Source organism: Nocardia sienata NBRC 100364 (assembly GCF_001613205.1).
GTDB classification, from domain to species: domain Bacteria; phylum Actinomycetota; class Actinomycetes; order Mycobacteriales; family Mycobacteriaceae; genus Nocardia; species Nocardia sienata.
The window spans coordinates 1-56389 of record NZ_BDBX01000014.1 but is presented as its reverse complement, the minus strand read 5'-3'; the positions used below and the strand labels follow the sequence as shown (position 1 = coordinate 56389).

The 56389-nt window shown below is 68.8% G+C and carries 50 protein-coding genes, 5 tRNA genes and 1 other RNA gene (1 of these 56 cut by a window edge); 29 read left to right on the top strand and 27 right to left on the bottom strand.

The window, feature by feature from the left end; translation table 11 throughout:
- Positions 1-363: the 5' portion of a bacterial proteasome activator family protein gene (locus NS4_RS10430; protein WP_084487090.1), read on the bottom strand. It extends 228 nt beyond the left edge of the window; 363 of the gene's 591 nt are visible here — the first part of the coding sequence; the start codon lies at positions 361-363; its stop codon lies beyond the left edge, outside the window.
- Positions 364-476: 113 nt separating this feature from the next.
- Between NS4_RS10430 and NS4_RS10425 the strand changes: the two genes are divergently transcribed.
- On the top strand, positions 477-1679 hold the full coding sequence (locus NS4_RS10425; protein ID WP_063059319.1) for a cysteine desulfurase-like protein: 1203 nt from the start codon (positions 477-479) through the stop codon (positions 1677-1679).
- Positions 1680-1749: 70 nt separating this feature from the next.
- On the opposite strand, the gene NS4_RS10420 is transcribed toward NS4_RS10425, so the two are convergent.
- Positions 1750-2772 carry an NAD(P)H-quinone oxidoreductase gene (locus tag NS4_RS10420; RefSeq protein WP_063059318.1) on the bottom strand — a complete coding sequence of 341 codons (1023 nt, stop codon included), beginning with the start codon at positions 2770-2772 and terminating at the stop codon, positions 1750-1752.
- A gap of 71 nt (positions 2773-2843) precedes the next feature.
- Here NS4_RS10420 and NS4_RS10415 point away from each other — a divergent pair, with 71 nt between their 5' ends.
- Together NS4_RS10415 and NS4_RS10410 are read left to right on the top strand one after the other, a co-directional pair.
- Complete coding sequence (locus tag NS4_RS10415; protein WP_063059329.1) at positions 2844-4019, top strand: alpha-hydroxy-acid oxidizing protein; 1176 nt, start codon at positions 2844-2846, stop codon at positions 4017-4019.
- 76 nt (positions 4020-4095) lie between these two features.
- Positions 4096-4183, top strand: a tRNA-Ser gene (locus NS4_RS10410).
- Between the two features lie 324 nt (positions 4184-4507).
- On the opposite strand, the gene NS4_RS10405 is transcribed toward NS4_RS10410, so the two are convergent.
- Positions 4508-5521 carry a zeta toxin family protein gene (locus tag NS4_RS10405; RefSeq protein ID WP_063059317.1) on the bottom strand — a complete coding sequence of 338 codons (1014 nt, stop codon included), beginning with the start codon at positions 5519-5521 and terminating at the stop codon, positions 4508-4510.
- Positions 5522-5832: 311 nt separating this feature from the next.
- Between NS4_RS10405 and NS4_RS10400 the strand changes: the two genes are divergently transcribed.
- Positions 5833-6447 carry a putative glycolipid-binding domain-containing protein gene (locus NS4_RS10400; RefSeq protein WP_281218864.1) on the top strand — a complete coding sequence of 205 codons (615 nt, stop codon included), beginning with the start codon at positions 5833-5835 and terminating at the stop codon, positions 6445-6447.
- Positions 6448-6492: 45 nt separating this feature from the next.
- Here the strand turns inward: NS4_RS10400 and NS4_RS10395 are convergent, their stop codons facing one another.
- Positions 6493-7458, bottom strand: coding sequence for a prephenate dehydrogenase (locus NS4_RS10395; protein ID WP_245665248.1), 966 nt, complete (start codon positions 7456-7458; stop codon positions 6493-6495).
- A 58-nt stretch (positions 7459-7516) separates the two neighbouring features.
- Here NS4_RS10395 and NS4_RS10390 point away from each other — a divergent pair, with 58 nt between their 5' ends.
- The 3 genes from NS4_RS10390 to NS4_RS10380 all read left to right on the top strand — a co-directional run bounded on the left by NS4_RS10390 (position 7517) and on the right by NS4_RS10380 (position 8702).
- Positions 7517-8056 carry a tRNA adenosine deaminase-associated protein gene (locus NS4_RS10390; protein WP_063059315.1) on the top strand — a complete coding sequence of 180 codons (540 nt, stop codon included), beginning with the start codon at positions 7517-7519 and terminating at the stop codon, positions 8054-8056.
- Between the two features lie 28 nt (positions 8057-8084).
- Positions 8085-8519, top strand: coding sequence for a nucleoside deaminase (locus tag NS4_RS10385; protein ID WP_063059327.1), 435 nt, complete (start codon positions 8085-8087; stop codon positions 8517-8519).
- Positions 8520-8614: 95 nt separating this feature from the next.
- Positions 8615-8702, top strand: a tRNA-Ser gene (locus tag NS4_RS10380).
- A gap of 36 nt (positions 8703-8738) precedes the next feature.
- Here NS4_RS10380 and NS4_RS10375 read toward each other — a convergent pair.
- Positions 8739-9545, bottom strand: a complete 807-nt coding sequence (locus NS4_RS10375; RefSeq protein ID WP_063059314.1) for a ferredoxin reductase — start codon at positions 9543-9545, stop codon at positions 8739-8741.
- Between the two features lie 174 nt (positions 9546-9719).
- Here NS4_RS10375 and NS4_RS10370 point away from each other — a divergent pair, with 174 nt between their 5' ends.
- From NS4_RS10370 to NS4_RS10360, 3 genes are all read left to right on the top strand, one after another.
- Positions 9720-10331, top strand: a complete 612-nt coding sequence (locus NS4_RS10370) for a TetR/AcrR family transcriptional regulator (RefSeq protein ID WP_063059313.1) — start codon at positions 9720-9722, stop codon at positions 10329-10331.
- A gap of 66 nt (positions 10332-10397) precedes the next feature.
- A complete protein-coding gene (locus NS4_RS10365) occupies positions 10398-10934 on the top strand; it encodes a VOC family protein (protein WP_063059312.1) in 537 nt (178 codons plus the stop codon).
- 115 nt (positions 10935-11049) lie between these two features.
- Positions 11050-11898 carry a hypothetical protein gene (locus NS4_RS10360; RefSeq protein ID WP_063059311.1) on the top strand — a complete coding sequence of 283 codons (849 nt, stop codon included), beginning with the start codon at positions 11050-11052 and terminating at the stop codon, positions 11896-11898.
- A 60-nt stretch (positions 11899-11958) separates the two neighbouring features.
- Here the strand turns inward: NS4_RS10360 and NS4_RS10355 are convergent, their stop codons facing one another.
- From NS4_RS10355 to NS4_RS10325, 7 genes are all read right to left on the bottom strand, one after another.
- The gene (locus NS4_RS10355; RefSeq protein ID WP_245665255.1) at positions 11959-13161 is read right to left on the bottom strand and encodes an APC family permease; all 1203 of its coding nucleotides are present in this window, start codon (positions 13159-13161) and stop codon (positions 11959-11961) included.
- Between the two features lie 214 nt (positions 13162-13375).
- Positions 13376-13681 carry a hypothetical protein gene (locus NS4_RS10350; protein ID WP_063059310.1) on the bottom strand — a complete coding sequence of 102 codons (306 nt, stop codon included), beginning with the start codon at positions 13679-13681 and terminating at the stop codon, positions 13376-13378.
- 147 nt (positions 13682-13828) lie between these two features.
- Positions 13829-14935: an epoxide hydrolase family protein gene (locus NS4_RS10345; protein ID WP_063059309.1), complete on the bottom strand. Its 1107-nt coding sequence runs from the start codon at positions 14933-14935 to the stop codon at positions 13829-13831.
- Positions 14936-15236: 301 nt separating this feature from the next.
- Positions 15237-15968 (bottom strand): dienelactone hydrolase family protein, encoded by a 732-nt coding sequence (locus NS4_RS10340; RefSeq protein ID WP_063059308.1) that lies wholly within the window; start codon positions 15966-15968, stop codon positions 15237-15239.
- Between the two features lie 320 nt (positions 15969-16288).
- A tRNA-Arg gene (locus NS4_RS10335) sits at positions 16289-16361 on the bottom strand.
- Between the two features lie 36 nt (positions 16362-16397).
- Positions 16398-16487 (bottom strand) — tRNA-Ser (locus tag NS4_RS10330).
- A 92-nt stretch (positions 16488-16579) separates the two neighbouring features.
- A complete protein-coding gene (locus tag NS4_RS10325) occupies positions 16580-17317 on the bottom strand; it encodes a dienelactone hydrolase family protein (RefSeq protein ID WP_063059307.1) in 738 nt (245 codons plus the stop codon).
- Between the two features lie 94 nt (positions 17318-17411).
- On the opposite strand from NS4_RS10325, the gene hisC reads away from it, so the two are divergent.
- On the top strand, positions 17412-18494 hold the full coding sequence (gene hisC, locus NS4_RS10320) for a histidinol-phosphate transaminase (RefSeq protein WP_063059306.1): 1083 nt from the start codon (positions 17412-17414) through the stop codon (positions 18492-18494).
- An 8-nt stretch (positions 18495-18502) separates the two neighbouring features.
- On the opposite strand, the gene NS4_RS10315 is transcribed toward hisC, so the two are convergent.
- Positions 18503-19567 carry an alpha/beta hydrolase gene (locus tag NS4_RS10315; RefSeq protein ID WP_063059305.1) on the bottom strand — a complete coding sequence of 355 codons (1065 nt, stop codon included), beginning with the start codon at positions 19565-19567 and terminating at the stop codon, positions 18503-18505.
- Positions 19568-19870: 303 nt separating this feature from the next.
- Between NS4_RS10315 and NS4_RS10310 the strand changes: the two genes are divergently transcribed.
- Genes NS4_RS10310 through NS4_RS10300 form a run of 3 tightly spaced genes read left to right on the top strand, consistent with a single transcriptional unit; the run spans position 19871 to position 22213 of the window.
- Positions 19871-21004, top strand: a complete 1134-nt coding sequence (locus NS4_RS10310) for a DNA cytosine methyltransferase (RefSeq protein ID WP_174552083.1) — start codon at positions 19871-19873, stop codon at positions 21002-21004.
- Positions 21001-21465, top strand: a complete 465-nt coding sequence (locus tag NS4_RS10305; RefSeq protein ID WP_063059303.1) for a very short patch repair endonuclease — start codon at positions 21001-21003, stop codon at positions 21463-21465. Before NS4_RS10310 ends, NS4_RS10305 begins: the two co-directional genes overlap by 4 nt.
- A gap of 28 nt (positions 21466-21493) precedes the next feature.
- The gene (locus tag NS4_RS10300) at positions 21494-22213 is read left to right on the top strand and encodes a maleylpyruvate isomerase family mycothiol-dependent enzyme (protein WP_084487088.1); all 720 of its coding nucleotides are present in this window, start codon (positions 21494-21496) and stop codon (positions 22211-22213) included.
- Between the two features lie 302 nt (positions 22214-22515).
- On the opposite strand, the gene NS4_RS10295 is transcribed toward NS4_RS10300, so the two are convergent.
- Entirely contained in the window at positions 22516-24903 is a 2388-nt protein-coding gene (locus NS4_RS10295; RefSeq protein ID WP_063059302.1) for an MMPL family transporter, read from the bottom strand.
- Between the two features lie 257 nt (positions 24904-25160).
- On the opposite strand from NS4_RS10295, the gene NS4_RS10290 reads away from it, so the two are divergent.
- The 5 genes from NS4_RS10290 to tgt all read left to right on the top strand — a co-directional run bounded on the left by NS4_RS10290 (position 25161) and on the right by tgt (position 31445).
- Positions 25161-25751 (top strand): TetR/AcrR family transcriptional regulator, encoded by a 591-nt coding sequence (locus NS4_RS10290; protein ID WP_063059301.1) that lies wholly within the window; start codon positions 25161-25163, stop codon positions 25749-25751.
- A 47-nt stretch (positions 25752-25798) separates the two neighbouring features.
- Positions 25799-26332, top strand: a complete 534-nt coding sequence (locus NS4_RS10285; protein ID WP_063059300.1) for an RrF2 family transcriptional regulator — start codon at positions 25799-25801, stop codon at positions 26330-26332.
- Positions 26326-28059, top strand: a complete 1734-nt coding sequence (locus NS4_RS10280) for an ABC transporter ATP-binding protein (RefSeq protein WP_063059299.1) — start codon at positions 26326-26328, stop codon at positions 28057-28059. The genes NS4_RS10285 and NS4_RS10280 overlap by 7 nt, the downstream gene beginning before the upstream one ends.
- Positions 28056-29963, top strand: coding sequence for an ABC transporter ATP-binding protein (locus NS4_RS10275; RefSeq protein ID WP_063059298.1), 1908 nt, complete (start codon positions 28056-28058; stop codon positions 29961-29963). The genes NS4_RS10280 and NS4_RS10275 overlap by 4 nt, the downstream gene beginning before the upstream one ends.
- A 228-nt stretch (positions 29964-30191) precedes the next feature.
- Complete coding sequence (gene tgt, locus NS4_RS10270; RefSeq protein ID WP_063059297.1) at positions 30192-31445, top strand: tRNA guanosine(34) transglycosylase Tgt; 1254 nt, start codon at positions 30192-30194, stop codon at positions 31443-31445.
- A 393-nt stretch (positions 31446-31838) separates the two neighbouring features.
- Here the strand turns inward: tgt and NS4_RS10265 are convergent, their stop codons facing one another.
- Positions 31839-32612, bottom strand: a complete 774-nt coding sequence (locus NS4_RS10265) for a queuosine precursor transporter (protein ID WP_084487084.1) — start codon at positions 32610-32612, stop codon at positions 31839-31841.
- Positions 32613-32649: 37 nt separating this feature from the next.
- Between NS4_RS10265 and NS4_RS10260 the strand changes: the two genes are divergently transcribed.
- Complete coding sequence (locus tag NS4_RS10260; RefSeq protein ID WP_063059295.1) at positions 32650-33174, top strand: DUF4190 domain-containing protein; 525 nt, start codon at positions 32650-32652, stop codon at positions 33172-33174.
- Between the two features lie 11 nt (positions 33175-33185).
- Here the strand turns inward: NS4_RS10260 and NS4_RS10255 are convergent, their stop codons facing one another.
- From NS4_RS10255 to NS4_RS10245, 3 genes are read right to left on the bottom strand one after another with little or no spacing between them, the layout of a single operon-like run.
- Positions 33186-33926 (bottom strand): RDD family protein, encoded by a 741-nt coding sequence (locus NS4_RS10255; RefSeq protein WP_084487083.1) that lies wholly within the window; start codon positions 33924-33926, stop codon positions 33186-33188.
- A gap of 46 nt (positions 33927-33972) precedes the next feature.
- Positions 33973-34911 (bottom strand): tRNA glutamyl-Q(34) synthetase GluQRS, encoded by a 939-nt coding sequence (gluQRS, locus tag NS4_RS10250; RefSeq protein WP_157105986.1) that lies wholly within the window; start codon positions 34909-34911, stop codon positions 33973-33975.
- A complete protein-coding gene (locus NS4_RS10245) occupies positions 34908-35456 on the bottom strand; it encodes a DUF309 domain-containing protein (RefSeq protein WP_084487082.1) in 549 nt (182 codons plus the stop codon). Before NS4_RS10245 ends, gluQRS begins: the two co-directional genes overlap by 4 nt.
- Before the next feature lie 396 nt (positions 35457-35852).
- Between NS4_RS10245 and NS4_RS10240 the strand changes: the two genes are divergently transcribed.
- Both NS4_RS10240 and NS4_RS10235 read left to right on the top strand, forming a co-directional pair.
- Complete coding sequence (locus NS4_RS10240; protein ID WP_369690208.1) at positions 35853-36110, top strand: DUF397 domain-containing protein; 258 nt, start codon at positions 35853-35855, stop codon at positions 36108-36110.
- Positions 36111-36218: 108 nt separating this feature from the next.
- A complete protein-coding gene (locus tag NS4_RS10235; protein ID WP_063059293.1) occupies positions 36219-37562 on the top strand; it encodes a wax ester/triacylglycerol synthase domain-containing protein in 1344 nt (447 codons plus the stop codon).
- 28 nt (positions 37563-37590) lie between these two features.
- Here the strand turns inward: NS4_RS10235 and NS4_RS10230 are convergent, their stop codons facing one another.
- Positions 37591-38289, bottom strand: a complete 699-nt coding sequence (locus tag NS4_RS10230; protein WP_063059292.1) for a hypothetical protein — start codon at positions 38287-38289, stop codon at positions 37591-37593.
- Positions 38290-38473: 184 nt separating this feature from the next.
- Between NS4_RS10230 and NS4_RS10225 the strand changes: the two genes are divergently transcribed.
- Positions 38474-38562 (top strand) — tRNA-Ser (locus NS4_RS10225).
- 42 nt (positions 38563-38604) lie between these two features.
- Here NS4_RS10225 and NS4_RS33330 read toward each other — a convergent pair.
- Complete coding sequence (locus NS4_RS33330; protein ID WP_157105985.1) at positions 38605-39696, bottom strand: hypothetical protein; 1092 nt, start codon at positions 39694-39696, stop codon at positions 38605-38607.
- A gap of 144 nt (positions 39697-39840) precedes the next feature.
- Here NS4_RS33330 and ffs point away from each other — a divergent pair.
- Both ffs and NS4_RS10210 read left to right on the top strand, forming a co-directional pair.
- Positions 39841-39935: signal recognition particle sRNA small type (ffs, locus tag NS4_RS10215), an RNA gene on the top strand.
- Positions 39936-40316: 381 nt separating this feature from the next.
- Positions 40317-41603 (top strand): aspartate aminotransferase type Ic, encoded by a 1287-nt coding sequence (locus tag NS4_RS10210; RefSeq protein WP_063059290.1) that lies wholly within the window; start codon positions 40317-40319, stop codon positions 41601-41603.
- Between the two features lie 19 nt (positions 41604-41622).
- On the opposite strand, the gene NS4_RS10205 is transcribed toward NS4_RS10210, so the two are convergent.
- Complete coding sequence (locus NS4_RS10205) at positions 41623-42429, bottom strand: methyltransferase domain-containing protein (RefSeq protein WP_063059289.1); 807 nt, start codon at positions 42427-42429, stop codon at positions 41623-41625.
- A gap of 124 nt (positions 42430-42553) precedes the next feature.
- Here NS4_RS10205 and NS4_RS10200 point away from each other — a divergent pair, with 124 nt between their 5' ends.
- The gene (locus NS4_RS10200) at positions 42554-43126 is read left to right on the top strand and encodes an HhH-GPD-type base excision DNA repair protein (RefSeq protein ID WP_063059288.1); all 573 of its coding nucleotides are present in this window, start codon (positions 42554-42556) and stop codon (positions 43124-43126) included.
- Positions 43127-43150: 24 nt separating this feature from the next.
- On the opposite strand, the gene NS4_RS10195 is transcribed toward NS4_RS10200, so the two are convergent.
- The 3 genes from NS4_RS10195 to NS4_RS10185 form a co-directional block, all read right to left on the bottom strand.
- A complete protein-coding gene (locus tag NS4_RS10195) occupies positions 43151-43855 on the bottom strand; it encodes an ESX secretion-associated protein EspG (RefSeq protein ID WP_063059287.1) in 705 nt (234 codons plus the stop codon).
- Entirely contained in the window at positions 43855-45543 is a 1689-nt protein-coding gene (locus NS4_RS32810; protein ID WP_174552082.1) for a hypothetical protein, read from the bottom strand. Before NS4_RS32810 ends, NS4_RS10195 begins: the two co-directional genes overlap by 1 nt.
- 103 nt (positions 45544-45646) lie before the next feature.
- Positions 45647-46021 (bottom strand): hypothetical protein, encoded by a 375-nt coding sequence (locus NS4_RS10185; RefSeq protein ID WP_063059286.1) that lies wholly within the window; start codon positions 46019-46021, stop codon positions 45647-45649.
- A 690-nt stretch (positions 46022-46711) separates the two neighbouring features.
- Here NS4_RS10185 and NS4_RS10180 point away from each other — a divergent pair.
- On the top strand, positions 46712-47989 hold the full coding sequence (locus NS4_RS10180) for an ROK family protein (protein ID WP_063059285.1): 1278 nt from the start codon (positions 46712-46714) through the stop codon (positions 47987-47989).
- Positions 47990-48261: 272 nt separating this feature from the next.
- Here the strand turns inward: NS4_RS10180 and NS4_RS10175 are convergent, their stop codons facing one another.
- A complete protein-coding gene (locus NS4_RS10175; protein ID WP_063059284.1) occupies positions 48262-49869 on the bottom strand; it encodes a DUF2207 family protein in 1608 nt (535 codons plus the stop codon).
- Between the two features lie 329 nt (positions 49870-50198).
- On the opposite strand from NS4_RS10175, the gene NS4_RS10170 reads away from it, so the two are divergent.
- On the top strand, positions 50199-51086 hold the full coding sequence (locus tag NS4_RS10170; RefSeq protein ID WP_245665246.1) for a neutral zinc metallopeptidase: 888 nt from the start codon (positions 50199-50201) through the stop codon (positions 51084-51086).
- Position 51087: 1 nt separating this feature from the next.
- Here NS4_RS10170 and NS4_RS10165 read toward each other — a convergent pair whose 3' ends face one another.
- The gene (locus NS4_RS10165) at positions 51088-51780 is read right to left on the bottom strand and encodes a TetR/AcrR family transcriptional regulator (RefSeq protein WP_063059282.1); all 693 of its coding nucleotides are present in this window, start codon (positions 51778-51780) and stop codon (positions 51088-51090) included.
- Positions 51777-54056: an MMPL family transporter gene (locus tag NS4_RS10160; protein ID WP_063059281.1), complete on the bottom strand. Its 2280-nt coding sequence runs from the start codon at positions 54054-54056 to the stop codon at positions 51777-51779. Before NS4_RS10160 ends, NS4_RS10165 begins: the two co-directional genes overlap by 4 nt.
- Before the next feature lie 186 nt (positions 54057-54242).
- Here NS4_RS10160 and NS4_RS33325 point away from each other — a divergent pair.
- On the top strand, positions 54243-56389 hold a 2147-nt coding region (locus tag NS4_RS33325; protein ID WP_439955772.1), incomplete at its 3' end, for a DNA polymerase III subunit gamma and tau.

Genomic DNA, 56389 nt, shown 5'->3' with positions numbered 1-56389 from the left:
CTCGCTGAACGGCAGCGCCAGCCGTTCCAGCTCCTCGCGCAGCTCCGGCGCCAGGCCCTGTTCCAGCTCTCGAATCGAGGATTTGTGGATCTCGGCCAGCCGGGTGCGGCTGGCGTCGTCGAGCGGAGCCGCCCGTACCTCCTCGAGCAGCTGTTTGATCATGGTGCCGATCCGCATGACCTTGGCCGGCTGCTCGACCATATCGGCCAGCGATTCGGAGGTGTCGCGCTCGGCGCCCTCCTGCTCGGGCGCCTCCCGGCCCGGGTAGGACGCACTCGTCGCGGCGCCCGCGGGCAGCACCAGCGGACGGCCCTCGGGGCCGATCACGACAACGGGATCCGATGCGTCATCCGATTGCGTCATGGTCCCCATCATGTCGTGTTCGCGCCGAACGCGCTAAGCCGGTGGTGGTCACGCGGGTTGTAGACCCCGGACCAGGGTTACCGGAATATGGACCCTGCCTTAAAGTGACCTGCATGACTTACGACGTCGCGCGGGTCCGGGGACTGATCCCCTCCCTGGCCGACGGCTGGATCAACCTGGCTCCGCAGGCGGGCATGCTTGTTCCGGATTCTGTCTCGCGCGCGGTGTCCATCGGTTTCCGCTCGTCGTCGTTCTCCCACCACGGCCGCCACGGCGCAGCCAAACGCAGCGCCGATATGTTGCACGAGGCCCGGGTGGCCGTCGCGGACCTGGTCGGGGCGGACCCGAGCGGGGTGGTGCTGGGACCGGACCGTGCCGTCCTGCTGGCCTGGCTCGCCGAATCGCTGAGTTCCCGGCTGGGGCTGGGCACCGGGATCGTCCTGTCCCGGCTGGACGACGAGGCGAACGTGGCGCCGTGGCTGCGGATCGCCAACCGCTACGGCGCCCATGTGCGCTGGGCCGAGGTGGAGATCGAGACCTGCGAGATGCCGGCCTGGCAGTTCGAGGAGCTCATCGGGCCCACCGCCCGGTTGGTCGCGCTCACGGCCGCCTCACCGATCGTGGGCTCGGCGCCCTCGGTGCGGGTAGCGGCCGAACGGGTGCACGAGGTCGGTGGACTGCTGGTCGCGGACGCGGTCGGCGCCGCACCGTACGCGCTGCTCGATATCGACGACCTGAACGCCGACGTTGTCGCATTGAGCGCGCCGAGCTGGGGCGGCCCGCAGGTCGGGGCGCTCGTCTTCCGGGACCCGGCGTTCCTGGACCGGATCCCGTCCATGGCGTTGAACCCCTACGCCAAGGGCCCTGAACGGCTCGAGGTCGGCGGACACCAGTACGCGCTGCTGGCCGGTCTCACCACCTCGATCGATTATCTGGCCGGGCTCGACGAACGGGCCCGCGGCACCCGCCGGGAGCGGCTGGAACTGTCGATCACCTCGCTGCAGGACTACCACGACCAGCTCTTCGACCATCTGATGAGCACCCTGGACAAAATCGCCGGCCTCACCGTGATCGGCAGGGCCTCCACCCGCATCCCGACGGTCAGTTTCACCATCGACGGTATGCAGGCGGAGAAGATCGCCGCCGAACTGGCCGATAAGCGCATCAATGTGCTGGCGGGCTCGCACGGCGGCAGCCGGTTACTGGACGCACTGGGTGTGAACGACGAGGGCGGCGCGGTGACCATAGGTCTCGCGCCGTACACGACTCGCCGGGAGATCGATCAGTTCGGCCGGGCCCTGGCCGCGCTCGGCTGACCGGCCCCGCCGCGCCCGGTTCCGCCGGGCACGAGCGAGGTCATGTGCGGCCCGCTCCGTCCGCTACCGCCTACCGGCCCGGCTCGCTCGTACCGGCGTTCCCGATCCGCAGGATCACTTTGCCGAATGTGTCGTGTTCGTCGAGCAGTTCGTGCGCCCGGGCCGCTTCGGTCACCGGGATCTCGGCGTGGATCACCGGGACGACCGCGCCCGTCTCCAGCAGCGGCCAGACGTGGGCCCGTACCTCGGCGATGATGTCGGCCTTGCTGCCGCGGCCGGTGGCCGGGCGATCGCGTAGTTTGATCGCGCGCACCGTTCCGCGTTTGGCCATGAGCTCGCCGAGGTTCAGTTCGGCGTTCACCCCGCCCTGCATGCCGATCACCAGCACCTGCCCGTCCAGGGCCAGCGCCGCCACATTGCGCGCGAGATAGGCGGCGCCCATGTTGTCGAGGATGATGTCGGCACCCGGTCCGCCCAGGCCCTGTTCGGCCCGGATGAGATCGACGAAATCGTGTTCCCGGTAGTTGATGAGCACGTCGGCGCCCAGTTCCGCGCAGCGCGCCAATTTCGCCGCCGACCCGGCCGTCACCGCGACCCGGGCGCCCAGCTGCGCCGCCACCTGGATGGCGTGGGTGCCGATACCGCTGCCGCCGCCGTGGATCAGCACCAACTGCCCGGAATGCAGGCCGGCGGTCAGCACCAGATTCGACCAGACCGTCGCCGCGACCTCGGGCAGTCCCGCGGCCGCCGCCAGGTCCAGGCCCGCCGGCACCGGTAGCACCTGTCCGGCCGGGACCACCACCTTTTCGGCGTACCCGCCGCCGGACAACAGCGCGCACACCCGGTCGCCGGCCGACCAGTCCCGGACACCCTCGCCGACCTCCGCGATCACGCCTGAGCATTCGAGTCCGGGCACGGCGGTGGTGCCCGGCGGGGGCGCGTACCGACCGCGCCGCTGCAGCAGATCGGCCCGATTGACGCCGGCCGCCGCCACGTCGATCACTACCTCGCCGTGCCCGGGTACCGGGTCCGGGGCATCGGACCACTGCATCACCTCAGGGCCGCCGAATCCGTTCAAGTTGATCGCGCGCACGGGTCCCATACTGCATCAGAAATCGCCGAGAGGGTGCCCGCGACTGGCCGGACACGGCTACCGTGAGCGCCGTGAGCAGCTTCATCGACTTCCAGAACGAGATCTACCTCCAGGGAATGGGCGGGACGGTTCCCGAGCTGCCGATGACCGCGGACGGTTTCGCGGACCGGGCCCGGGAGTTGCTCGACGCGCGCGCCTACGCCTATGTGGCCGGTAGCGCCTCCACCGAACGCACGGCCGTGGCCAACACCTCCGCGTTCGATCGGTACCGGATCGTGCCGCGCATGCTCTGCGGGACCAGCGGGCCGGGTGCGCGCGACACCACGGTCGAGGTGCTCGGCACCAGGCTGGCAGCCCCGGTGCTGACCTCGCCGGTCGGGGTGCTGGAACTGCTGCACGAGAAGGGGGAGGTGGTGGTGGCCCGGGCCGCGAAGGAGCTGGGCGTCGGCAGCGTCCTGTCCACCGCGTCCTCCTCGACCATCGAGGAGGTGGGCGAGGCCGCCGGCGACTGGTGGTATCAGCTGTACTGGCCCGCCGACGACGAGCTGGCCCGCTCGTTCGTGCAGCGCGCGCAGCGGTCCGGGGCGAAGGCGATCGTGGTCACCGTGGACACCCCCTCGCTGGGGTGGCGGCCGCGGGATCTCGAACTCGCGCATCTGCCCTTCCTGCTGGGCAAAGGTATCGCCAACTATCTGTCCGATCCGGTCTTCCGGGCGAAGCTGTCCGCGCCGCCGGAAGAGAGCGAGGACGCGCTGCGGATGGCGATCCTCACCTGGGTCGGCCTGTTCGGCAACCACACGCTGCGTCCCGCCGACCTGGCCAAGCTGCGGGAATGGACCGATCTGCCGATCGCGGTGAAGGGCGTGCTCCATCCCGACGATGCCCGGCTGGTGGTGGACGCCGGCGCGGACGCGGTGTGGGTGAGCAATCACGGCGGCCGGCAGATCGATAATTCCATTGCCGCGCTGGACGCGCTCGGTGCGGTCGTCGGCGCGGTCGGTGACCGGGCCGATGTGCTGTTCGACTCCGGGGTCCGCTCCGGTTCGGATGTGGTGGTCGCACTCGCTCTCGGCGCCAAAGCGGTGGGTTACGGCCGGCCCTGGGCCTACGCACTCGGTATCGCCGGTGGCGCGGGGGTGCGCCACGCACTGCGCCTGCTGCTCGCCGATTTCGATTCCGCCATGGGGCTTTCCGGTTGCGCCGACCTCTCCGGCATAACCCGTGACCTGCTCGCCGTGCCCCGATGACCGCGCGGCCGCCCGGCCGGTGACCGGTGGCCGGCTTTGGGTCGCGCCCGGTCGTATCGGTTACCATCGAGGCCCTGGAGACGTGGCAGAGCGGCCGAATGCACTCGCCTTGAAAGCGAGAGTCGTGAGAGCGACCGGGGGTTCAAATCCCTCCGTCTCCGCCAGGCTCGGCTGTGTCATCCCTCGTCGGCCCGGCCCCGGTCGGCCGCGGTCAGTGGCTCGCTCAGCGGGAGAAGTCCGGGGATCGTGCGCCGCGAGGCCTCGAGCGAACGGTTGTCCCGCCCGCCCGGCCGTGTGATGGTTTGCCGATGCAGAGTGCGGTGTGGGAGCGCCGCGGGGGGAGGGGATCGTATGGCGGAAGAACTCGATCAGACGTGGCAGACCGGGCCTGCGCTTGCCTGGAGAGCGAGAGTCCCGGTAGCGACCGGGTATTCGAGTCCGTGGTCTCCGCCGGAGGCCGGCCGGTACTCGACGGGTGCGTCCGGGGCTCAGGCTCGGACCGGCCCCTCCACCAGGTTCATCTCGTTCCACAGGCGGTGCCAGTCCGCGGCCTGTCCGGGGTGGCCGGCGTAGGCCTGCGTGAGCGCCTCCCGGAAGTTCTGGTTGCGCACCAGGTGGGCGTATTCCTCTCCAGGCGTGCGTGAGCGGGCCCGCTCCTGCGCCAAAACCATGCCGCCCTCGGGCGGTGCCGACCACTCACCCGTCGCCGACCGGTGGTTCTCGTACAGCAGGCCGGAGCGGGAACGCACCCTGATCTCGTCCACGGCCACCGGTGGATGCTTCGATTCGAGCAGGCGCAACAGCTCGGCCGAGCCGTCGAAACAGATGTCCTGCGCACGGAAGGGTACATACCGCCCGGTGCCGTCGCGCAGGCGCTCGCCGAGGAAGCGGGCGAGCACCGACGCCCCGCTCTCCCTCCGTGATACCGCCACGGCTTCGACGGCCGAGTGATAGTGGTACATCTGGAAGCGGTCGATGACCCCCGCCGCCCGCATCGGGTTGCCCGCACCCTCCTCGAGAACGGCGTTCCGCCGACCCGCGATCACATGGTCTATGGCCATATCGAGCCATCGCTCCGCAATGGGATACAGGTGATCGCCGGCCGTGAAATCGTCGAGCGCACGCAGTTCGGCGAACATCGGGTGGTACCGCATGTAGTTGTCGGCGATCAGCGGGACCGCACCACCGCGGTCACGGAAGGACGCGACGATGGACCTTATCGCCGTGGACTTTCCCGCACCCGGCTGCGCCAGGGCGACCACGAGCCGGGGCCGGCCCACGGCGGCCGTGGCGCGACCCGGGACATCCAGCTGTTCAGGAACGATCCTCTGCTCGAAGATCCGGCACATATCGTGATCGGACAACGCGAAGCGCAGGGCGCTCTTGCGCAGCCGATCCGCGAAATAGCGTCCGGATCGGCTGATTTCCCCGCTCGCGGTGTAGATCGCGTTGCCGATCCGACCGAATCCCCGCGTGGCGACCACCGAAACCGGTGATCGCATGCACTCCACTTCAACCCACAGGATGCGATTCTCTCGGATTCTCGCCCGTGGGCAGCCCCCGGGGAAACGGGTCACGGCGCCGGTGACGTGCCGGAGCGGCCCGGCGCGAGAGGGTTGCCCCTGCTTCCTGGTCATCGGGCGGTACGCGACCGTGCGGCGCGGCCCCTCGGCCTTCCGCGAACCCCACCCGTTTCCGGGACTACACGGCGGCCGTACCGGTTCATATGCGGTAAGCCGGATCCAGTATCGCCGCGACGCGGAACAACGACCGTATGAGCGCTGCAGGCGCGGGTCTTGCGTACGGTGGACACGTGACGCGATCGAGCGACGTAACCCCCGGACCGGCGGCGACGCCGGCCGCCGGGCGGTGGCCCGCGGTTCTCACCTGGCGTGCGCACGACGGCTCGCGGATGGAATCGGTCCGCGTAACGCTCAACGGCAACCGGATCCGCGCCAGCGGCCGGATCATCGGCGGCGGTTGCGGTGAGCACACCGCGTTCAGTGCCTCCTACGATCTGGTCACCGATGAGAACGGGGCGACCAGAAGGCTGTCGATGAGCAGCACCACCGCCGCCGGGGAGCGGCACGCGTCGCTGGCCCGCGACGAGGAGAACTACTGGCTCGTCGACGCCCCCGGCACCCATATCCGATCCATGTTCGGCGGCGCCCTGGACGCGGACGTGGTGCTCAGCCCGTTCTTCAACACGCTGCCCATCCGCCGGTTCGGCCTGCAGCACGCCATGGAGGATGTGCAGGTGCCGGTGGTCTATGTCCGGTTACCGGAGCTGACGGTGCAGGAGGCCGATCTCACCTACAGCAGCGCCGGGGACGGGATCAGCGTTCTTTCGCCGGTGTCCAGCGCGACCCTCACCGTCGATCCCGACGGCTTCGTACTCGACTACCCGGGCCTGGCCGAGCGGGTGTGAACCGCGGCCGTACCCGCCGTCACGCCCGGCCCGCTTCCGCCTGGCTCAGGCGTCCGGGGCTGCCCCAAGCCGGGTGATGACCCCGCCGGCCCGGCCCGCTTCCTGCAGCTTCTCCAGCCAGCCCGGCGCGCCCGGGGCGATATCGGTGATCTCCCAGCGTTGGGCCGTTTCGTAGCGTTTCCGGGCGGCGTGGCCGGCCGCGGTGAGCTCGGCGAGCGAGGTCTGTGCGCTCAGGGACTGTCTGGCCTCACCAAGCGCGGCCAGTGTCTCGTCCAGCACCGCCAGCAGCGCCTCGGAGTTGGGTTCGCAGATCGCCCGCACCAGATCGGCTGCGGTGCCCGCGACCCGCGTACCGTCCCGGAACGACCCCGCCGCCAAGCCGAGCGCGAGGTCCCCGCCACGGGCTCCGGCGACCGCCAGCGCCTCGGCCAGCACATGCGGTAGATGTGAGATCCGGGCCACGGCGCGGTCGTGTTCGGCGGCGGTCACCGGGACCACCACCGCGCCGCAGTCCAGGGCCAGCCGCGTGACGCGCGTCCAGACGTCCGCGTCGGTGCCCGGGTCCACGCCGACGGCCCACGCCGCACCACCGAACAGTTCCGGATCGGTTGCCTGCCAGCCCGATTCGGCGGTGCCGGCCATCGGATGCCCGCCGACGTAGCGAGCCTGCAGTCCGTACCGGCGCACCGCCGCCGCGACAGGGGCCTTCACACTCACCACATCGGTCAGCGCGCACCCCGGCGCGTGTTCGGCGATCGCGTCGAGCATCGTGTTCACCGCCGGCATCGGCACCGCCACCGCGACGAGAGCATCGGCTTCGTCGGCCCGGCGCAATACCGCCGCCAGATCGTCGCCGACATCGAAACCCGAGGTCCGGGCGGCCGCCACGCCCGACGCCGAGCGGTTGTATCCCCAGCAGGTCCGACCGGCCGCGGTCGCCGCACGCAGCAGCGAGCCGCCGATCAAACCCGTTCCGAGAACACAGAGCGCCGTATGGTCGTCAGCAGTCACCGGAACAGATTCGCATACGACTTCATCTAACGGCCTCGGGCCGACTACCGTTGCGCCCATGGCAGCACAGCGCTCGGGGACGAACAGGGCGACGTCGGATGATTACGACGACGTGGAAGGGTTCGCGGTGGCCGTTGTCCGGGAAGACGGTACCTGGCGGTGCACTCCGTTGACCTCGGCCGCGCTCACCACCCTGTCGGCCGCGGAGACCGAGCTGAAAGCCCTGCGTTCCTCCGGCGCGGTCTTCGGACTCCTGGACGTCGACGACGAGTTCTTCATCGTGGTCCGGCCCGCTCCCAGCGGTACCCGGCTGCTGGTGTCGGACGCGACCGCGGCGATCGACTACGACATCGCCGCCGATGTCCTCGAGGAACTCCATATCGAGATCCCCGATATAGATCCCGACGAACTCGACGACGTCGAACCGTGGGAGGAAGGCGACCTCGGCATCCTGGCCGATCTGGGCCTGCCCGAACCGGTGCTCAGTGTGATTCTCGCCGAGACCGATCTCTATCCCGACGAACAGCTCGCGATGATCGCCCAGCGGCTGGGTTTCGCGTCGGAGTTCTCCGCGGTGCTCGACAAACTGCCCCGCTGAGGTGAGCGTTCCGCTCACCGATATCGAGATGGTGCGTACGGCCCTCGCTGTCGCCGCCACCGCCGACCCGCGCGATGTTCCCGTGGGCGCGGTGGTGTTCGACGATCAGGGTAGGGAGCTGGCCCGCGCCACCAATGCGCGTGAGGCCTCCGGTGATCCCACCGCGCATGCGGAGGTGCTGGCCCTGCGCCGCGCGGCCGCGGTTCACGGCGACGGCTGGCGGCTCACCGGCACCACCCTCGCGGTGACCCTGGAGCCGTGCACCATGTGCGCGGGCGCGCTGGTGGCGGCCCGGGTGGATCGGTTGCTGTTCGGGGCGTGGGAGCCGAAGACGGGAGCGGTCGGTTCGCTGTGGGATGTGGTCCGCGACCGGCGGCTCAACCATCGTCCGCAGGTGCGCGGCGGGATCCTGGAGACCGAATGCGCCGCGATTCTCGACGAGTTCTTCGGGAACCGGCGCTGAACGCGTCTTCTCTGCGGTCGTGCGTGTATACCGCGAAGGTCCGCAGGTCCGGCCCCGATTTAGGGATACGGGACTGTTCCGGTATTGTTGCGGGCGGTGGCGTGTCCGAGCGGCCTAAGGAGCACGCCTCGAAAGCGTGTGAGGGGTAACCCCCCTCCGAGGGTTCAAATCCCTCCGCCACCGCTTCAGCCCCTCGCCTTCGCAGGTGAGGGGCTTTTTTCAGTGGGACGGTCGGGACGGCACCGCTTCGGGGCCCGGGGTGGTTCGCGTCGCCGGGCAGCGTTCCAGATGCAGTGTGCAGGTGGGGTTCACCCGCGGCAGGGCGCGTGCGGCCGCCTCCTGCATGGAAGTGGGGCCGCAGACATAAACGGCCGTATGGGGGTTCGCGCGGGCGAGGATCTCCTCCATATCCGGAGCCCCGTACTCGTCGTCCGGACGGATGACCGCGCCGGGGACCCGGTCGAGGAAGGGCATCGACTCCCGGCTGCGTCCGGTATAGACGAGTTTGCCACGCCGGCCGGCTGCCTGGGCCATGGGAAGAATGGGGGTGATCCCCATGCCGCCGGCGACGAAGAGATATTCCTGCGCGTCGATGAACGGGAAGGTGTGCCGGGGGCCGTAAACCCGCAACGCGTCGCCGCTGCGGAGGCTTTCGTGGATTTCGATCGAGCCGCCGTTGCCGTGCGGCATGAGCCGGACGGCGATGCGGTAGGCGGATCGGTCGCGGGGATCACCGCACAGCGAGTACTGGCGGCGGCGCCCGGACGGCAGGGCCAGTTCCAGGTGGGCGCCCGGTAGCCAGGCGGGTAACGGATCGCCGTCGGGATCCACCAGGACCACGGTCACCACATCGACGGCCTTGCGCCGGATCGCGGCGACCACGAGCCTGCGGTTGAAACCGCTGTGGCAGAGCACCTTCGAGTGCGGCAGCAGGGAGGCGGGCCGGTGGGCGACGAATATCGACCGGCAGACGTCCACGGCCGTGCCGATCATCTGGAAACCGCGCGCCGGTACCTGGGTGCCCATCAGTTGACTCCCGATAGTCGGGACGTACGACGCACCAGGATGGAACAAGCGACTGCTCGGCTGGTCTGCACCATTCGGCGAATCTACATCGCAACATTATTAATAGCAATGTTGCAATATTGCGAGTGCCCGATAGGTGTTTGCGCTCACGCGGTACTTGCTAGCGTTAACTGCATGTCCGCCGCGTATACATCGTCACCCGGACTGCAGGACGGTATCGAGGCTCGCATTCTGGACGCGGCGTTGATCAGATTCAGCGAGTTCGGCGTCAAGAAGACGACCATCGAAGACATCGCCAGGCAGGCCGGTGTCGACCGCGTCACCATATATCGCCGGGTCGGTTCCCGCGATGATGTGGTGCAGGCGGTCGTGAGCCGAGAGGTAGCCGCGGTCCTCATCGAGGTCGACGCCATCTCTACCCGACACTCCTCTCTGGCCGACCTGATCGCCGATATCTTTGTGACAGTCGTCACGCGATGGCGGGATCATCCGCTGGTCAAGCGCATGCTGACCGTCGAACCGGAACGCATTCTGGAAAAACTGACCGTGGAGGGCGGCCCGGTCTTCGCCATGTCGGTGGCGGCCGCCCATACCGCCCTGTGCCGCGCCGCGGACGCCGGGCTGTTCACCGAACCCGCCGATCTGCTGAACCGCGCGGAAGTGGCGTGCCGGCTGGTGCACTCGTTCATCCTCTGTCCGTCGGGCCTGGTGCCTCTGGAATCCGACGAGCAGCTCGACGAATTCGCCCGCGCCTACGTGGTTCCCATCGTTGCCTCCGGCCAGTGAGGGCCGGGCCGCCCGGCGGCGGTGCAGCGGACAGCTTCTGACCGCAACCGATGTCATGCTCGCGCCATGACCACTCCACCTCTGATCAGCCCTGTGTCCGAGCTCGGCAACGGTTACGGCAGCCTAAACGCTTTCGCCGCGGTCAAGGGGCCCGGCGGCGCCCGGGCCTTCATCGAGTTCCTCGGCGCGGTGTTCGACGCAGCCCAGACCCCGCAGGCGCACGCGGTCGACACCGACGGCCTGCTGATCCACGCGGAGGTGCGGATCGGCGATTCGTGCCTGATGGTGGTGGACTCCAAACCCGACTGGGTGTTCACTCCCGCCCTGCTCCAGGTCAATGTGGCCGACTGCGACGAGATACTGCGGCGGGCCGCGGCGCGGGGGGCGCGGATCATCACCGAGACCACACCCTTCTACGGCGCTTCCTCCCTCGCCCGCTTCATCGATCCGTGGAGCAATGTGTGGTGGCTGTTCGGGCCCGCGATCGAAAACGCGCCGGAACCGACCTGGGACCCCGAGGCGGTGACCGAAGAGTCCGATATCCATGCCACCATCTGCCGGGCCATGCGGGAATTGTCCGCGCCGGTGGAGTCGACGCCGTAGTTCCCGGTCGCGCGGCGGCGGGTTCTCTGCCGGCTCCGGTAGCGGCAGCGTCACGGTTTCGGCGCGGACGGCGGAATTCGCCGGCGGGCGCGCGGCGCCCTGGAGAATCGAAGCTATGACCGCTCTCGTCCTGACGCCCGAACGCCGAACCGAATTGGCCGCGTTGCTCGACGACGAGGCCCGGTTGCGGACCGAATACCCGAAGGTCGCCGAGTACCTGTCCACCGCGCCGCTGTTCGACGGGACCGGCGATCCGCATGCCGATGCGGCTTTCGACCTGCGGTTCGTGCACTACATGACCGGAGGCGAAACCGAGTCGGGTAATCCGTACTGGGATATCGTCGGCCCGGCCGTCGGATCCGCGAGCGACCGGCGGGTCGTCGACGGCGGCAACCCGCGAGGGAGCGTGCGGCTGGGCTTCGCCCAGACGATCCTGCAGGCCGCGTACGCCTACGCGATCCCGGCACCGGAGACGCTCGACTGGATCGTGGCCTTCGGCGCGGGACGCCCCCTGGTCGAGTTGGGGGCTGGGCGCGGCTACTGGGCGAAACTGCTCGCCGACCGGGGCGTCGCGGTGACGGCGTTCGACTCCGCGCCCCCGGATACCACGGTGAACGTATCTTTTCCCGGCAGCGCCGGAAACCCGGCCGTATGGTTCCCGGTCGGTGCCGCCGAGGGGTTCGCGGCCGGGTTGGCCGAAGAATCGGTCCTGTTCCTGTGCTGGCCGCCGGGCTGGGGCGATCGAATGGCGTCGGCCGCACTGGAACTCTTCGAGTCCCGCGGCGGTCGGCGCCTGATCTACGTGGGCGAACCCCAGGGCGGCAAGACCGGCGACGACGCTTTCTTCGCTCGGCTCGCCGCCGGTTGGTCGCTGGAATCGGTGGACGAGCGGCACGTGCGCTGGTGGAATCTCGGCGATGTCGCCCAGGGGTGGGTACGGAACGGAAAGCGGCTCCCGGCCTGACTCCGGCATCGCCGGAACACGGCGTCCGGCCCGGCGAGCGTGTTTCTGGTGGGACCGCCGTCAGGATGCGGCGCCGTTGCCGGACGCCCGGCGCCGTGCCCTGGCACGAATCACGTAGACGGTCACTCCCATAGCGGTAGCGGCCACACCGGTTGCCACCGCCGTCCAAGGCAGAGTGAAGGCCAGCACCAGGCATCCGAGCAGACCGAGAACAGGAATCACGCGCGGTGGCCGGTTCTCGGCCGCGGTCAGCGTCCAGGCCGAGGCGTTCGCGACGGCGTAGTACAGGAGCACGCCGAAGGAGGAGAAACCGATGGCCGAACCTACATCGGCGGTCGCGGCGACCACCGCGACGAGCACTCCGACACCGATCTCGGCGCGGTGCGGCACCCCGAACCGGGAGTGCACCGCCGAGAGCGCTTGCGGCAGATACCGATCGCGTGCCATGGCCAGCACGGTGCGCGAGACCCCCAGGGTCAAGGCGAGCAGCGAGCCGAGCGCCGCCGCGGCGGCACCGGCGCGGACCACGGGTTCGAGCCAGGCCACGCCGGTGACCTGCACGACCTGCGAAAGGGGTGCGGTCGCGCCGGCCAGCCGCTGGGGACCGAGCACGCCGAGCGCGGCCACCGCGACCACTGTGTAGACGGCCAGGGTGATGGCCAGCGCGAGTGGAATCGCCCGCGGGATCGTGCGCGAGGGATCGCGTACTTCCTCTGCCAGAGTGGCGATCCGCGCGTACCCGGCGAACGCGAAGAACAGCAGTCCGGCGGACCGGAGGATCCCGCCGACGGTCACCTCCGTGTCGAACACGAGCCGCTCGGTATCGGCGTGCCCGGTGGTGAAGGCGGCCACCACCACAGCGGCCAGCACGCCCAGCACGACAGCTACCACAATCCGGGTCAGCAAGGCCGATTTCTCCACCCCGCGGTAGTTGACGGCGGTCATCGTCACCACGGCGGCGACGGCGACGGCATGTGCCCGGTCCGGCCACACATAGGCGCCCACGGTCAGCGCCATGGCCGCGCACGAGGCGGTTTTGCCGACCACGAAACTCCAGCCGGCCGCGAACCCCCAGAACTCCCCGAGCCGCTCCCGCCCGTACACATAGGTGCCGCCGGAAACCGGATACCGCGCCGCCAGCCGAGCCGACGAGGTGGCGTTGCAGTAGGCGATCACCGCCGCGACCACCAGCCCGGCCAGGAGCCCGGCCCCTGCCGCGCGCGCGGCCGGCCCGAGCGCGGCGAAGATCCCCGCACCGAGCATCGAACCCAATCCGATCACCACCGCGTCGGAGAGCCCGAGCCGCCTGCGCAGCCCGCCGGGGAACTTTCCCTGTGGATGATCCGGAGTAGACGATCGCTCGGCCACAACTTCTCCTAGCAGAACGCCGAGTCGACAGCTCGGGCAACCGACAGGCCGATTCGCAACCTATGCCGCGATCGGCGCCTCCGCTACCCGACCGGACCGCACGCCCCGCTCAGTCGATGCCGGTGCGATAGCGGGTGATCGCCTCCTCGAGCTGCCGGCCGTCACCGGAGTTCTCCCGCTCGACGGCTCGAAGCACGTCCGCGATCTTGGCCATGCGCCGCTCGACCTGCGCACGGTAGTTCTCGATATCGAGCTCGTGATAGTCGGCGATCGCGGACAGGACTTGGTCGAGTTCCGTCGCCACATCGGCCGCGCCCAGTTCGACCAAGCGGTCGCGCACAGCGGTCAGGTCGTCGCGGTGGCCGAGCAGTTCCTCGGGTCCCAGATCGGACAGATAGTTGTCGCTGCCGCTCATGTCTGTGTCCTCCCGGCTCCGGGTTGTCGTGGCTTCGGTCCTCGCCGCCGGTATAACCACTTTCTCGCTTCGTTATCTCGGATGCGGGAGTTGTCGCAATCCGGTGCGTACTCGATGCGGTGCGCGGGGGGTGATCAACTCTTCAGCTCACCGGTCGCCGAAGAAGACGCGGATATCGTCGGCCAGAAGAGCGGGTTGTTCGAGGGCGAGGTATGCGCCGGCCGCGTCGATCTCGGTCCAGCGGGCGACCGTGGTGTCGCGGTCGGCGAAACGGCGGACGGTGACATCGCCCGCCGCGACGGCGAACGCGGTCGGCACGGTCACCTGCGGCTTGGGCGCCCAGGCCGCTGGGTCGTGGGCCAGGTCATTGTAGGTCTGCGCGATCGAACCCGATGTGGCGGTGAACCACTGGACGCTGACATCGGTGAGCATCCGGTCCCTGGAGATCGCCTGTTCGGGCAGGTCGGCCTTCGGATCGCTCCATTCCTTGAACTTCTCCACCATCCAGGCCAGCAACCCGATCGGCGAGTCGTTGAGACCGTGCGCGATGGTCTGCGGCCTGGTCGACATGATGATGTTGAACCCGATTCCGTCCCGCATGAACGTGTCGATCGCCGCCATCCGCCGTTGTTCGTCAGCGCTGAGTCCGTCGACGTTCTCGTCCGGCATCGCGACGTAGGCGTTGACGTGCAGGCCGATCAGCCGGTCCGGCACTTGGCGGCCCATCTCGAGCGACAGGTTCGCGCCGCCGCCGCCACCGTGGGCGCCGAACCGCTCGTAGCCCAACCGTGTCATCAACTCCGCGAATGCCGACGCGGTCCGCGGCACGGTCCAGCCGGTATCGGACAGCGGGGTGGAGAACCCGAAACCGGGCATGAACGGGATCACCAGGTGGAAGTCTCGCGAGAGCGGCTCGATCACATCGAGTAAACCCATTGCGCCACCGGGATTGTCGTGCAGTAGCAGCAGCGCTTTCGCCTCTGGACGCTCATTGCGGAGGTGCTTGAAGTGGATCCGCTGACCGTCGATCTCGGTGGTGAACTGCGGCCACCTGTTCAGTTCCGCTTCGGCCGCGCGCCAGTCGAATTCGTCCCTCCAGTAGTCGGCCAACTCGCGGAGATAATCCACCGGGACGCCGCGGCTCCAGCTCGCGCCCGGCAGGGCGGGCGTCCAGCGCGCCCGGGTCAACCGCTCGCGCAGATCTTCCACTTCCGCCTGCGGAACGTCGACAACGAAGGGGTGAATGGTGGACATGGCATCTCCTTTGGAACGGAATGATCTCTTCCGTTCAAACCATAGCGGAACATTCCGTTCCGTTTCAAGTCGGTCCCGCCCTGCCATCGAGATCACCATGCCGACGCCGGCGAGACCGTACCGACGTCGAGCCGGAGATGCGCCGTCCCCGACCGGCCGGCACCGCCGATGGTCGCTACCGGCGCGATCGGGCGGTTGCGCATCTCCCGCCCACCGCCATCGAGGAGGACAGTGGCCTGCCTCGATGACGGGATCCTTGCCGGCAGCTCCTGATGTCCGCTGCCGGCCCGACGGCCCGGCCTCACTTCAGGTGCCGGGCGAAGAACCGATTCGCCTCGTCCCCCTCGAACTGTGGGACGCCGGTGTGCCCGCCCATATTGGCGTGCAGCGTCTTCTCCTCGGAGCCGAAGGCGTCGAACAGGTCCAGGGCCATTTGCCGGTCGTTGTGTTCGTCGTCCCACTGCAGCAGGACCTGCAGCGGAATGGTGACCTGCCGAGCCTCCTCGAACATGATGCGGGGCACGAAGCTCCCGGCGAACAGCAGCGCGGCCGCGATGCGCGGTTCGACCACCGCCAGCCGGACGCCGATGGCGATCACCCCGCCCGAGTACCCGACCGGGCCGCCGATCCCGGGTAGCGAAAGCAGGGCGTCCAGAGCGGTCCGCCATTCCGGGACCGCCTTGTCGACCAGTGGGAGGACGAGCCGGTCGACTATCTCGTCGGCGACCGGCTCACCGGCCTCCACCGCCCGGCGCAGGTCGGCGCGAGCCTGCTCGGCGGCGGCGGACCGGGGCCGGTCACCACTGCCCGGAAGCTCGATGGTGGCTGCGGCGAAGCCCTCCGCCACAGCGTGCCGGGCTCGCGCCACCAGTCGCGGGTGCATCATGTGCAGTCCGCCGGGGTGGCCGACCAGGATCAGCGGCGCCGGTGCGGATGCCGGCTCGGGCGTCCACAGGACGCCGGGGATATCACCGAGGGTGAATTCGCGTTCGAGGACGCCGTCGTCGAGGCGTTGTTCGGAAGTGAATTGCATTGTCGGGCCTTTCGGGAGTGCTCTCGAGCGGCGCTCCCGGACGACCTATCGCCCGACCGTGACCCCAGAGGGGAGCACCCATGTCGATACTGCGTTCACGGATACCACCTCCTCGTTCTCTGGCACGGCCTCCGGAAAGTAGCAGCCGTCGCCGTGGTCCGCCAACAGGTTTTCGCGGAGGAGGATCGGAGGGGAACTCCCATACCGGAGGGCCACGGGCTATGCGATCAGCGATACCTCGAGGCATCCGATTCCGGTGCATGTACTCGAAACGCCGATCGGCCTCCGGTCCGCTCTCGCGGATCGGAGGCCGATCTCTGTGCGCCCGAAGGGATTCGAACCCCTAACCTTCTGATCCGTAGTCAGATGCTCTATCCGTTGAGCTACGGGCGCGTACACGTATTCAATTGTCACCCGGTTTCCCGGGCGTGGCGGAGGCGAGAGGATTTGAACCTCCGGTCCCCGTGAAGGGACAACTCATTAGCAGTGAGTCCCATTCGGCCGCTCTGGCACGCCTCCTGGAGCCTTCTCTTCGAGGGCACCGGTCCTTTCGAACCGCCGAGCAGAAAGGCTACCCGAGCTTGTAGGAAAACTGCAAAACGGCTGGTAGATCAGCGTAGGTGGCTGTCGAACCAGTCGAAGATGCGGGTTCGGGAGTCGATCAGGTCGTCGCCGTCTTCCTCACCGCCCGGATGGTCGGCGCGGTGGAGCTGACCGGGGTAGGTGACCACGAGGCTGGCGACGGCGGCGGTGGCGGTGGCATCGCGGAGGGCGTCGATGTCGTCGGCGGAGGTCTCCGCCTCGGCGCCGAACAGGCCCAGCCAGGGGGCCTGCAGGCGTGGTGCGGCCACCACCAGTGCTTCGGCTTGTTCGGCGATGGGGGCGGCGATGCCGGTGGCGCCGACACTCACCGCGGCGCCGACGGGGCGGTTGGTGGCGACCAGGAAGGACGCGGTGCCGGCGGTGTCGAAACCGAGCACGCCGATGCAGTCCGGGAAGACGCCGCGGTGGGTGAGCCAGTCGAAGCAGGCATCGAAATCCTCGAAGAGTTCGTCGCCGTACACCCCGGACGACGACGCGGTGGCGCGGTGGAACAGGTCGGGTGCGACGACCAGCCACCCTTCGCCGGCGAGGGCGCGCATGAACTCCAGCAACGATCCGGTGAACTCCCGGGCCTCGTGCAACAGGACGATTCCGCCGCGGGCGAAGCCGTCCGGTTCGATGACGGTGATGGGCACATGCTCGTCGGCTTTCGGGCTGGTGGCAGCCCCTGTCGGCTCTTGGTCGTGTCCGTTCGCTTCCGGTTCACCACGCCGCAGCAGCGCGATATCGTCATAAGTGCCCGACATGTTCCCAGCGTAGGGCGATATCCCGGGACCGGGAAGAATTAGCGGTTGAGCAGCCCGAACGTGGCTCGATCGAGACCGGAACTAAGCTCGTTACGTGACCGCGCACATCCGGCCGGACCTCGACTCCATTCCGGCATACGTTCCCGGCCGCAGCCATCCCGGCGCGGTCAAGCTGGCGAGCAACGAGACCACTATCGGTCCGCTGCCCGCCGCGAGCAAAGCCATCGCCGAGGCGGTGGAACTGGCCAACCGCTACCCCGACAACCAGTCCGGCGAACTGCGAGCGGCGCTGGCGCAGTTCCTCGGCGTCGAGCCGGCGAATATCGCGGTCGGTTGCGGGAGCGTGGCGCTGTGCCAGGAACTGATCCAGATCACCTGCGCGGGTCCGGCCGACGAGGTGCTCTACGCGTGGCGTTCGTTCGAGGCGTATCCGATCATCACCCAGGTCGGCAACGCGACCGCGGTGACCGTGCCGCTGCGCGATCATGTGCACGATCTGGACGCACTGGCCGCCGCCGTCACCGAGCGGACCCGGCTGGTGTTCGTGTGCAATCCGAACAATCCGACCGGCACCGCCGTCGGCCGGGCGGAACTGGAGCGATTCCTCGACCGGGTGCCCGGCCATGTCCTGATCGCGCTGGACGAGGCGTACTACGAGTACCTCCGGATGACGCCCGGTGATCATCCCGACGGGGTGGAGCTGGCCCGGAACCGGCCGAATGTGGTTGTGCTGCGAACCTTCTCGAAGGCCTACGGGCTGGCTGGGCTGCGTGTCGGGTACGCGGTGGGCGCGCCGGAGGTCATCGCGGCGTTGCTGAAGGTGCACATCCCGTTCAGCGTGAGCCGGGTCGCGCAGGCCGCGGCCATCGCCTCGCTGGAGGCCCGTCCCGAACTGCTGGACCGCACCGAGGCGGTGATCGCCGAACGCGACCGGATGCGTACCGCGCTGCTGGCGGCGGGCTACCGGGTGCCGGTGAGCGAATCGAACTTCCTGTGGATCACGCTGGACGCCGCTACCACCGAATTCGCGGAGGCGAGCGCGGCGGCGGGTGTGCTGATCCGCCCCTTCGCCGGTGAGGGTGTCCGGGTGACCGCGGGCGATCCGCACGAGAACGATCTGTTCCTGCGTTTCGCGACCGACCCGCAGAACGCGGCCCGTTTCGCGGGCAGCGCGTAAAGGCCGGTTCAGTCGAGTCCGAGCCCGCCGGCGATGGTGGGCCAGGAGGTGACCAGTTCGTCCGCCCAGTACGGCCACGAGTGGGTACCGGTCGGGCGGAAGTTGGCCGTGTAGGTGATGCCCAGGCTGTCGAGGCGCTGGGCCAGGCGGCGGGTGCAGAAGTCGGTGGCCGCCTCCAGCGGGCCGCCCATCACCACGCTGGTGGGGGTTTCCGGGTTGGCCAGGGTGTCGTGGATACCGGGCCGGCCGCTGCCCACCGACAGGTAGAGTGCTTTGCCGCGCAGCGCGGCGGCGTGCAGGGTCACGTCGTGGGCGAGCCAGGCCGGGTCGTCGGGGGCGCCGAACATGTTGTCCGGATCGCCCTTGTAGGTGGAGACGACGACGCGGGCCTGGGCCTGGCCCAGGTCGGTGCCGGTCGAGAAACAGCCGCTGTGCGCGCCGACCGCCGAGTACAGGCCGGGTTTGCGGATGGCGAGCATCATCGCGGCCTCGGCGCCCATGGAGGTGCCGATCACGGCGTTGCGGCCGTTTCCGGAAAACCGGGCGTCCAGCAGCGGGGGCAGTTCCTCGGTGAGGAAGGTCTCCCATTTGTTGACGCCGAGTACCGGGTCGGGGCGCTGCCAATCGGTGTAGAAACTGGCGGGCCCTCCGACGGTGAACACCACATTGACCGGTTTGTCGGCGAAGAACTGGGCGGCGTGGCCGCGGTCGAGCCAGTTGTTGCTGTCGGGTTGGGTGCTGCGGCCGTCGAGCATGTAGACGGTGGGGCGGGGTTTGCTCCGGTCGGCGGGTAGCAGGACCAGTACCTGCACCGTGCGATGCATGGCCGGTGAATCCACGAACACCCGCATCAGCCGGTCGTCCACCGGTTCGGTACCGATGATCGCGGCCTTCGGCGCCGGGACGGGTTCGGCTTTCTCCACCGGACCGGGGTCTTCGGCGGAACCGGTATCGGGCCGCGCGGGTGTGGCGTGCAGGAGTCCGGGGACGGCCGCCGCGGCGCCGGGTAGGACCGCACCGGACAGGGCGAAAGCGCCCGACACCACGGTGGCCAGACCGACACGCAACCTCATGGCGCCCATCCTGCCAGACCTCCGGGCCCGGGCCGCGAACCTGAAACCACCGGTGATAATCCTTCTGACCAGGCATTCTATGGCGTTGTCGCTGAGTAGCTCTCGATCGGTCGTGATCGACCCGCAGGGCGGGCACCTGTGCGACGGTGGTGTATCTCACGGTTGCGGACCGCTCCTGGAGAAGGGCTCGGCCACGAATCCCCCGCTCGGGCGCAGCGACCCGGGAAGCCGGGAGAATTCGCGGAGTAATCTCCCTTCGGGAGCCGGACCGGATGGAGAGAGGACTTCGTGACGGGCGCGCGGATGGTGGGGCTTTTCGCCGGGATCGGAGGACTCGAACTCGGGCTGTCGGCGCACGGATGGCGAACGACTCTGCTGTGTGAAATCGACTCGGGCGCACGGGCGGTGCTGGCGAGCCGCTTCCCCGAAGCCGAACTGCACACCGATATCACCCGGCTGCGTGCGCTACCGCCGGATACCGAACTGGTCGCCGCGGGTTTCCCATGCCAGGACCTGTCGCAGGCAGGCCGCACCGCGGGAATCACCGGCACCCGATCGAGTCTGGTCGACCATGTGTTCCGGCTCGTGCGGCGTAAACGCGGGCCGCGCTGGCTGCTCATCGAGAACGTGCCGTTCATGCTGCAACTCGGCCGCGGAGCGGCCATGCGTCATATCACCGCGGCCCTCGACGAGCTCGGCTACACCTGGGCCTACCGGGTGGTGGACGCGCGCGCGTTCGGCCTGCCGCAGCGGCGCAACCGGGTGATCTTGCTGGCCTCGCGCACCGAGGATCCGCGCACGGTGCTGTTCGCCGACGACGCCGGGCCGCGGCTGCTGGGTTCCCCGGAACACGATCCGTGCGGCTTCTACTGGACCGAAGGTGTGCGCGGCCTGGGGTGGGTGGTCAACGCCGTCCCGACCTTGAAGGGCGGGTCGGGTCTCGGCATCGCCAGCCCGCCGGCAGTGCGACTGCCGTCCGGGGAGATCGTGACGCCGGGAATCACCGACGGGGAGCGGTTGCAGGGCTTCGTGCCCGGCTGGACCGAACCGGCGCTGGATGCGCCGGGATTCCGGCCGGGGCAACGCTGGAAACTGGTGGGCAACGCGGTGAGTGTGCGGATGGCGGCGTGGGTCGGTTCCCGGTTGAGTACTCCGGCCGAGCCGATACCGGGACATATTCCGCTGCCGCCGGGCAGCCCGTGGCCGGGTGCGGCGTGGGGGCGGGCCGGGTCGGCCTTCGAGGTGCCGATCTCGCCGTGGCCCGTGCACGATCCCTATGAGGACCTGCGCTTCTTCTTGTCCGACACCCAGCTGCTGTCGGCGCGCGCCACCGCCGGTTTCCTGCGCCGCACCGGTATGGGGTCGCTGCGTTTCCCGGTCGGGTTCCTCGACGATGTGCAGGCGCATCTGGACCGGATGGGTGGTTGGGCGGCATGACCGGTGACCCTTCCGGCGCCGGCTCGTGGCGCCCGCCGACCGACGCGGCGACCAGCGCGCGGATGTCGCGGCAGCGGCGCGCCCACACTGCGCCCGAACTGGCTCTGCGCCGTGAACTGCACCGGCGGGGCCTGCGCTATTTCGTGGACCGCGCGCCGATCCGGGGCCAGCGCCGCCGCGCGGATCTGGTGTTCCCGCGCCGGCGGATCGCGGTCTATGTGGACGGCTGTTTCTGGCACCGCTGCCCCGACCACGCCACCGACCCCAAGAACAACGCCGGATGGTGGGCGGAGAAGCTGGCCGGCAATGTCGCGCGCGACCGGGCTACCGACGCAGCCCTGCGCGCGGCGGGCTGGCAGGTCGTCCGGATCTGGGAACACGAGGATCCGGTGCGCGCCGCCGACCGGGTGCAGGCCGCCCTGGGGACCGACCCGCCGGGACCGGAAACCACTGGGAAGTAGTCGTATTGCGGAAGTAGTGTCGGAAGCCGTGCCCAGCGATTTCATCGAACTGCTCACCGCGCGGACGCAGGCGGTCACCGACGCGACCCGTGCGCTGCTCGCCACCGTCGACACCCTGGACGACGCGGCGGTCGCCGCCCCCTCCGCGCTACCGGGCTGGACCCGGGGCCATGTTCTGACCCATCTGTCCCGCAATGCCGACAGCCTGGTCAACCTGTTGCTCTGGGCGCACACGGGGGTGGAGACGCCGCAGTACGCCAGCGCGGCCCTGCGGGACTCCGATATCGAGGCGGGTGCGCCGCGTCCGCTCGCCGAACAGCGCGCCGATCTGGTGGATTCGGCCGACCGGCTGTCCGGGATGGCCGGGGTGCTCTCCGCCGAGCAGTGGCGGGCGGAGGTCCGGACCAGGCAGGGCACTGCGATCGAGGCGACCCGGATTCCGTGGATGCGGTTGCAGGAGGTGCTGATCCACCACGTGGATCTGAACGCCGGCTACACCCACGCCCACTGGCCGGCCGATTTCGTGGCCGAACTGCTCGCCGAGGCCGCCGTCGACCTGGGTGGGCGTGCGGGGGTGCGGCCCTTCGCCGTCGACGCGACCGATACGGGTTTCACGGCGATCGTGGGGGCGGGGGAACCCGAGCAGGTCGTGGCGGGGCCGGCGTCGGCGCTGCTGGCCTGGCTGCTGGGCCGTGGCGCCGACAGCGCGCTGCCGCGGCCGCTGCCGGAACTGCCTGCCTGGCGCTGAGCGCTGCCCGGCGTTGCCTGCCTGGCGCTGAACGGCAGTCGCTCGTCTGCCGTTGCCTTCCGGCGCTGCCGGCTCGCCGTCGATCCCCAGGCGCGGCCACGCCTGGCGCTGCGCACCTGCAGCCATCTGCTCGACGTTGCCCGCCCGGCTCTGCCTACTCGGCGCTGCCGCCTGGCGTTGCCCGCCCGGCCCGCGCATCCGGCGCGGCGCGGGGCCGCTCGCCTGAATCCCGGCGGCGACCCGGCAACGAAACGGCCGGCGTCCGTTGCGGACGCCGGCCGTTTCGTCGGTACAGCGGTGGATCAGACCCCGGCGGGTTCGGATTCGACCGCGGGGGTCTTGGCGCGCTGCTGGAGCTCGCGCAGTTTCGTCCCCTCGACATCGATATCCGGCAGGATCCGGTCCAGCCAGGCCGGCATCCACCAGGCCCATTTGCCCAGCAACGCCAGCAGCGACGGGATCAGCACCATACGCACCAGGAAGGCGTCGAAGAACACACCCGCCGCCAGGGCGAAGCCCATGGACTTGGAGGTGATGTCCGGCGAGAGCATGAAGCCGCCGAACACCGAGATCATGATGATCGCGGCCGCGGTGACCACGCGCGCGCCGTGGTGGTAGCCGCTGACCATCGCCTCCTTCGGATCCTTGCCGTGCACGTACTCCTCGCGCATCCGGGTCACCAGGAAGACCTGGTAGTCCATCGCCAGACCGAACACCAGGCCGATCAGCACGATGGGCAGGAAGCTGATGATCGGATGGGTGTCGGAGACGATGCCGAAGGCGCCCTCCTGGAAGATCAGCACGGTGACGCCGAAGGTCGCGGCCATGGACAGCAGGAAGCCGAGCGCGGCGGTGAGCGGTACCAGAATGGACCGGAACACCAGCAGCAGCAGCACGAACGCGGCCGCCGCGACAATGGCCAGGTACGGGATGATGCTGGTCAGCAGCACACTGTTGACGTCGGCGTAGATGGCGGTCTGGCCGGTGATGCCGTACTCCATGCCGTACCGATCCTGCAGCGCGGCCTCCGCGTCACGGGCGTGCGCCACCAGGTCCTGGGTCTCGGCACTGTTCGGACCGGAATCGGGCACCACCTGGAACAGCGCGGCCTGCCCGTCCCGGCTGGGCTGCGCGACACTCAGGTAGTCCACGCCGTCGTAGCTCGCCAGCTCGTCCCGCAGTGCCGTGAGCGCGGCGTCGCGCTGATCCTGCGGGGTCTGCGAGAGATCGACCGCTATCACCAGTGCGCCGTTCTTGCCCTCGCCGAAGCCCTCGGTCTGCAATTCGTAGGCTTTACGCATCGAGGAGTCCTCGGGCATGCTGTCGCCACCGGGCAGGCCCAGGTTCAGCTGGGTGGCCGGGGCGGCGAGCGCGCCCAGTACTACCGCGCTCACCACCAGCGTCAGCACCGGCACCCGGGCGATCACGCGGGCGAAGCGCATCCCGTTGGTGACCGAATCGTCGTCCTCGGGATCGTGCTGGGCGACCAGCGGCAGTTTCGGTTTGAACAGGAACCGGCCGAGCGCGCCGAGCAGCGCGGGCATCAGAGTGATGGCGGCGAATACCGCGAACCCCGCGGCGATGGCCCCGCCGATACCCATCATGGTGAGGAAGCCGATCCCGACCACCGAAAGCCCGAGCAGGGCGATCACCACGGTGAGTCCGGCGAACACCACGGCCGAACCGGCGGTGCCGACCGCGACACCCGCGGCTTCCTCGGGTGAATCCTGGACCACCAGCTCGTGCTTGTACCGGGAGACGATGAACAGCGCGTAATCGATCGACAGCGCCAGGCCGATCATGGAGGCCAGGATCGGGGTGAACGTCGGGACCTCGGTCAGCGAGGTGCCGGTCAGGATGAGCGCGCCCGCGCAGGCGACACCGACGATGCCGGTGACAATGGGGACGAACGCCGCCACGATGGCACCGAAGGCGATGATCATGACGATCAGCGCGACCCCGATACCTATCATCTCGGCCTGGCCGGACTCGACCTGGGTCTGCGCGATGGCGCCGGTGAGCTCCACCTGCAGGCCGGCATTGCGGGCCTCCTGGGCGATGGCCTCGGCGGCCTGCCGGTTCTCCTCGGTGATATCGGAGAAGGTCGGCATCGTGAATTTCACGTCGAGTACGGCGACGGTTTCCGGGTTGCTCTCGTTGAGCACGTTCAGCGGAGCGCCACCGCACAGACCCTTGAACTCCGGTGAGCCCTGCCCGTCGAGGCAGTTCGGCTCCGGCAGCGGCGGGGCCTCACCGGGCGCGAGTCCGGCCGCGGCCTGTGCCTGGGCCTTGGCGGCTTCCTGGCTGGCGGGCATCATCGAGGTGGCGAGGACCGGGTTGACGGCCTGTTCGGTGTGATCGACGATGTCGAGTTCGTTCAGCCGCTGGACCAGCGCGTCGAGTGCGGCCATATTCGGCTCGTCGGTGAGTTTGCCGTTCTGGGCCGCGATCACATAGGTGCCGTTGATGGCGTCGATGCTGAACATCGCGGCCATCTGCGGCATATGTTCTTCGAGGATGGCGGTGGCCTTCTCCGACGGTAGTCCCGGCATCTCGAAGCTGTCCTGGAACGGCTTGGACAGCGCGGCCGCCGCCCCACCGAGCAGTACCAGGATCAGCGCCCAGACGGGCAGCACTATCCATTTCCGGCGGAAAGCGAACTTTCCCCATCTGTACAGGAATACGGACACGAGGGATTTCTCCTAGCGAGGCCGGGACGTTTCGGTCATATGCGCGTGACGAGCTGACGGCCGACGTCGCTATCGCGGACCGGGGCCGATCGGGCCGGACGCTTTCGCGTGCCCGGAGCCGGTGTATCCGCCTACACGGTGGACGCCAGATGTATCTACCGTACGGTAGGTAGGCTACCGGGAGGTTAAGTGGAGGAACAAGCTCGACTTCCGGTGCCGGCCGGACGTGTCACCGGGAGAACGAGAAAGGGCCGAGCATGGCGAATCGCAGAACTGGCGACCACGTTACCGCAGGTCGCGACACCAAGCGGGCCATCCTGGATGCCGCGGTGCGCCTGTTCGTGGCCAAGGGTTTCGAAGAGACGAGCCTGCGCGAGATCGCGGATGCGGTCGGAATCACAAAACCGTCGCTCTACTATCACTTCGCCTCGAAACTCGAACTGCTCGTGGCGATCGTCGACCCGCTCCTCGACGATCTGCGCGCGCTCGCCGACGAAGTAGAACAGATGACCCCCGACGTCGAAGGCCGCCGGACCATCCTGCAAACCTATATCCGGGCCATGATCCGGCACCGCGACGCCGGGGAGATGATGCTGCGCAACGCGGTCCCCATCATCAACGCGCTCGCCGACCAGTACCCGGTGATCGTCGACGCCAACAAGGCGCTGCGGAACTGGCTCGCCGGGCCCGAACCCACCGCGGTTCGGTTGCTGCGGGCCAGTGCGGCCATGGAAATCCTGGCCGTCGCGCTGATTTCGAACGAGATCGCCCAGGATGCGGGAGATGATGTGGTGGAGGCGACGCTGCTGGACGCGGCGCTCGCGGTTCTGCAACCCGGCGCCGACTAGGTTTGTCGCGTCATCGTGCCCCGGCACAGCGAAAGGTCAGGTCAGTCGTGCACATCACCGCCAAGGTGGATCATGCCGTGCGGACCCTGCTCGAGATCACGGCATCCGACCAGGCTGCCGCGGTGAAGGCGGAGTCCATCGCGGCAGCACAGCGCATACCACCCAAAGTGCTCGAAAGTGTCCTGGCCGAATTGCGCCGGGCCGGGCTGGTCACCAGCCGGCGCGGCCCCGACGGCGGTTACCGGCTGGCCCGGCCGGCCGGCGAGATCTCCATCGCCGATGTCATCCGCGCCCTCGAGGGCCCGCTCGCCTCGGTGCGCGGCCTGCGGCCCGAAGAAGTGCAGTACGGGGGCGTGGCCGAACCGCTGCAGCAGGTGTGGATCGCCCTGCGGGTGAACCTGCGCGCGGTCCTGGAGAATGTGAGCCTGGCCGATATCGCCGCGAACGCCCTGCCGGAATTCATCGGAACGCTCACCGCCGACCCGGGCGCCTGGGTGCGCCGCGAACCGCACCGCACCGATCCGCCGAAAATCACAGGCCGCCCCACCGGGGCAGACGGTAGCGTGCGGTCATCATGTTGATCCGACTGCTCCGTGGTTCCCTGGCCCCGTACCGGAAACAGCTGACCGGGATCGTGGTACTGCAGCTGATCTCGGTCATCGCGATGCTGTACCTGCCGAGTCTGAACGCCGACCTCATCGACGAGGGGGTCACCAAGGGCGATATCGGCTACATCTGGACGGCCGGACTGCGGATGTTGCTGGTCTCCGGTGTGCAGATCATCGCGTCCGCGTCCTCGGTGTTCCTGGCCGCGCGGGCGGCGATGAGCGCGGGCCGCGATCTGCGCGGCGCCCTGCTGCACCGGGTGGGCGCCTTCTCGGCGCGTGAGGTCGGGATGTACGGCGCGCCCTCGCTGATCACCCGCAACACCAATGATGTCCAGCAGGTCCAGTTGCTCATCGTCATGGCCTCGACCGTGGCGGTGATGGCGCCCATCATGTGCGTCGGCGGCATCGTCATGGCGCTGCGCGAAGATTTCGGGTTGTCCTGGCTGCTACTGATCGCGGTGCCGGCCCTGGCGCTGAGCATGGGTTTGATCATCGCCCGCATGGTGCCGGCGTTCCGCCAGATGCAGGCCCGCCTCGACGAGGTGAACCGGGTGCTGCGCGAGCAGATCACCGGCATCCGCGTGGTTCGCGCCTTCGTCCGGGAGCCGCTCGAGACCTGGCGGTTCGGGGTGGCCAATACCGACCTCACCGATATCTCGCTGCGGGTGGGCCGGCTGATGGCCCTCATGTTCCCGACGGTCATGCTGATCAGCAATGTCACCTCGGTGGCGGTGATCTGGTTCGGCGGCAGGGCCATCGACGCGGGCGAGATGCAGATCGGCTCGCTGACCGCCCTGCTCTCCTACATCATGCAGATCCTGATGGCCGTCATGATGGCATCGTTCCTGGCCATGATGGCCCCGCGTGCCGCGGTTTCGGCAGACCGGATCTCCGAGGTCCTCGAAACCGAATCGTCGGTGCGCTCGCCGGATCTACCGAAGCCGTTCCGGGGCGACCCCGCCGAGGTACGGGTGCGCGATGCCGCGTTCAGCTTCCCCGGCGCCGAGAAGCCGGTGCTGTGCGGGATCGACTTCGAGGTGCGCCCCGGGGAGACCACGGCGATCGTCGGCTCCACCGGATCCGGTAAGACCACTTTGCTGAATCTGATTCCCCGCCTCATCGACGTCACCGAGGGCACAGTGGAGATCGGCGGCACCGATGTGCGCGATCTCGACCTGGCCGAACTGCGGTCGCGGATCGGCCTGGTCCCGCAGAAGGCGTACCTTTTCTCGGGCACGGTGGCGAGCAACCTGCGCTACGGCGATCCCGACGCCACCGACGAGGAACTGTGGCGCTGCCTGGAGATCGCCCAGGCGGCCGACTTCGTGCGCGCCATGCCCCAAGGCCTGCAGACCCCGGTCGCCCAGGGCGGGACCACCGTTTCGGGCGGGCAGCGCCAGCGCCTGGCCATCGCCCGGGCGCTGGTGCGCCGACCCCGGGTGTATCTGTTCGACGATTCGTTCTCCGCGCTCGACGTGGCCACCGACGCGCGGCTGCGCGCGGCCCTGCGCCCGGCGACCGAGGACGCCGCGGTGATCATCGTGGCCCAGCGGATCGCCACCATTCGCGACGCCGACCGGATCGTCGTACTCGAGGACGGTGAGATGGCGGGAGTCGGTACCCACGAGGAACTGCTGCGTGATTGCGCGGAGTACCGCGAGATCGTCGAATCCCAGCTGAGCGTGGAGGAGGCGCGATGAGACCGGGAACGCCGGGTGCCCCCGACGCGAAACCGAAATCCTTCAAACCGTCGCTGAAAAGGCTGGTGGGACGGCTCGCGCCGGAGCGGGTGCGGGTGGGTGTGATCATCGGGCTGGGCATCGTGTCGGTGGTGCTGAATATCGCCGGGCCGTACTTGCTCGGCAAGGCCACCAACCTGATCTTCGACGGTGTCGTCGGCCGGGAGCTACCCGCGGGGGTGAGCAAAGAGGAGGCGCTCGCCGGACTGCGGGCCCAGGGGCAGGACACCATGGCCGACATGCTGTCGGGGATGGATGTCGTCCCCGGGGTCGGCATCGACTTCGACGCGGTCGGCCGGGTGCTGACCCTCGTGCTCGCGCTCTACCTGGGCGCCGCGGTGTTCGGCTGGTTGCAGGCCTTCCTGCTCAACGATGTGATCAACCGGGTTATCAAACGGCTGCGCTCCGATGTCGAGGACAAGATCCACCGGCTGCCGTTGAGCTACTTCGACTCCGCGCCCCGTGGCGATGTGCTCAGCCGGGTCACCAACGACGTGGACAATGTGTCGCAGAGCCTGCAGCAGACCATGAGCCAGCTACTCATCTCGGTGCTCTCGGTGATCGGCATTCTCGGGATGATGTTCTGGATCTCGTGGCTACTGGCACTGGTCGCCCTGCTCACGGTGCCCGCGGTGGTCGTGGTGACCGCCCAGATTGCCAAACGGTCCAAACCGCATTTCGTGGACCAGTGGAAGTACACCGGCTTGGTGAACGCCCAGGTGGAAGAGGCCTACACCGGGCACGAGGTGGTCACCGCGTTCGGCCGCAGCAAGCAGGTCGGCGCCGAGTTCGACGAGCGCAACGACCATCTCTACAAGTCCAGTTTCCGAGCACAGTTCATCTCCGGCCTGATCATGCCGTCGTCGATGTTCCTCGGGAACGTCAACTACGTGCTGATCGCGCTGATCGGCGGGCTGCGGGTCGCCTCCGGGCAGTTGTCGCTGGGCGAGGTGCAGGCGTTCATCCAGTACTCGCGCCAGTTCAGCCAGCCGCTCACCCAGATCGGCGCCATGGCCAACCTGCTGCAATCGGGAGTGGCCTCGGCGGAACGGATCTTCGAGATCCTCGACGCCCCCGAACAGAGCCCGGACCCGGTAGAGAAGGTCACCCGGCCGCCCGAACGGGGCCGGGTGGAATTCCGGGACGTCTCCTTCCGCTACGAACCGCAGACGCCGATAATCGACGACCTCTCGCTGGTCGCCGAACCGGGCCATGTGGTCGCGATCGTCGGACCCACCGGCGCGGGAAAGACCACGCTGGTCAATCTGCTGCTGCGGTTCTACGAACTCGATTCCGGTGCGATCACCATCGACGGGGTCGATATCACCGCGTTGAGCCGGGAGCAGTTGCGTTCGCGGATCGGGATGGTGCTGCAGGACACCTGGCTGTTCAAGGGCACCATCCGGGAGAACATCGCCTACGGCGATCCCACCGCGAGCGATGACGATATCCTCGCCGCCGCCCGCGCGGCCTACGTGGACCGTTTCGTGCACGCCCTGCCGGACGGATACGACACGGTGATCGACGAGGAGGGCACCGGGGTCAGCGCGGGTGAGAAACAGCTCATCACCATCGCCCGGGCCTTCCTGTCCAAACCGGCCATCCTGGTGCTCGATGAGGCCACGAGTTCGGTCGATACGCGGACCGAACTGCTGGTGCAGCAGGCCACCGCGGAACTACGGCGCGACCGGACCAGCTTCGTCATCGCCCACCGCCTGTCCACCATCCGCGACGCGGACCTGATCGTGGTGATGGAGGCGGGCCGGATCGTGGAGACCGGGTCGCACGACGATCTGCTGGCGCGCGAGGGAGCGTACTACCGGCTCTACAGCGCCCAGTTCGCGGCGGCCGCGGTCGAAGCCTGACCCCGGTACGAGCCCGAAGGAGCAGCGCAGCGTAAGCCAGTAGGGCCCGCGCTCGTGCCCGGTCGACCCCGGCATGAGCGAGTCGGACCCGGAGTGGGCAGCCCGGCCTGACCACGCCGGCGCCTCGCTCGTGCTCGGTCGACCCGGGTATCAGCCGGGTCGGGCCCGACGGAGGCAGCGTGACCACGCAGGGCCCTCGCTCACGCCCGACGGATGCAGCCTGAGAGGATGTCGGCCGTGTCGGATGGCGTCGGATTCTCGTTCAGTGTCGGTACCCGCCTCGAGGGGCGGCACGGCCGCACCGGAGTGCTGCGGACCCCGCACGGAACCGTCGCGACCCCCGCCTTCGTCCCGGTGGGCACCAAGGCGACCGTGAAGGCGGTCCTGCCGGAGGCGATGAAGGAGCTCGGAGCGCAGGCGCTGCTGGCCAACGCCTACCACCTGTACCTGCAGCCCGGCCCCGATATCGTCGACGAGGCCGGCGGCCTGGCGGCCTTCATGAACTGGCCGGGTCCCACCTTCACCGACAGCGGTGGCTTCCAGGTCATGTCGCTGGGGGTGGGCTTCAAGAAGGTCCTGGCAATGGAAACCGTCGATGTGCGCAGCGACGACGTCATCGCCAAGGGCAAGGAACGCCTGGCGACCGTGGACGACGACGGGGTGACCTTCCGGTCGCATCTGAACGGGTCGAAGCATCGCTTCACCCCCGAGGTCTCGATGGGGATCCAGCATCAGCTGGGGGCGGACATCATGTTCGCCTTCGATGAGCTCACCACATTGATGAACACCCGCGGGTACCAGGAGAAATCGGTGCGGCGCACGCACGACTGGGCGCAGCGGTGCATCGACGAGCACGAGCGGCTCACCGCCGAGCGCGCACACCGGCCCTATCAGGCGCTGTTCGCGGTCGTACAGGGCGCGCAGTACGAGGATTTGCGGCGCAAGGCTTCCCGGGAACTGGCCGAGATCCGTGGCGCCGCGGGAACCGATTTCGACGGATACGGAATCGGCGGGGCGCTGGAGAAGCACAATCTGGGCACCATCGTCGGCTGGTGCTGCGACGAACTACCCGAGGACAAGCCCCGCCATATGCTGGGGATCAGCGAACCGGAGGATATGTTCGCCGCGATCGAGGCCGGCGCGGACACCTTCGACTGTGTGAATCCGTCTCGCGTGGGTCGCAACGGCGGGATCTATGTGGAGGCCGGCCGGTTCAATATCGATACCCTCCGCTTCAAACGGGATTTCACCCCCATCGACGAGACCTGCGACTGCTACACCTGCGCGAATTACACCCGCGCCTATATCCACCACCTGTTCAAGGCCAAGGAGATGCTGGCCTCCACCCTGTGCACGATCCACAACGAGCGCTTCACCATCCGTCTCGTGGACCGCATCCGGGCCAGTATCGACGGGGGCTACTTCGACGAGTACCGCGCCGAAGCCCTCGGTCGCTGGCAGGGCCGCATCACCGCGCCGTAAATATTGGCGGCGCCTCCGGCGCCTCCGGCGCGCCGCGGGTCGGGGCCCTGTGACCCCGATTCTTCCCTCCTCCGCTCAGTCGCTGTGCTCCTTCGCTCCGTCAGTCAAGAATCGGGGCGGGCCCCGACCATAGGGGTGGACCATTCGGAGTAGACGGAAGGTGGATGTTGTCGTGCGCCTGATCCGGCCTGGGGAGGTTCACGACTCTGTCAGTGCTCAATGGTCGGCGTTTTCTGGACTGTCGACTGCACACGCTCCGTCAGTCCGAAGTCGGGGCGGGCTCCGACCATCCGGAGTAGACGAAAGTTGGCTGCGGCGTGCCGGTGGCGGTTGCCGAGCGCGGATCGGAGTGTGTTGTGCCCGGCACGGGTGGCCGGGCACAACAGGTCCGGGTCAGGAGCGCAGCGGGGCGGCGTCGCTCGGGGCGTAGGTCGGTTCGTGCTTCTTCAGTAGCCCGATCACCTGGTAGGTGATCGGCAGTACCAGCACCTCGCAGAGCGTTTTCCACAGGAACCCGACGATCACATAGTTGACGAACTGACCCCAGCTGTCGATACCGATGGCCGTGGCGGCGATCGAACAGAAGATCAGCGTATCGGCGAGTTCGCCGACCACCGTCGAGCCGATCAGCCGCGCCCACAGATATTTCTCCCGGGTCCGTTCCTTGATCAGTACCAGTGTCGCGGAGTTGAGCAGCTGACCGACCAGATAACCGGCCAGACCGGCCGCGACCAGTTGCGGTGTGGTGCCGATGACGCTGCGGAAGGCCTCCTGGTTCTCGTAGAACACGGCAGCGGGCAGCCGGATCGCCACGGCGAAGCAGATAACAGTCAGCAGCAGCGCGGCGAAACCATAGAAGACAGCGTGCCGGGTGGCACGGAATCCGTAGACCTCGCTGAGCACGTCACCGACGATGTAGGCGAGGGGGAACAGAAAGAACGCGGCGTCGGTGGTGATCGGCAGGATCTCCAGAGGTCCGAGGGTGAGCGAACTGCCGGAGAAGAACTGCACCCCCTTGGTCGCGCAGATATTGGAGACGATGAGCGTTGCGGTGAACAGTACGACGATCGGTGTGTAGTACCCCCGCGCCACCTGTGCGTGGGCCGCATGTGCGGGCGCGGGGTGTCCAGACTTGCCGGGTAAGGGGGTTTTGTTCGAATCTTCCACCCGACTATCCAATCAAACTCTCGAATAGGCTGTAGTCATGACGAACCCCGGTGAATCCGACGAGTGGTGGAAGCAGTACGGGGGGTCGGGCGTCTCGTCGGACCCGGCTGCCGGGCAGCAACCCTACGAACCTTCCAGTTATCCGTCGGCACCGCAGTACCCCTCCACCCCGGCCGCGTCCCCTGCGCCGCCGCCCGGACAACCGTCGTACGCGACCCCGCCGCCTGCGGCTCCCTACCCCGGGACGCCGCCCTACTCGCCCTATGGCGCGGCGGGGGCCGGGTATCCGGCGGGCTACCAGCCCTACGGTTATCCGGCCAACCGCGGTACCAACGGCCTGGCGATCGCCTCACTGGTCACCTCGCTGGCCGGTTTCGCGACCTGCGGCGCCACCTCGATCGTCGGGATCATCCTCGGTGTGATCTCGCTCAACCAGATCCGCGACAGCGGCCAAGAGGGCCGTGGGATGGCGCTCGCCGGTATCTGGATCGGGGTCGGCCTGATCGCCCTGGGGCTCATCTGGTTCGTGGTGATGATCGTCGCGAGCGCCGCCGGCGCGTGACCCCCGGGTACTCAGGCCGCGATGACCTGGGTGCCGCCCGCGAGTTTGTCGTTCCAGCCCTGCCGGTTCGGGTCCTTGTCGAGGGTGGCGGCCGTGTAGAGCATGAGCGCCGCCCCGGCCACCCAGCCGACACAGGGCACGATCAGCACCGCCAGGAAGATATTGCGTTTCAGTGAGAGCAGTGGCGGGACGGCGGGGGCCCCGTCCGGTGCCACGACCCTGAGTCCCAGGATCTTCTTGCCGAGGGTAGCTCCGGACTTCCATTCCATGAGCACGTAGTACACGAGGGTGACCGCGAAGATGATCGCGTAACTGACCGCCGGCCCGGTGAGACCGGTCAGGTTCGGCATGAGGACGAAGTTCAGCAGCAGGGCCAGCGGGAGCGCGATGATGAGGTTGTCGATCAGGCGGGCCGCGAACCGCGGCCACAGGTTGCCGGGAACGCCGAACGAGGGCTGATAGTGCCCGTACTGCTGTCCGCCGTACTGTGCCTCCGGGAACACCGTCTGCTGGTAGCGGGGGGCCGGCGGAGCGGGCGGAGCGGGCGGAGCGGGCGGAGCCTGCCGGCCGTAGGGCTGGGGCTGTCCGGCCGGCGGGTTGTAGTGCGGCGGCTGGGGAGCGTAGGGGTCCGGCTGCGGCGCATACGGGTCCGGCTGCGGAGCGTACTGTCCTGGCTGCGTGTACTGCGGGGGCTGCCCGTACGGCTGCCCGGCCTGGGGGTGGTTGCTGGGGTCGTACCCGCCACTGGTCATCTCGCCTGCCTGAACTCGAAATCCGAAGATCTGGTCGCAGGCCAGGTTACGGACAGCGGCCCGCGACCACCAAGCTGTCGGGGTCGAGCGCCCAGGGTTCGCGGGGCAGCCGGCGCGGGTCGAATCCGGGGAGCAGTTCGGCCGCGCTGTGGCCCGCCAGGCCGAGCGAGCCGGCCAGCCTCCTCACCACATCGCCGACGGTTTCCCCGCGTGCGAGCCGGTCGGCCAGTGTGACCGCACCGTCGCGTTTGGCCAGCCGCCTGCCCTCGGTGTTGAGCACCAGCGGAACATGCGCGTACTCGGGCACCGGCAAGCCGAGCAGTGTGGCGAGATAGGCCTGTCGCGGTGTGGACGGGAGCAGATCGTCACCGCGTACCACCTGATCCACGCCCTGTTCGGCATCGTCGATCACGACCGTCAGGTTGTAGGCGGGTATTCCATCGCCGCGGCACAGCACCAGATCGTCCACGGGGCCCCGGTACCGGCCGTGCAGCCGATCGATGATCTCGAATTCCGTACGGGCCGAACGCAGCCGCAACGCGGCGGGGCGGCCGGCCGCGCGACGCTGCGCGCGCTCGGTGGGGGAGAGGTCACGGCAGGTGCCGGGGTAGGCGCCCAACGGTCCGTGTGGCGCGGTGGCGGCCTGCTGGATTTCCCTTCGCGTGCAGAAGCATTCGTAGGTCAGACCGGCGGAGATGAGTTGGCCCACGGCTGCGGCGTAGTGGTCGAGACGGTCGGATTGGTGGGCTACCGGCCCGTCCCAGTCGAGGCCGATGGCCCGCAGGTCGGCGAGCTGGCGCTCCTCGGCACCGGGCCGCACCCGATCCAGATCGTCGATACGCAGCACGAACCGGCGGCCGGTGGCGCGGGCGAAGAGCCAGGCCAGCAGGGCGGTGCGCAGGTTTCCCAGATGCAGATCCCCCGACGGACTGGGCGCGTACCGCCCTGCGGGTGCGGCGGAGGTGGTGGACGGCATCGGGGTCATGGTATGTCGCGACGTAGCCGGGGCATCAGGTCGGGCCGGTCGATATCCGGCGGTGCGGAGCGTTCGTATCCTGCGGTGTCGTCGTTTTCCGGTGTGGTTGCCAGCTCGGCCAGCAGGGCTTCGGCGTGGGCGAGGAGGCCCGGTCCGTCGAGGTGGTAAGGGAGTTCTCCCGCCGGGTACCCGGCGGCGGCCGGATCGAAGGCCCGGAGCCGCCCGAGGGCACGTTCGAGCAGCGTACGGGCACCTTTCGGGTTGCCGCGCTGAACATGGGTGAGGCCGACCGCGTACTGCGCGAGGCCCTGCCAGAGCATCCGTTCGGCGTCCGGGCCGTTCTTCCAGACCGACTCCAGTACTTCGTGCGCGTTGAAAGCCAGTCCCTGATCCAGCAGTTGCTGGGCGTAGTCGAGGGCTTCGGCGGGCGCGAGGTCCAGGTCGTCGGGTATCCGCGGTACACCGGGACTACCCGGTGGCAGCGGGCGCCCCAGTCGGTCCCGGGGCCTGGCGTTGGTGGCTCGCCCCTGTTCGTCTCGGTCGCGTTCGGGCATGCCGCCATCATCCCGCCGCGGCACGGTCGCCCATGCGGTAGGGGTGTTGACAAATGATAATCGGGCGATCACATAACAATCACTTTCGGCTATTAGCGGGATCGCCACGGCCTTTTTTCGAGCAAAGTCATCCTTATAACTCTGCAATTACGCAGCAATACGGCATCTTAGCAGTGTTGCCAAACGTATTGGCCCAGTTGGCAAGAGAGCGGCAAACCTGGTGTGAACCTGCTAGTGTTCGCTGTGCGGGCCACCCTCACATGGGGTTTTGGTCACCGCGTCAGATGTGTTCGCGGAAGTGCGGGTCCGATACTGGCAAACCGGATATTTACTCGCTATCTGCGCGTGCATCCGTGTATTCGGTGGTATCCACCGGATACCAGCTAGTCAGGAACTATGCAGGAATCGAATATCATTATCGACGCAGCGAAGGAGTGCAGTGCCGTGAAGGTGGATATGACGGGTGCTGTGTGGCGGAAGAGTACATACAGCGGCCCGGACGGGAACTGCGTGGAGGTGGCATTTCTCGTAGACGGCAACGTGGCGGTCCGTGATACGAAGGATCACGGCAGCGGGCCGGTGCTGGCCTTCGCGCCGGGCGAGTGGGCCGAGTTCCTGTCCGGCGTATCGGTAGCGGACTTCCGCAGCGCCTGACGGTTTTCGCGATATCGGGCAAGGCGGCCCCGGACCCGACGGGTCCGGGGCCTTTGCGTGCGCGGATCGGGGCCGAGTCCCGCCGGCGGCATCCATTAAGGTCGGCCGGTGATCCCGCTGGCACCCCCGGACGCGACCATGTACTGGCTCTCCCGGCGCACTCGAAACGACCAGTTCCTCCTCTACTGTTTCGCCGAGTCCGCCTGGGAGAACGCGCGGTTGCACGAGGCGGTCGTCGGGCGGTGCGCCACGATTCCCGAACTGCGGGTCAGGTTGTGCCCGGACCCCACCGGACTGTCCTATCCGGTGTGGGTTCCCGCCGAACCCGAGCCCGCCCAGTTCGTGACGCACCGGCTCGACCGGCCACACTGGTCCGGCCTGCTCGCGGTCCTGGGACGGCTGCTGGGCACCGGCGTCGATGCCGCCCGGCACCCCTGGCGGCTGCACATCTTCCGCGGTATCCGGGAGAGCCCGGCGCCGGATCCGGCGGTGACCGTGGTGGTGCTGCAGATATCGCACGCATTGGTCGACGGCCGCGGCGCGTCGCGAATCGCCCGGGCCCTGTTCACCGACGACCCCGGTACTGCGGCCACGCCGGGTATACGCCCCCTGTCGCGTTCCCGGCTCACGGTGCGCGCGGGGCGCGCGGGACTGACCCTGCCACTGGATATCACGCGGACTGTGCGACGCGGACTCGCCGCCGGTCGAGCCCGGGCGGAGCTCGCGGAACTCACCGCGGCCGGGCGCGTGCCGCAGGCCGCGCCGGGATATCCGCCGGGGGTCCTCAATGTGCCGAGCGAGGTCAGCGGCCATGTGGTGGGGATGCTGGTCTGCCGGACGGCGGATTTCCGGATGCCCGGCCGCAGCGTCACTGTGGTGGGTCTGACGGCCATATCGTTCGCACTCCAGCGGTATCTGCGCGAACGCGGTGCCCAGACCGCTGCCCTGGGCGCCCAGGTGCCGATGGCGATACCGCCCCGGTCCGGGGTTCGCAACAACTACCGCAGTCTCGGCGTCGATCTGGCGATCGGCGAGGAGGACCCGGTGCGGCGGGCCGCGGCGATCGCCGCGAATCTGGCCGCCCGGCGGGAACGGGCCGTACACCCGCTGCTCGGCGCTCAGGACGCGGTGACCGCCGCACTCCCGCCGCTGCTGCTGCGGCGCGACGTGCGGAACTATCCGATCGACAGCGTGCCGGAGCGGATCACCGGCCATACCGTCGTCTCCAGTGTCGACCGCGGCCCGGCCGATCTGCACTTCGGTGCCGCCCCGGTCCGCTTCACCGGCGGGTTTCCCGCCCTCGGTTCGGTGATGCGTCTCACACACGGCATCCACGGCATGGGAGACACCGTCACCCTCTCGCTGCACGCCGATCCGGCGGTCGTCCCGGACCTCGACACCTATGCCGAACATCTGCGTACGGCCATGCGGGACGTGAGCGGAGCCAGTTGAGGGGCCGGCCGGGCCGCGCGCCGACCGCTCAGTTCGGTTCGATATCGAGCTCTTCGCGGGTGGCGCCGATGAGTTCGCGCTCGGCCGCCCGGACCTCGCCTAGCAACTGGTTCTTGTGGTCGCGTGCGGCGCGGATCTCCTCGGCCGGGGCGTCCTGCAGTTTCTTGCGCTGTAGCGTGAGCGCGGCCAGCAGCGCGTCGGAGAGGGTATCGGCCAGCCGGCGCCATTGTTTGTAATGCTGGTCCGAGCCGACCAGGCGCAGCACATTCGCTCGCTCCGAGCCGTCCTCCAGATCGTGGATCAGATCGCCGATGAGCTCGTCGGTCCACTCCTCGTCCCGCCGTAGCGCCTGGCAGATACGGCCGGACATGCTCAGCGTATCGGCTATCGCGGCGACCACGGTGCCGCGGCGCCAGTTCTCACCGGCCTGCCCGAGCGCGACGGCGTGCGCGGACTCGACCTGGTGATGGGCGGCGTCGAGCTGCAGCCGGGTAGTGTCGACCTGGCGTTTTGCGCTGTCGTTCTGTTGCTGGGCGGCCGCGGCCAGAGTGCGCTGAGCACGCTCGTCGGCGGCGGCGATCGCATCCCGGTTCGTCCGGTTGTTGACCAGTACCGCGATCACCGCCACGCCGCCGAGGACGAGCGAACCGAGCAGTGGCAGCCACGACTGCCACCAAGCCGGGGAACTCTGAACGACTTCGATCACCTGGGGATCCACGGCGCCCATAATGGCACCGTCGGCGCGAGCGGGCGCGACGGCCGTCACAATTGGGTGATCAGCGCGGCAAACCGCTGGATATCTTGCCCGGTAACGGGATTCGTGCTATGAGACCGGCCGGTGTGCCGGGGTCCGGACCGGGGATGAGCGGGCGTTTTCACGATGCGCCGGGGTGGCAGGTATGCTGCTCGGCGGAGGATTCGCCTAGTGGCCTATGGCGCTCGCCTGGAACGCGGGTTGGGTTAACAGCCCTCGCGGGTTCGAATCCCGCATCCTCCGCCACCGAATCCGCCGGTAGCAGTCCTGCTACCGGCGGATTCGTGTTTATTTGCGCAGCTCGTCGAGTACTTTGCGGATCTGGTCCCGGCAGATCCGGTCCACAGTCGACCGATCCACCACCCCGTCGTAGCTGATGTACAGGTCGACCTTGACCGAGATATTGCTGTCCTTGGCCGCGACCGTGTAGTCCAGGGTCTGGAACGACGAGTAATCGTTGACCTGGGAGGAGTAGTAGGCGTCCTCGCCCAGCCCGTTCACCGCGCCGGAGGAGTAATCCGTGCCGGTGGTGGCGGTATCGGATTTCTTCCAGTCGTCGTAGCCGTATGAGCCGTATTCGCTGTCGAAGGTGACATCGAGACCGAGCCGGGCACTGTTGGAGCCGGTGCCCTCATTGTCGACCTGGCAGTCCAGCGAGCCGCCGCCGTAACTGGCCGGGGCGTGCTCCTGGTGGGTGGTCTCGTCGCGGTTGGCGGCCCACTGGTCCAGGACGGAGGCGTCGACGAGGTCACAGGCGTTGGTGACGTTCTCCATGCCGTAGTCGCCGCCGGCCCCCTCGGACCCCGAGTCGGAATTCACCAGCGCGATTCCCCCGATCCCGCAGATCAACAGGATGACGAACAGCACCACACCGACCACGATCAGGGCCGTGTTGTTCTTCGACCGTGATCGAGCGGCCGCAGCGGCCCCGTATCCGGTGGGGGTTCCGAAATGGGACGGTCCGGACTGCCACGCGGGGCCGGGGGCCGGATACGGCTGCTGCCCGCCGGCGTACTGCTGCCCGCTCGAATACTGCTGTTGCGCGCTCGGGAACTGCTGCCCGCCGCTCGGATGCTGCTGCTGACCACTCGGATGCTGCTGTCCGCCGGGGTACTGCTGTTGCTGACCGCTCGCGTACGGCTGCTGCTCACTCGCGTAGGGCTGCCGGCCGCTCGGATACGCCTGCTGATCGCTCGAGTACGGCGGCGCCGCCGGGTGCGGGTTCTGGCCGCTGGGGAACTGCGCGGCGGCATTCGGGTTCACCATTGTCGGATCCGCGCCCGGGGTGCTATCCGGCCCCGGCTCGCCCGCCCCGCCGGGTGTCTCCCACCACTTTGTCTGCTCCGCACGTTCGTGCTCCGGCGGATTCTCCTCGGTCATCCTCGCCATCCCCTCGTGTGGTGAGGGAATATCCCCCTCCGGCTCAGGAGAATGGTAGCGAGCACGGGGCCGACTCGGGCCCGGCCGGTGCGAGCGGTTCCGGCCCCCTGCGGCGCGCGACCGGGGGAAGCCGCTACACTGGCCGACGGATCCCGCGCGGCGCGCATCCTGTGAACTCCCCCAGGGCCGGAAGGCAGCAAGGGTCAACGGGCTCTGCCGGGTGCGCGGGGTCCCCTTAATTCAGGCGGGGGCCTCATTCGGATCGTGCGATGTGTTGTCGGCCGTCCATGGACCGGGGGCCATTGAGCACTTGCTGGTGATGTGGGCCTGCCCAGGTCGATCGAGGCGTGTGCCGCACCGTTCACCTTTCGTCCTCCCGGAACGTGGCTCTGCGGTCGCGGCCGCCCTCCGGGTTCTGGAACGCGTGCGGTCGGCCGTGCATGGGTGAGCGACCATCGAGCTCTACCCTGCCGAAGGCGGGTCCACCGAACATAATGCGGTGTCCGGAACCCCAACACCTCCCGGTGGCGATGGGTGCGCGGGTAACGTGGCGCGGGGCGGCCGGACCCAGCGGTCGTCGTAAGCGAGCACTCACCAGGTAGTTGGAAAGGCTGTCCACGATGCCCCGGCAAACGCAGATCGGTTTGATGAGTCCCGAGGAACTCACCGCCGAGCACGAACTCCAGTCCGCGAACTACGCGACGCTGCAGGCCGCTCAGCTCACCCTCGATCTGACCCGGGGAAAGCCCTCGCCGGAACAACTCGCCCTCTCCTCGGCGCTGCTGTCGCTGCCCGGCGACGGTGATTTCCGCGACGGCACCGGTACCGACTGCCGTAACTACGGTGGGCTGCACGGACTTCCGGAGCTGCGGGCCATCTTCGGCGAACTGCTCGGTATCGGCGTCGACAATCTGATCGCGGGCAACAACGCCAGCCTGGAGTTGATGCACGACACCATCGTCTTCGCGAGTCTGTTCGGGCTACCCGATTCGCCGCGGCGGTGGGCCGCCGAGCCCACCGTGAAATTCCTGTGTCCCAGCCCCGGTTACGACCGGCATTTCGCGATCACCGAATCGCTGGGCTTCGAGATGATCACCGTGCCGATGCGGCACAACGGGCCCGACACCCGGATCGTCGCCGAGCTGCTGGCCGACGATCCGCAGATCAAGGGCCTGTGGGCGGTACCGAACTATTCGAACCCGACCGGTGTCGTCTTCTCCGAAGACGTGGTGCGCGAACTGGTCTCGATGCCCGCCGCGGCCCCCGATTTCCGGCTGTTCTGGGACAACGCCTACGCGGTGCACCCGCTGACCGATACCGCGGCGCCGGTGCTGGACGTCCTGGGCATGGCCGCGGCGGCCGGAAATCCGCATCGGCCGCTGGTTTTCGCCTCGACCTCCAAGATCACCTTCGCCGGCTCCGGAGTCAGTTTCTTCGGCGCCTCGACCGAGAACCTGAACTGGTACCTGAGTCATGCCGGGAAGAAGAGCATCGGCCCGGACAAGATCAACCAGCTGCGCCATCTGCGGTTCTTCACCGACGCCGCCGGGGTGCGGGCGCATATGCAGAAGCATCGTGCGATCCTGGAGCCGAAATTCGCGCTGGTCCTGCGGATCCTCGAGGAGCGGCTGGGCGCCTCGAAGGTCGCGTCCTGGACCGAGCCGAAGGGTGGCTACTTCATCAGCCTCGACGTCCTCGAGGGCACCGCGGCGCGGGTGATCGAACTGGCGAAGAACGCCGGAATCGCGTTGACCGCGGCGGGTTCGGCCTTCCCGTACAAGAAGGACGCCGAGGACAAGAACATCCGGATCGCCCCTAGTTTCCCGGCGCTGCCGGAGCTCGAGCAGGCCATGGACGGCCTTGCCACCTGCGTGCTGTTGGCAGCCACCGAGAAACTGCTGAAGTAGGAGCCGGAAGACCCGGAGGTCAGCGGGGTTTGCGGACGTGCACGGCGAACATGGTCACCGAGAGGTGGATATCACCGGCCGCCGCGCCCCGGGCCAGATCGGCGAGTAGTTTCTCGCGCTCGGCCTCGGTGATCACCCGCCGGGCCACCGCCATGGCGGAGACCCGGCTGACCAACGCTCCGGCTCCGGCCGAACGGTCCTGGATCAGTGCCTGCGAGCCGGTGCTCTCCACCTCCAGCCCGGCCGCGGTCAGCAGACCCGCCAGCCTGCGGCCCGAGTAGGGGTTGGTCGTCGCCGAGACGAGCGTGTCCACGACCTCGCGGACCACGCGATGCTCGCCGGGGTGCACGATGGCAGATCCCCAGTCGGCATCCATCACCACGGCCCGGCCCCCGGGACGCAGTACCCGGGCGATTTCGCGCGCGGCCCGGGCGGGTGCGGTCAGATGCTGGAACACCCGCTCGCACAGCACCGCGTCGAAGGTGGCGGACCCGAACGGGATGCCGTAGGCGTCACCGGAATGGAATGTGGCCGACGAACGCGCCTCGGCGGCGCGCGCGACGGCGGCGGCGAGCAGGTGCGGATCGGGTTCCACACCCGCTGCCGAACCGGTGGGCCCTACCGCCTCGGCGAAGGTGATCACCTCCGATCCGGTGCCGGAGCCGATATCGACCGCGTGTTCACCCGGCTGCAGCGCCAGGGCTTCGTGGGCCCAGTCGCGTAGCCGGGTGAGTCCCGGAAGAGTGGCCTGTAGATCGCGGACATCGACCAGCTGATCCTGGCCCGCGGCATCGAAACGGTCGGGGCGTAACCCGAAACTGTCCATGGGTCCGTGTCCATCCAGTGTGGTGGGTGGCTTTGTCGCCGTGTCTGGCATGGGGGCGAGCCTAGCGGAGAACGGCACAGTGCCCGTGGGATCATCGCTGGTAGTCCAGAGTGAGGAGCAGGGCATGGCCAAGTTGTGTCTGGCGCAGGAACCCGAGGCCGACGAGCTGCTCTCGGAAAGCTCGCTGGCGCTGCTGATCGGGATGCTCCTGGACCAGCAGTACCCGCTCGAACACGCTTTCCGGGGCCCCAAGAAGCTCGCCGACCGGATGGGCGGACTGGATATCCACGCGATCGCCACCGCGGACCAGGCCGAGTTCGAGGAGCTGGCCGCGACGCCGCCCGCCATCCACCGCTACGGCCGGTCCATGGCCCGGCGGATCCAGGACCTCGCCCGCTACGTGATCGAGCACTACGACGGAGACGTGGCCGCCATCTGGACCGCCGGCGATCCCGACGGCAAAGAAGTGCTGAAGAGATTGAAAGCGCTGCCCGGTTACGGCGACCAGAAGGCCCGGATATTCCTCGCGCTGCTCGGTAAGCAGCTGGGGGTGCGCCCGGCCGGATGGGAAGCGGCTGCCGGGGACTATGCCGAACCCGGATCGCGGCGCTCGGCGGCCGATATCGTCGACGGGGAGACCTTGCTCGAGGTACGCGCCTTCAAGAAACAGATGAAGGCTGCCGCCAAGCAGAAGTGACCCGCGCTCCGGCCTGTGCGCGGGTCAGCGTATCCGGGCCAGCCGGGTGAGTTCGGCGGCCAGATCGGATTCGCCGACCGGGGTCAGCGTCAGATGGCTGCCCGCGGCCAGCAGGTACCGGCCGTCGCCGGTGAAATCCAGCCAGGTGCGGTGTACCGGTGGCGGTGACATCGGGTCCTCCGGGGCGATGGAGACCGTGAGGAACCCCCGTGCGTCGATGGGCCGGTGCAGGATCTCGCGCAGTCGCTCGGCCCGGCCGGGCCGAGGCCGGCCCGGGTCCGGGCAGAGAACGGCTTCCCGTGGTGCTCGCATGGCCGGAAGGGCTCCGGGTCCGGCCGGGCCGAGCGCGGTAGCGAGGTGTTTACCGATATTCCGGGCGTGACAGGCCGTGATGCTCACCTGCCCCGAATACGCGCGGATCACCGCGCCCCAGTTCCCGAAGGCGACGGCGAGCGCGAGGATCGGGTCGGGGAGGCGCCGGTCGCCGTCGAATTCGTCGCCGAAGACGGTCACCCGGGTGACATCGGTGCGGGCGAGAAAGCGCAATGTACCGGTGAGATCGGCATCGCTGTTCGGCGGAAACCGGGAGTCCAGCTCCAGCGCGGCCCGTGCGCTCTCGGTGGTGACGGTGGCTCGGGGAGCCAGGTCTATGGGGTGGGGCCACCGGTCGAGCCCGGTCTCGGTCTGCCAGATATGACCGAACTCGTCCGGCGTGAACACCCAATCCATCAGTGTTTCCCGTCACCCGGTCGGGTTCTGTCCGGTTCCTCGGCCTCGGTGTACTCACCGAAGACCGGCGGGACGGCGGGCGGTGTAGCGGTCAGCTGCTCGTTCGGTGCGTGCAGATATTCCGGACTGCTGCGTTCGCGATCGGGTGTCCGTGACGGCACCGGTCCGGGTGCGGCCGGCAGCGGGAATCCGCTCGGTCGCACCGTCCGGGCCCAGGGGTGTTCGGATCGCTCGGTCACCGCCGGGTCCACCCCGGCGCCCGTGGGAGCGAATGGGTCGCGTGGCGCCTCGGTGGTCGGGCGGGAGGGGGCCGAGCGGGCTATCTGTTCGCTCTGGACGGCCGCGGCGCCTGCGTCGGGATCGGTCGCCTGGGGCGTGGCCGGTGTCGATGAGTTGACCGAGCCCGGCCGGTGGCCGCCGAACGGTGATCCGGGGGCGGTGTCGGCGCGGCCGGCCGGTTCTGCCGGACTCCATCCGGCCGACGCGGGCGGTCGGGGTGGTACCGCCGCGGGAACGGGGCTCGTATCGCCTCGGTCCAGGAACCCGGCTGCCTGCGGTACCGGACCCTGTGCCCGGGTCGGACCGGCTGCCCCGGCGCCGTCCGCGGCGGCACGGTCCACGGTGGGCGCAGTGGAAGTGGACAGCGCGGCCGGGGAGGTGTCGGCCGAACCGGCAGCGTTGCTTTCCGGCGTGGAGTCGGATGGATCGACCACTGCGCCGGAGGACAGCGCCGTCGTACGGGGCGGCGGCGCGGCCGTATCGGGAGGTAGCGCTGCTGGATCGCGAGGTGACGCCGGTGTACTCGACAACGGCGCCGACGCATCCGGAGAGGGTTCGGATGTACCGGCAGGTGGCGCCGTGGGTGCGGACTCCGGCGCCGCGATCTGGGCGGCCGGCCGCGGTGCTGCTGCCGGTGAACCGTCGCTTTCCCCGCCGCGTACGGCGACGGGGGCTCCGGGATCCGGAGCGGGATCGTGGGCCGGCTCTTCCTGGGCGCCGTCCGGCGCCGGGCTCGCCGACCACGGCGGGGCGACTGTTTCCTGGGATGGCGGCGCCGCCGCGGATGAGTCCGGTAGTGCCGGCGGCCCCGCCGTGGGCGGTTCGTCTTCCGCAGCCCCGGCCCCCGGCGGGGTGAATCGGGGGACGGCGTCCCCGCTGGCCGGGATGGTCGGGTTGTAGCCGAAGGTCATCGCGTCCTGGGCCTCGGCTGTCAGGGTCGCCGCGGCGGTGTTGTAGGTCGTGCGCCGCCGCGCGCCGGTGGCCGCCTCGACAGCAGGGTCGGGATCCGGCAGGTAGGGGCTCGGTGGGGGCGGGATCGCCGCGCGAACGGATTCGGCGGCCGCGGAATCGGCCGACAGCAAATTCTCGACCACGTGGCAGACCGCGACGGCGTCGTCCCCGGCCTGGACGAACGTGGCCGCGGCCCGCGCCGCGGCCACCGCCGCGAGACCCGACCAGTCACCGGAGAAGCGGGCGAGATCGCGGGCGAATTCGTCGAAGGCCGTTTCCACCGCGGTCGCGGTATGACCCCAGGTATCCGCGAGACGGCTCAGTTCGGCCGGTGCCAGTACTTCCTGTACCAGGTCCCAGATCTGCTGATGGGTGTACGCGCCGAATACTTCACGGTCGGGTACGTAGGCCGGGTCTGTGCCCGCCCCCGCGGTACCCGGCTGCCCCTGCTGCGCCACTGTCGGCCCCCTTGGTTGCGCGATCCGGCGCACCGTCGCGGCGCATCGGATCGCATGGTTCAATTTTTCTGCACCCCTGCGTAATCGGACATACTGCCGCATGTCATGCGGTATCCGCCACCGTGCCGGTGAGGGCCGCGCTGTTGGCGGCATCGGCCTCGAGAAAAAGCGCGGCGGCCGCCAGGTACGCGGCCTTGTGTCGCAGCGCTGTCTGTTCGAAGGCAGTGAGGGTGTCCAAGTACTCCTGACCCTTCGCGGCGAAACCTCGCGTCAGCGCATGTCCCGACGGCAGATCCGGAAACCCCCGCACCTCGGTGAGGGCGGCCGCGCTCATTCGCGCCTGCCGGATTCGCTCCGCGAGCCGGTCACACGATTCGGCCAGGCCGCGGGCGGCCGCTTCGGACATATGGAACTCTCCGGCCCGCGCCGCCTCGTACAGGCGGACGGCTGCCGATTGGCCCAGATCTGGTACGGGCATCGTCTTCCCCCTTCGACTCCCCACCGTGCGCTCGGAGCATAGCAGCGGAAAATGCCGTGTACCAGGGTCTTCGCGGTTCGCCGGGCGTGCTGGCGGGAGTGCGGTGGCATATGGGTCGGGCGACACGCCGGGGCATTCCGAGGCGCGCCGATTCTCCGCCGCCGCGCGGACAATATTCTCTCCGCGCACGGGTCGGCGATATTTTCCGGAGGTCGGCGGACAATATTCTCCGGGCGCCGACGGCGAATTGGGAGGTCTCGACCGGACCCTTATTTCCCGGATGTCAACGGAGAATTGGGGTAGGTCGATGTTTCGAATTCACCACGGGCCGGGTACGAGGCCGATACCACACCGCGGGCTGCCGAGAATGACTGTGCACGACGGGAAGTCGGGCGGGGAGGTACCGGGAATATGGGGTCGAGCAGGGCGAACGCCCGGGCGCGCGAGACGAAGATCGCGGAAACCTTGGTGTTGCGCCCGCGGAGATGTTAATTTATTCGTTATGTCTACCAGCAACGCCGACTCGCGGAAGGTCACCTATGTGACCGCCGCGCTGGGTCTGCGTCTGCCCCTCACTCGCGAGTTGTGTTGCCGCCGTTGCCGCGGTTGAGCGATTCGAATCTCCCAGCCGCCTCGTTGCAGTTGTAGGCATATCCCGTTTCGCGGGAAATATTCATCGAGGAAATTCATATGGCTGTCCGTACCGCCGAACGCACCGCGCCGCAGGCTTCCACTGTTCGTACCCGAGTTCCTCGTCCGGTGGTCGCCCCTGATCTGCGGTTATCGGACAACCCCGCCGCGGCCGTGCTGCGGGCCGCCACCACCGGACCGGTGTTCCGGGACAAGACGGCCCGGGCCACCGGACTGAGCATCGCCACCGTCAATCGGCAGGTGTCCTCGCTGCTCACCGCCGGTCTGCTGCGTGAGCGCGCCGATCTGACCGCCTCCGGCGCGGTCGGCAGGCCCCGGGTGCCGTTCGAGGTCGACCACGACACGTTCGGAACCCTCGGTGTGCACATCGGCGCCGCGTCCACCCGGATCGTGGTCTCGGATCTGCGCGGCCGGATCCTCGGCGGCCTCACCATCGCCACCCCGCAGACCGGCCAGGAGTTCGCCGTCAAAACCGTCGCGCACAGCGCGAAATCCTTTCTGCAGCGCTGGTACCGGCGTACTCCGTTATGGGTCGGCGTCGCGATCGGCGGCCGAGTGGATCCCGGTACCGGTATCGTCGACCACCCGAAACTGGGTTGGCAGGCCGCGCCGGTGGGTGCGGTGTTCAGTGAGGTCCTCGGCCTCCCGGTGACGATCGCCCCGCACGTCGAGGCCATGGCCGCTTCGGAACTGCTGCTACCGGGCGTGAGCCAGGACGCGGCGGAGGACCACGGCCGGGCCGCGCACGGCAGCAGCCTCTACTTCTATGTCCGGGAGACCGCGGGAATCTCGGTGACCCTCGACGGCCGGGTGCACACGCCGAGCAACGGTCCGGGTTCGATCGCGCATCTGCCCACCGGCTCCGACGTCGAATGCTCGTGCGGCCGGCGCGGCTGCTTGGAGGCGACCGTCGGCGACCGCGGGCTGCACGCGCGCGCTGTCGGGCGGGGAATCATCCCCGCGCACAACGGTAAAGCCAGTTCCAGCATCGCCGACCTCTACCGGGCGGCGGCGCACGGTTCCGACCCGGCCCGCGAACTGCTGGCGGAACGGGCCGGCGTCCTCGGCCGGACCGTGGCACTGGTGCGGGACATGCTCAACCCCGATCGGGTGGTGCTCGGCGGGCAGGCGTTCACGACCTACCGCCCGGGCCTCGCGCATGTGGCGCGTGCCTTCAACGAATCCACGATGCTGCCGCCCACGGATATCCGGGTCACCGGGTACGCCTCGAAGGTGCAGGAGTTCGCGGCCGTCGTCACCTCGCTGAGCGCGCTGTACGCCGACCCGCTTGCTGCGCTGCGCCGGGTCACGGCATGAGCGAGTCAGGCCCGGAGGCGGTAGCGCAGCGTGACCACGTAGGGCCCTCGCTCATGCCCGGTGAAAGCAGCATGAGCGAGTCAGGCCCGGAGGCGGTAGCGCAGCGTGACCACGTAGGGCCCCGCTCATGCCCGGTGAAAGCAGCATGAGCGGGTCAGGCCCGGAGGCGGTAGCGCAGCGTAACCACGTAGGGCCCTCGCTCATGCCCGGTGAAAGCAGGCGCTAGCGCTCGAACGTGCCCCGTGCGGCCGAGGCCGCACGGGGTTCTCGCATCATTTCGCGGGGAACAGCGATTCGATCGCGGTGATGAAATACGGGAAATGCACGGCGAACCGGTGCAGATCCCGGTCGCGTTCGAAACCGCCGAACCAGTACAGCCCGGGCTCGTCGTCGGCGGAAGGGTCGATATCGCGGAAGGTACGGACCCAGTTGTCGGCTCGGCTCCAGACCACCATGTAGGGCAGACCGCGGGAGAACACGAGTTCGCGGTCGCCGGGCGGGATCTGCCGGCTGGTGACCTGTTCCAGACCCCGCTGCAAGCCACGGACCTGCGCGGTCAGTGTCCGCCCGAAGGCGGTGCGCACCGGCAGGAACCGCTGGGCCGCGAGCAGTGCGCCACCGGCGAGCGCGATCGCCACACCCACCAGGGCGTGTCCGGCCAGGAGAGCGGCGAGGACGGTCACCGCGGCACCGAGGACGACCAGTCCGCCGCCGAGCCACAGCGGGATCCGGCGGCGGACGGGGTCTATGAAGGCGCCGCGGTCGACGGCGTCGGCGACCATGGCCCGGCGCAGTGGTTCGGTGGGCAGCCGGCCGGGTGCGGCGAGTTCGGCCATGGTGACCGCGTCGGTGCCGGGCGGCAGCAGCGCGTCATAGACCGTCCGCTCGTAGGTACGCAGCTGGTCGTCGGCCGGGTTCACCCGCACCAGCCGCCACTGGGTCTCACCGATTCGGGAGATCCACAGATAGTTGCGGACCGCGAGATCCACCACTGTAGCGGCGATATCGGTCGGGTCGGAGTGACCGTCGAGCAGGACACCGGCCTCGCCCGGCAGAATACCGTCCGGGGAGCTGAAGTGGGTCCGCCCGCCGCTGCGCACCAGCGGTTCCATCGGCTCGGCGGGGACCGACTGCCGGCGTACCCAGAACACGTAGGCGGCCAGCGCGACGAGGGCGGCCACCAGCAGGCCGAACGCCACGAGCACGGGCCCGGTCACCGCGAACGGTGAATCGCCGGGGCCGGTGATATCGGCATTCGGCGGTACGGTTCCCGGCGGGATCTGCAGGGTCAGGTCGACCGATTCGCCTTTGCGCAGATTCGTCTGGTCCAGGTACATGACGCCGTCCGGCTCGATCCGCACCTGGGCGCAGGGCCGGGTGTTGCCGATCGGGCCCAGGAGGCAGTCGACGATGCCCATTTCGAAACTGGGGCTGATGAGCGAGGCATGGATTTCGGCGAGATCGACATTGAGCACCCCGAACCAGCGGAAAACCTGACTGCCTTCGGCATCGCTGACCGTATTGCGCACCGAATAGCGGACCGTCGTCTCCCCCGGGCCCGCGTCCACCGTGAACAGGTCGTCGGCGATGGTCGCACTGCCGGGGCCGCTGGTCTCGATGTCGGCGACCGCGAACCGGCGTTCGGAATCCTCGCTGATCTGCACCCGCAGCGGCAGTGTCATGGTGAACCGTTCACCGGGCGGAACGGTTACGCGCTCGGTCACTTCGAGGATGCCTTCGCGGTTCAGCGTCATATCCAGGTACAGGATCGAACCGACCGGCTCCTGGGCCCGGGCCGCCGGTGCGCTCGTCCCGAAAGCGGCGAGAAATCCGGTCAGTGCGAGCAGCAGCGCGAGCGCGCCCCCCCGAAATATGAGCATGACTCGTAACCTTAGACAGCTTGCTATCCTGCGTCAGCGGCTGTTGGTGTTCGGAGAAGGTGAGGGGGTCCGGGGGAGTGACGCAACCACCTTACGGGCGCGGACCGGTACCGCCCGGCAGGCAGCCGGTACCACCCGGTGGCCGGCCCCCGTACGGTCCCCGGCCCGGTGGACCGCCACGGCCGCCTTATCCGGGCCCGCACCCGGGTTACCCTCCCGCTCAGGGCTATCCGCACCGGCCGCCGCCGCCCGGCTATCCCGCACAGGGCCCGATCTCCGGTTATCGTCCGATTGTCGCCCCGCCCATGCCGCCGCCGGTGCCCTATCGGGTGCCCAACGCACCGCGGCCGCGTAGCCGGCGCAGCAGTGGCAGCACGTTGCTGGTGATACTCGCGGTGATCCTGGTGGTGGTCGGCGCACTCGTGCGGGGCGCGCTGAATTCCGACGGCCTGAGAGTGCTCGGCCCGCAGCCGGAGCACAGTTACGACATCGGCGAAACCGGTCCCGCCGAAACCGGGACCAATCCGCTGCTCACCGACCCGGATGCGACGCTGATCCCCGCGAACTGCGAGTACGCGCAGTGGTCGGCCGACGAGGACACGGCCCGGGCGTTCTTCTCCAGCGCCGAGAAATGCCTGGAGGCGGCCTGGCAGCCGGTCCTGGCGGACGCGGGCCTGCCGTTCGAGCCGCCGACGGTGCTGGTGTCGGCGGATACCGAGGGCATCACCACACCGTGCACCGGTTCGACCGACAACTTCGCCGCGTTCTACTGTCCGGCCAACCGGACCATCTATATGCCGGTCAGCCAGTTGCAGACCGACTACTACCACGACAACTGGGTGGTCTACCTGTCGGTGTTCGCCCACGAATACGGGCATCACATCCAGAACATGTCCGGAATTCTGCTCGCCGCCAACAGTGCCCGGGTCGACGCCGGCGCGCGCAGTCCGGAAGGGCTGGAACTGTCGCGGCGAGTGGAACTGCAGGCGAACTGCTTCGACGGAATGTATCTGGTCTCCTCGGCCGACGGCGGTGCGCTCACCGACGCACAGATGACCGATGCGCGGACCGACGCCGATCATCGTGGCGACCAGCACGGCGATATGCGCGATCACGGCACGCCGGAGAACGGTGGCCGCTGGTTCGGGTTGGGCGTCGAACACAATTCGACCGCCGAGTGCAACACCTTCACCGCCTCGGCGGACGCGGTGAGCTGAATCAGTCCGACGGATCCGGTTCGCGTATCCGCGAGCGCAGCTCCATCACCCACTGGGTCATTTCCGCGGGAGACTTGTCCGGGCCCATCAGTTCGGTGAGCACATGCCCGAAACATGCGGCGTCGAGCACCCTTTCGGCGACGGCCATCGGATCACCCCAGGGTAGATAGGGTTTGGCCAGCAGCAGTGAGGCGATGCCGTGCGCCGCGGCCCACAGTTCGAGCACCAGCGGGGTGGGGTCCGCGCGGTCGATGAGCCCGTCGGACATGGCTTCTTCCACGGTGGCGGCGAAGTACCGGAATGCGCCGCTGGTCAGCACCATGTCCACCGCGCCCTGATGGGTGGTCGGGATGGTCGCCAGCCGGTACTGCTCGGGGTGGTCCAGGGCGAACCGCACGTAGGCGAGGCCGAGCCGGTGCAGGCGCAACGCCGGCGGGTCCGCCGGATCCACGGCCGCCTGCATCGCGGTGTTCAGCGCTTCGAAAACCTCGGCCACCGCCGCCTCGATCAGTGCGTCCTTGTCGGCGAAGTGGCGATAGATCGAGGGCGCGCTGACCCCCACCACACCCGCGACCGCGCGGATCGATACCGCCCCGACATCGCCCGTGCGCTCGAGCAACTCCCGGGTGGCGGTGATGATCTCCTCGCGCAGCCGGCTTCCGTGCCCGCGGGGGGAGCGTGGCCGCCCGGTCATACGCGCACCGGTGGCTCGACGGTTGTCCCCGGCGCGTCCAGAGGTTCCTCGCTGAACCCGATCCGGTCGTGCAGCCCGGCCAGCGGTTTCGGCGCCCACCAGTTGAGCGGGCCCATCAGTTTCATGAGTGCCGGAACGAGCAGGGCCCGGATGAGGGTGGCGTCGGCGAGCACGGTCAGGGTCAGGCCCAGGCCCATCAGCTGGATGAACGACACCTTGGAGGTGGTGAGGGCGCCGATCACGATGGCCATCAGCACGGCCGCGGCGGTGAAGATACGCCCGGTGCGGGCCACCCCGACGGCGACGGCTTCGGTGTTGGCCTCCCGTGCCGACTCCGTGCCGCCGTGCCCGGCTCGCCGGCGCAGCCATTCTTCCCGGATTCGCGACAGCAGGAACACCTCGTAGTCCATGGACAGCCCGAAGGCCAGGCAGAACATGAGGATCGGCATGGTCGGCACCAGGTAGCCGACGGCGGTGAAGCCGAGCAATCCCTGCAGATGGCCGTCCTGGAAGATCCACACCATGGCGCCGAACGCGGCGGTCAGTGAGAGGGTGTTCAGCAGCAGTGCCTTCAGCGGCAGGATCAGGCTGCCGGTGAACAGGAACAGCACCACGAATGTGGACAGCACGATGAGCAGACCGGCCAGCGGCAGCCGCTCGGCCAGTGCGTCGAGCGAGTCCTCGTTCACCGCGGCGGAGCCGCCGAACAGAGCCGGGGCGGGTGGGTCGATCGCCCGCAACGCGTCCAGCTGTTCCGCGCCGGCGGGGGAGAACGGGTCGACCGTGCTGTTGACGGTCAAGTACGTGCCGGTGTCGTTTGTCATCCCCGGGGGAGTAGGGGCGAGCCGGTTTCCGGAAACATACACGCCGGCGGCGGACAGCACGCCGGTGATGTTGTCGACTTCGGACAGCCGGGCCGCGTATTCGCCGACCCCGCGTTCGTCGCGATAGCCGTCCAGCACGATCGTGGTGTTGCCGCCGGGATCGGCGCGCGGGAACTCCGCCCGGATCTCGTTGCCCACCTGCCGGCTGGCCGCCGAATCGGGCAGTACCCGCTCGTCGGGATATCCGAACTTCGCCGAGAGGAACGGCGAGCCCAGCGCCAGCATGAGCGCCACGATCACCACGGAAACCGGGACGGCCGCCCGCATGACCCGCTTGACCAGGCGGTACCAGCCGGTCTGCTCCGGCACCATGGCGCCCAGCGGCTTCGGCTCGCGGCCGAACAGGCGCAGGACTGGCGCCCGCAGGTCGAGGGCGTTGACCCGGTGCCCGAGCAGTACCAGCGCGGCGGGCAGCACCACGATCGACGCCACGGCGGCCGCCATCACCACCGCGACGCCGGAGTAGGCGAACGAGCGCAGGAAGTACAGGTCGAATACGAGCATCGCCGACAGCGACAACGCCACGGTGACCGCGGAGAACAGCACGGTGCGACCGGCGGTCTGCAAGGCCCGGACGGTGGCCGTGCGCGGGTCGCGGCCGGCCGCGAGTTCCTCCCGGAACCGGCTGACGATGAACAGGCTGTAGTCGATGGCCAGTGCCAGGCCCAGCGCGGTGGTGAGGTTCATCGCGTAGATGGAAACGTCGGTGACCAGGGTGAACAGCTTGAGGATCGCCAGCGTGGCAGCGATCGCGAACAGTCCGACCAGCAGTGGCAGCGAGGCGGCTATCAAGCTGCCGAAAACCAGGACGAGCACCACCAGGGTGAGCGGTATCGCCGCGGTCTCGGCGACGGCCAGATCGTGGGTGATCTGGTCGTTGACCTCTTGGAAGGTCGCCGCGGTACCGCCGGCCCGGACGGTCACCCCGTCGGCCGTTCCGGTGACCTGCTCGCCGAGATCGCCGGCGGCTTCCTGGATCTGGGTCTCGTCGCCGGTGAAGTTGACCGCGATGAGTCCGGATTCGCCGTCGGTGCTGCGCAGCACGCTCGCGACCGCCGGGGACGGCGCGGTCCAGTACGACTGGACGCTGTCGGTGTCGGGGTGGGCCCGGACGATATCGATCACCTGGAGGGCGCGTGCCCGCACCGCATCCGCGTCGACCCCGTCCGGCGATTCGACCAGCAGGATGTAGTTGGGCGCGGCGCCGTCGAAGTTGTCGGTGAGCTGTTCGGCGGCGCGGATGGATTCGGCGTCGGCGGAGACGAACCCTCCGGATTTCAGCCCCGCGGCCGCGGTGGCACCGAAGATCGCGCACAGCAGTGCGACGGCCAGTGCGCCGATGAGTATTGCGCGGGGAAATCTGGTGGTGAACTGCGCGATGCGGATCAGCATGTCGTGGGCCCCCGGATCAGTAAGTTAGTGGCGTTAGCGTAACGCTGTTAACCCAGGGAGGGAAGGGGCAGGACGGACGGTGCGGTGAACGGCTGGCCACGCCGGGTGCGCGCTGTCGGTCTGCGCCGGTAACCTCTGGCCGTGGCTCTGTACCGGAAGTACCGACCGGCAACGTTCGCTGACGTGGTGGGCCAGGAGCATGTCACCGAACCGCTGTGTACCGCGCTCGACACCGGCCGGATCAGTCATGCCTATCTCTTCTCGGGTCCGCGCGGGTGCGGTAAGACCTCCTCGGCCCGGATCCTCGCCCGCTCGCTGAATTGTGTGCAGGGCCCCACTTCCACCCCCTGCGGCACCTGTGCCTCCTGTCTGTCCCTGGCACCGGGCGGTGGGGGTAATCTCGACGTGATCGAACTGGACGCCGCCAGCCACGGTGGTGTCGACGACACCCGCGAACTACGCGACCGGGCCTTCTACGCGCCCGCCGAATCCCGCTACCGGGTGTTCATCGTCGACGAGGCGCATATGGTCACCACGGCCGGCTTCAACGCGTTGCTGAAGATCGTCGAGGAACCCCCGGCCCATCTGATCTTCGTCTTCGCCACCACCGAGCCGGACAAGGTACTGCCGACCATCCGCTCGCGCACCCACCACTACCCCTTCCGGCTGCTGCCCCCCGCCACCATGCGCGGCCTGCTCGGCGGTATCTGCGAGCAGGAGCAGGTGCCCGTGGAAGAAGCGGTGTATCCCTTGGTTATCCGCGCGGGTGGTGGGTCCCCGCGCGACAGTTTGAGCGTGCTCGACCAGTTGCTCGCCGGCGCCGGGTCCCAGGGCGTCACCTACTCGCGCGCCGTCGCACTGCTGGGGGTGACCGATGTGGCGTTGATCGACGACGCGGTCGACGCGCTGGCAGCCGGCGACGGCGCCGCCCTGTTCGGCACCGTCGACCGGGTGATGGAGGCCGGTCACGATCCGCGCCGGTTCGCGGTGGACCTGCTCGAGCGGCTGCGCGACCTGATCCTGCTGCAGGCCGTACCCGATGCCACCGAGCGCGGACTCGTCGCCGCGCCCGCCGACCTGCTGGACCGGATGCGCGGGCAGGCCGCCCGGCTCGGGCCCGCGGCCCTCACCCGCTACGCCGAACTCCTGCACGCCGGACTGGGCGAGATGCGGGGAGCCACCGCGCCGCGGCTGTTGCTCGAGGTCGTCTGCTCGCGGATGCTGCTGCCCGCCGCGGACGAATCCGAGGCCGCGACCCTGCAGCGGCTGGAACAGCTGGAACGGCGCGTCGCCTCGGGCGCCGTCGCAGCCCCGGCCGTCGTCTCCGCGGGCGGTGAGCCGGCCCGCCCCGCTGCCGAAGCCGCGCCGCCTGCCCAGCTCGCCGATCCGTCCCGCCGCCGGGGGGCCGAAGCCCTGGCCGCGCTCCGGGAGTCCAAGAGCGGCCGGTCGGCCGAGCGTGCCGCCGGCGACGCAGGAGCCGCGTCCGGGGCGGTATCTTCCGAGCCCGGGTCACCTCCAGCGCCCGCCTCGGGTGGAGGAAGCCCGGAAATGTCGGCCACCGCATCGGGTTCCGATGTGGTTCAGGGTCGTACGCCGGAGCCCCGGCAAGCGGCTCCCGAAGTTTCGGAAGAGGCGCGGGATACGGGCGGACAGCCGCCGGCCGGCCCCCCGCGCGACCCGATGACACCTGCGCGACCGGAGGATCCGGCCCGCCCGGCCGCCACGGAAGGTGGGCAGACGCACGGCGCGGGACCGATACCGGCCGGGCAACCGGCCGCCCGGATCCGTCCCGGCAACGGGACCACCCGTGCCGTGGACACCGGATCCGACGCGGAACCGGCGGCCGCCGTCCCGGCGTCGGAGAGTCCGGCGCCGGCGGCGAACGAGCCTGTCGGCGATACCGCGTCGCCGACCGCGGCTGCTGATCCGGCGCCGGCCGATCCGGAGTTGCTGGCCGCGGTGGAGGCCGCCTGGCCGGAGATCAAATTGAAGGTCAAGGAGTTCGGGCCGACGATCGGCGCGATGCTCACCTCGGGGGCCGCGGTGGCCGCCGTACAGGATGGCGAGATCGTGCTGGCCCACCACGCGGCGCTGGTACAGCGGCTTTCCCAACCGCAGCCGTTGTCGGAGGTGCGTGCGGCGGTGAGCGCGGTGCTCGGCCGGGAGCATCCGGTTCGCTGGGTGGTCGCGGGTCAGCAGATCTCGCGCGGACCCGGTGGGCGTGAGCGCGGCGGCCGCCGGACCGGCGATTCTGAGTCCGGTGATTCCGAGGGCGGTCGCCGAGGCACTGCCCAACGCCCGGCGTCGAGCCGGCCCGGCGGCGAGCCGGCGGA

Coding starts and splice junctions, on each gene's coding strand:
- NS4_RS10425 (WP_063059319.1), top strand. CDS start 477: ATGACTTACGACGTCGCGCGGGTCCGGGGACTGATCCCCTCCCTGGCC.
- NS4_RS10405 (WP_063059317.1), bottom strand. CDS start 5,521: ATGCGATCACCGGTTTCGGTGGTCGCCACGCGGGGATTCGGTCGGATC.
- NS4_RS10390 (WP_063059315.1), top strand. CDS start 7,517: ATGGCAGCACAGCGCTCGGGGACGAACAGGGCGACGTCGGATGATTAC.
- NS4_RS10385 (WP_063059327.1), top strand. CDS start 8,085: ATGGTGCGTACGGCCCTCGCTGTCGCCGCCACCGCCGACCCGCGCGAT.
- NS4_RS10375 (WP_063059314.1), bottom strand. CDS start 9,545: ATGGGCACCCAGGTACCGGCGCGCGGTTTCCAGATGATCGGCACGGCC.
- NS4_RS10370 (WP_063059313.1), top strand. CDS start 9,720: ATGTCCGCCGCGTATACATCGTCACCCGGACTGCAGGACGGTATCGAG.
- NS4_RS10365 (WP_063059312.1), top strand. CDS start 10,398: ATGACCACTCCACCTCTGATCAGCCCTGTGTCCGAGCTCGGCAACGGT.
- NS4_RS10360 (WP_063059311.1), top strand. CDS start 11,050: ATGACCGCTCTCGTCCTGACGCCCGAACGCCGAACCGAATTGGCCGCG.
- NS4_RS10355 (WP_245665255.1), bottom strand. CDS start 13,161: ATGCTCGGTGCGGGGATCTTCGCCGCGCTCGGGCCGGCCGCGCGCGCG.
- NS4_RS10350 (WP_063059310.1), bottom strand. CDS start 13,681: ATGAGCGGCAGCGACAACTATCTGTCCGATCTGGGACCCGAGGAACTG.
- NS4_RS10345 (WP_063059309.1), bottom strand. CDS start 14,935: ATGTCCACCATTCACCCCTTCGTTGTCGACGTTCCGCAGGCGGAAGTG.
- NS4_RS10340 (WP_063059308.1), bottom strand. CDS start 15,968: ATGCAATTCACTTCCGAACAACGCCTCGACGACGGCGTCCTCGAACGC.
- NS4_RS10325 (WP_063059307.1), bottom strand. CDS start 17,317: ATGTCGGGCACTTATGACGATATCGCGCTGCTGCGGCGTGGTGAACCG.
- NS4_RS10315 (WP_063059305.1), bottom strand. CDS start 19,567: ATGAGGTTGCGTGTCGGTCTGGCCACCGTGGTGTCGGGCGCTTTCGCC.
- NS4_RS10310 (WP_174552083.1), top strand. CDS start 19,871: ATGGTGGGGCTTTTCGCCGGGATCGGAGGACTCGAACTCGGGCTGTCG.
- NS4_RS10305 (WP_063059303.1), top strand. CDS start 21,001: ATGACCGGTGACCCTTCCGGCGCCGGCTCGTGGCGCCCGCCGACCGAC.
- NS4_RS10290 (WP_063059301.1), top strand. CDS start 25,161: ATGGCGAATCGCAGAACTGGCGACCACGTTACCGCAGGTCGCGACACC.
- NS4_RS10280 (WP_063059299.1), top strand. CDS start 26,326: ATGTTGATCCGACTGCTCCGTGGTTCCCTGGCCCCGTACCGGAAACAG.
- NS4_RS10275 (WP_063059298.1), top strand. CDS start 28,056: ATGAGACCGGGAACGCCGGGTGCCCCCGACGCGAAACCGAAATCCTTC.
- tgt (WP_063059297.1), top strand. CDS start 30,192: ATGTCGGCCGTGTCGGATGGCGTCGGATTCTCGTTCAGTGTCGGTACC.
- NS4_RS10260 (WP_063059295.1), top strand. CDS start 32,650: ATGACGAACCCCGGTGAATCCGACGAGTGGTGGAAGCAGTACGGGGGG.
- NS4_RS10255 (WP_084487083.1), bottom strand. CDS start 33,926: ATGACCAGTGGCGGGTACGACCCCAGCAACCACCCCCAGGCCGGGCAG.
- gluQRS (WP_157105986.1), bottom strand. CDS start 34,911: ATGACCCCGATGCCGTCCACCACCTCCGCCGCACCCGCAGGGCGGTAC.
- NS4_RS10245 (WP_084487082.1), bottom strand. CDS start 35,456: ATGCCCGAACGCGACCGAGACGAACAGGGGCGAGCCACCAACGCCAGG.
- NS4_RS10240 (WP_369690208.1), top strand. CDS start 35,853: ATGCAGGAATCGAATATCATTATCGACGCAGCGAAGGAGTGCAGTGCC.
- NS4_RS10230 (WP_063059292.1), bottom strand. CDS start 38,289: ATGGGCGCCGTGGATCCCCAGGTGATCGAAGTCGTTCAGAGTTCCCCG.
- NS4_RS33330 (WP_157105985.1), bottom strand. CDS start 39,696: ATGACCGAGGAGAATCCGCCGGAGCACGAACGTGCGGAGCAGACAAAG.
- NS4_RS10210 (WP_063059290.1), top strand. CDS start 40,317: ATGCCCCGGCAAACGCAGATCGGTTTGATGAGTCCCGAGGAACTCACC.
- NS4_RS10205 (WP_063059289.1), bottom strand. CDS start 42,429: ATGGACAGTTTCGGGTTACGCCCCGACCGTTTCGATGCCGCGGGCCAG.
- NS4_RS10200 (WP_063059288.1), top strand. CDS start 42,554: ATGGCCAAGTTGTGTCTGGCGCAGGAACCCGAGGCCGACGAGCTGCTC.
- NS4_RS10195 (WP_063059287.1), bottom strand. CDS start 43,855: ATGGATTGGGTGTTCACGCCGGACGAGTTCGGTCATATCTGGCAGACC.
- NS4_RS10185 (WP_063059286.1), bottom strand. CDS start 46,021: ATGCCCGTACCAGATCTGGGCCAATCGGCAGCCGTCCGCCTGTACGAG.
- NS4_RS10180 (WP_063059285.1), top strand. CDS start 46,712: ATGGCTGTCCGTACCGCCGAACGCACCGCGCCGCAGGCTTCCACTGTT.
- NS4_RS10175 (WP_063059284.1), bottom strand. CDS start 49,869: ATGCTCATATTTCGGGGGGGCGCGCTCGCGCTGCTGCTCGCACTGACC.
- NS4_RS10165 (WP_063059282.1), bottom strand. CDS start 51,780: ATGACCGGGCGGCCACGCTCCCCCCGCGGGCACGGAAGCCGGCTGCGC.
- NS4_RS10160 (WP_063059281.1), bottom strand. CDS start 54,056: ATGCTGATCCGCATCGCGCAGTTCACCACCAGATTTCCCCGCGCAATA.